The organism is Streptomyces sp. NPDC044044, from assembly GCF_056434405.1.
The window spans coordinates 1-57,333 of record NZ_JBWKFG010000016.1; the positions used below are offsets into that span (position 1 = coordinate 1).

Consider the following 57,333-nt stretch of genomic DNA (forward strand, 5'->3'; position numbering starts at 1 on the left):
TCCGGCTCGGGGCATGGATCGGGAACCAGCGCAGCCGGGCCACCACCCTGACACCGGAACGGATGGAACAGCTCTCCCAGATCGGCATGCGATGGGTGTGACGGGCATCGTCACCACAGCAGTCATCGCACTCGCGGCCGGCTACCTGCTCGGGCGGCTGCACCCCTGACAGCGGGCGGGCGAGGTGATCGCGTGGATAGTCAGAAGCGGGGCGCCTACCACGGATCGGAGATGGACCCGTCGGCCACTGAGGAGCCGACGATTCCCGCACCGACAACAACAACGGCTGACATGAGGTCCTCTTCGATAGGCCAACGACCGTTCAGGCTGGGGCTGCAGCCGTAGCAGCACAGTCAGGCTGCTGCCGGGATAGCGCAACGGGATTTGCTGCGACTCGTCTTGCTCAGTCGGCCCCGGCCACGGCCCACCCAGGTCCTACGGACGGTCCTCCACGTCACGTGTCATCAGGCAGCCCGGCGTCGCGGAACATGTCGGCTGCCTCGGTGAGTTCCGGGTCCCATCGCCAGGCCCTGGCGGCCGTCTTGAAGGCACCATCGTGGTCGCCGCCTGAGTCTGTGTCAGCCGATCGGGGCATCTATGTGCCGGGGCACGGTTGCAGCCCTGCTCCTGCCGGGTGGCTCCCCGTCGGGCGGCGCGTCCGCGCCGGCCGTCGCGGACGGACGCCAGTACGTCCTCAGCGGGCGGCCTCCGGGCCGGTCCCAAGTAGCGAATTCCCTCTCCCTCGGGGGGCTTATCCGCTTCTCTGCCCATGGGATGGCGGCGGCTTGTCGCCGTGCGCCATCCGTAGCGCTCGTTCCACACCAGCGCCGCGCCGGTGCGTCGACGGACAGCACCACGACTGCGGCCACCGCGTCGTCGACCACGTGCACCATGGCGACGTCCTGCTTCTGCGCCAGGCCGTCGGCCGCGAGCTTGTCGGCCACGTCCTGTACGTACGGCCGGGCCTCGCGGCCGCGCAGCTCGGTTCGCGCGTGGGCGATCGCCGCACGGTGCACCGCGGCCGGGTAGCCGAGGCGTTGCGCTGCCTGCTCCGGTGTCAGGTTCGGCTCGGCGGCGAGCTGGTCGGCGATGTGCTGCCCGCGCAGGCGGGGCAGCACCCGGGCCGCGGTCGAATAGGCGATGCCCAGCTGCTCCTGCACGGTGGCGAGCGTCAGGCCTGGGTCGGCGTCCAGGAGTTCAGCGACCCGGGGCTCGAGTTCGCCGCGCGGCACCATGTCTCCGCTGCCCTTCGGGCGGTGTGCCGGCGCGCGGTCCTGGGCGGGCATCGGGTCGTGGAAGGTGCGCAGGGCGCCGCGCGGGCAGTGCTCCACGCCCTTGACCTTCACCAGGTGCGGCGCGATCCGTGGGTCCTTCTTGTAGGAGTCCCAGGTCTTGGGCGTGACGTCGAGGGCGGCGGCCTCGGTGCGCTCCAGCAGGTCCTCGTCATCTTCCGTCTGTGGCAGCGCGGGCACGGGTTCGCCGGGAGGTGCGCCGCAGTCTGCTCGGCGTCCCACAGCTTCGACTTCGCCTCCGGTGGGCTGATCGTTGCCGGGAACCCGTCCTGCTCGTACGGCTTCTGATTGCGGAGGCTGCCGATCTTGAGGCCTAGGGCTGCGGCCTTCGCCACGGGCCTGAGGGCCCCGGGGGGGGCTGAACTCGTGGTCGTGCATTCCCGCTCTTAGTAGTCCAGGTCCAAGTAGTCGATGTCGTTGATTTCGACGTCTGACAGCCCCATGGCTCGGCTCCCGCCGTCCTGGAAATAGACGTCCTTGAATCCTTCCGCGATGATCCCTCGCAAATCGCGGTCGCTGGCGCCCGCGTCGCGGGCGTCGAACAGGCGCTGCGCGTACGCCGGGGGGAGGTGCACGGTGAGTCGCCGGAACCGTCCGTCGTCGGTCGTGCCGACCGGCGCCGTGTAGCCGAAACGGGCGCGGGTCTCGACCGTGATTCCGCCGGAGGTGGCGGCCTGCTTCTGGCGGCGCTTGCGGACCTGGGGCTGCCATCGGGCTCGTACCGCGTCGTCGATCTTCACGGCGACGTCGGCGCGGGCGTGCTTGCGGGCGCCGCGCCGGTAGCGGTTGACGGAGTCGGCGGTGACTCCGATCTCTCGTGCGACGGCCTTCGCGCTGCCGAACTGCTTCAGCAGGTAGCTGATCTGGGCCTTGAGGGTCTTCGGCGGCTGGCGGGTGAAGCTCTCCCGGTCGGCCCGCTCGATCGCTTCGTCGATCTCTCTCACCGGCTACTCTCCCTCGTCCAGGACGGCGTCGCCGCCCTTGATGTGGCGGGCCGGGTTGAGGCCCTTCTCCATCAGGTCGACCGCCCACAGCATCGACTGGACGCCCTCCAGCTTCGCCAGGCCCGGCGGGGGCCCGAGGCGGAACCCGCCCGGCTGCGGCTTGCCGGACGCCGCGTACGGCAGGAAGTCCAGCGGGCTGTCGCCCGGCGAGGGGTAGACGACGCAGTCGGACAGCACGGCCAGCGGGTACAGGCCCGTCATCTTGACCATGTTGTTGAGCTTGCGGTGCATGTTCACCCGCGCCTTGCTGATGACCGTCGCGCGGATGTCGGGGCGCCACGTCGGCCGCTCCAGGGCCGGCCAACGCTCGCCCTGCTTGTAGGACTTGCCCTGCGGGCGCTCGCGGAGCTTGCCGACGCCGCCCTTCACCGTGGCCTTGATGGCGGAGAGCACGGCGGCCATCGCCGGGTCGGTCTGCTTGTACCGCTCCATCGCGGCGAGGAACTGGTGGTCGTCCAGGTCCTTGGTGACGCCGAGGTCGGCGAGGGTGTCGACGTATGCCGTCCTGAGGCGGTCGTGCCACGGGTCCAGGTAGGCGCCGGTCTCGCGGCGTAGGTACGCCTCGATCGGGTGTACGTCGTGGCCGAGCTCCTGGGCGTAAGCGACGGTGTGCGTCTGGTACCAGGCCGGGCCGGTCGGGCGGGTGCCGTCCGGGGTGAACGGTGAGGGCAGGCGCGGGTCCAGCTCGATGTGGGAGAGGTCGACCAGCCAGGAGCCGGGGATCTTGGGGTTGAACGTCGGGGTGTGGAAGTGGTCGGGGGCGGAGAGGCCGACGACCAGGCGGGAAGCGGCGGCGAGGAAGGCGGTGTTGAGGTCCAGGCCGACCGCGTAGGGCAGTGTGCACTCCTCATCGCTGAGCGAGTCCACCGACCGCACCCATTGGTACGCCTCTTCGTCGAGGAACCCGCCGGTCCAGCCGGAGTTGACGACGACGGGGTGTTCGGCGGTGGCCTCCGGGGGCGCCGGGTCCATCGGCTCGGTCCCCAGTGAGCCCTGGTTGTGGCCGGAGACCCAGTTCCCGGTCTGCGGGTCCTGTACGGCCTTCGTGGGCGGGCGCAGCGCCGTCATCAGCTCCAGTCCGGAGACGGCCGTCGATCCGCGCGGGGTGATGACCCGCGTGGCGTACACCCCAAGGACGCGGGCGACGTCGGCCGGCTCCATCTCCGCGACGCCCGGCCAGGACCGTTCGTCGAGGGCGTCCCAGGACAGGATCGCCAGCTGTACACATTGCCGCTCGCGTCCCTGCGCCTTGCGGTAGATGCGCGCCCACGGGCCGAACCCCCGCTGCGTGAGCTTCCATTTCGCCTTCGCTACCTGCTTGACGACCGGGTGGTCCTGGGGCAGGCGCAGCGAGCGGCGTTGTTCGTGGCCCTCCAGGCGCTCCGGCAGCCCGAGCTTCACCGCGGCCGCCGCCGTGAGCACGATCAGCGGATCACTGTCCTTGCCATAGCGGTTGAGCTTCGCAGCGCCGAGACCGGACTCCGCCAGGGTCCACTCCACCAGGTCGGGGACCGTGGCGGCGGGGCAGTCGAGCACGATGCCGTCGATGCCGTACGCGGAGCCGTCGCCGTCGAGGACCGCGAGCGGGCCGTGGGGGAAGCGCGGGTCGTGTGCGGGCTGCGCGGCACGCCGCTTGGCCGGGCGGCGTGCCGTCGACGGGGCGGGGCTCTTGGGCTTGGTGGCGGGCTGGGCAGCAGGGGGCTCCGCCGGGGAGGTGGGGGGTGCCACGGCTTCGGGAGCGGCCTCTCCGGCGAGGGCTTCCGGAGCTCGCTGCGGGGCGGGGGCGGGTGCGGCCGCGGGGGCGGGTGCGGCCGCGGGGGCGGGTGCGGGTGCGGGGGCGGGGGCAGGCGCGGGTACCGAGCCGTGTACGGGTGCGGAGCCGTGTACGGGTGCGGGGAATCTCGCGGCCCATCCGTTCAGCAGCCGCTGATATGCCTCCAGGCGTGGCGGCTTGGGCTCGCTCCGGCCGTTCTCCCAGTTCTTCACCGTCTGGGTCGTCGACTTCAGCGCCGCCGCGAGGCGGGCCTGGGTGATCCCGGCGGCCTCACGCAGCCGGGCGCGCTCCGCCGGGTGCGGGAGCTGCGGCTCCTCCTCCAGCAGGGCGTCGACCGATGCGAACAGCTCTTCCTCAGATGCCATACGTCTCTACCTCCACCCTGGAAAGCTAGCACGCTTTAACCCTTGCCTTAGGTTCAATTTAACCCAAGCATTTAACCCATTCGGATGATGCGTGCTGGGCGGTGGCGGATGCAGCGCAACCCCCAACTAGGTCGTCGATGACTACATGCAAGACCCTGCAGCCCAGGGACTTACATAAGGCGGCCCCGCCGCCCGGAACTCTATCCGGGCGGCGGGGCCGCCTTATGTGGTTCGGGAGCCCTCAAGTCGGGAGGGTGCCGCGCTAACCGGGCCAACCGGCCAAGCGATCAGTCGTCGTCGGATGCTTGGAGCAGCCAGACCAGCCTGTCGCGGTTGTCCTTCGACATGCGCTTGCGCAGCTGCTGGTCGAACCAGAGGGGTTCATCCCACGGCAGCAAGTCCGGAGCAGCGGCTCCAGACTGATGAGGCACCAGCGCGGGGGCAGTACTTCTGGCCGAGGTCGTCGCAGCGGCCTCTGTCCCAGGTGTTGCTGTCTCGGCAGCAGCGGCGACCACGGCGGCATTGTTTACCGCGGTAAACCGCTCCGCCGACTCAGCAGAGCCACCCGGCTCGGGTGCCGGCGACGCAGACTGGTTTACCGCGGTAAACCGCTCCGCCGACTCAGCGGAACCACCCGACTCGGGTGCCGGCGACGCAGACTGGTTTACCGCGGTAAACCGCTCATCGTGGTTCTCAGAGTTCTGGCCGACCTCAGCAGGTTCCCTTTCCACCGGCTGCGCGACGCGCTGCCGAGGTGACGCCTTGGCCTCGGCACGGCGGGCCAGTTCGGCTTCCCATGCCGCCACCTGCTCAGTCTTGGGCAGGCCCGCGATGTCACGGCCGACGCGTACAGGTAGCTCGCCTGAACTGACCAGTACCTGAAGCTCCGGCGTGAGCTTCAGCAGCTTGCGCTGCTGGCTGACCCAGCCCTTGGTCTTCCCGTAGTGGGCAGCCACTTGGTCCGCCCCTTTGAGCTCGATGACCATCGTTTCGATGCCCAGCGCCCGCTCGATGGGGTCGAGATCTTCACGGTCGTTGTTCTCCGAGAGGACCGCGTCCAGGAAGTCGGCCCGGCTGGAGGCGACGTTCTCGTCATGGACGACATTCAGTGTGGTCAGGCCGATGGCCAAGGATGCTCGGTAGCGACGCTCTCCATTGGCGATGACGTACGGCTTGTCGCCGACGTTGGCCTCTTCCTCCGGCCACAGCTTGAGATATCCGGAACGGGAGACGACGACGGCAGGTTGAAGCTGCCGGTGCTTGAGGACGAGGCCGAACTCCTTCAGAGCCTCGTCGGTGCCGAAGTTACGGCGCGGGTTGAAGCGGGTTGGGACCAGCCTCTCCAGCGGCAAAGTGAGCAGGAGCGGATCGCTCTTGCCGGGAACATCGTCGACCTTGCTGCCAGCCAGTGAGGCGAGGCTGGTGCGGCGTCCGGCAGCCATCAGGCCCCACCGCCGTATCCCAGCTCGAGGGCAAGTCGGAAGAAGTCTTCACGGGCCTCCATGGCCACGCGGTTCTTCGCGTACTGCGTCACGACCTTGCCTTCGACGGAGGCTCGAGTGTGGACTTTGTAGCGGCGGATGACGGTCTTGGCCCGGGGCCAGCCCTGCGCATCGATGTACGCCTGGGTGTCCTCCAAGTCGGCGGTTCCGTCACGGGGGTCCCAGTTGTTGATGACGACCTTGTACGGGAGGCCGCTCGGCTCGATCACCTTCTGGATGGTGCGAGCGGTGGGGTCGAAGGCGAGACCCTCAGGCGGCATCGGCACGATCACGTCGTGCGCGTACTTCAAGGCTTCCAGGAGGAGGTTCTCGTCCTGCAAGCTGCCGGGGGTGTCGATGAAGACGTGCAGCAGCTGGTCGGAGTCCTTGAGGACGTCCGCCGCGACAGCGCCGAGGTTGAGTGTGGTGGTGGTCTTGCCGACGCCGCCCTTCTGGTTGGCGATGACGTGGACCTTGGCGCCTGTGTCCTTGAGGACCTTCAGGTTCTCGGGAGTCTCATGCTCCTGAGAGAAGTCGAAGGGCAGGTCGGTGATTCTGTTCGCCCACCAGACCGTAGAGGCCTGGGGGTCGATGGACACAACGTAGACAGCAGCAGTCATCTGATGCTCCGTATGCTTCCCGTGGGTTCCGGTACTTCGGGCATTGAGCATCATTCCAGACGGGCGAAGCTTCTCTCACAGGGACACCGGGTTTTGCCCACACGAGCCGGGTCCCTGCGCCGGTTTACCGCGGTAAACCGGCGCCAGATGCTGAGGATCGGCCTCCAGGGCGGCCCTGCTTCAACTCTCGCCGCCTGTCCTGGAGCTGAGACCCCTTCTGCCTGTGAACAGCGCCCGCGCTTAGGATCGATCTGAGAGAAGAATCGAAAGAGATCGAACGATCCATCTTTGCGTAGACCCTTTCGATGTTGCGCAGCCTGAGGGGCTGTCAGCGGCAAGACGGCTCCTGAGGCACCGCCCTGTCACCGCCCTGTCAGTTGAACGAGGTCGATGCCGACTGTGGCAGCCCGTCCGTCCGGTTCCAGGCATCGAGGTGTGTGAGGGGATGTGTGAGAGGCGGGTCCGCTCCCCTACTCGAGGCGGCCGAAGATGTGGTTGGCCGGCGAGTCGGGATCGTCTCCGTAGAAGAACTCTGACGCGGCCTTGTGGTATTCAGCCCGCGACAAGGATCCAGAGGCGTCGAGGTCGAGCGCGTTGAACACCTCGGCGCACTCGTCGTCGGCGGCCCGTCCCGTGCTTCCGAAGATATGCGTGAACTCCGTGAGGCTGATCGCGCCATCACCATCGCCGTCGGCCAGGTCGAAGAAGCGATCGGCGACCGGCGCGAGCTCCTCGGGGTAGCGAGCACGATCGGTGAAGGTGGTGGCGAACGCCCGGATGAGCTCCGCCGAGGTCACCCGGTCGTTCTTGTCGGTGTCGAGAGGGGCGATCACCGAATCCCAGAACCGGTGCATCGTCTCGTACATGTGCCGCGCCGACGGGGAGTCAGGGAGCATGCGCCTGGCCTGGACGTAGCGTTCGCCCATGATGATGACGTCCTGCCGCGTTATCACGCCGTCGCCATCGACGTCCGCGGCGCGGAACCACCGCTCGTACTTGCGTGTTCGCAACTCACTCATAGGCGCAAGGTAAATCCGCATCGGTCCTCTGGCCAGGTCGATTCCCGGTCGCCGTCGTGGATCGGGAGCAGTGGAGTCCAGGGCCTACAGAGCGGCTCTTCGACTCTCAGACTCTCAGGCGGAAGTGGCAGGCAGCATGGTTCGCTACCTGATCCGGGAGATCTTTCTGCGACTCCTATGTTGTTGACCTGTGGGTGCAACGATAACTGCAACGCTCGCTGCAACGATGCATGTCGTTATAGATCAAACGATAGCTAGAACTACGGCTGCACTCATTAGTGCAACTGGACTCGCACTCTCAGATGCGACGTTCAGTGTGACCTGTAGTGCTACTAGTTCTGCTACATGCTCTATATCGATAGCTGCGACGTAGCATGCACGGATAAAAGTTACGTTGGCTGCAACGCTGCAACCAACGATAGAACTTGTGCTGTCTGCTTGCATCGAGCCAACAAAGCAACCTTCCCTGTGGCAAGCGCTCTTACTTACACTGTTTGCTTCTCTAGATCTGACACGCTTACCTACGCTAGGGCGAGCAAACTAACTAACGATGTTTCCAACATGCCAACGATGTATGTATGCAACTGTCTTGCTTACGCACCATGCAACAAACGATGGAACGCACACGCAGACGATCTAACTAACGAGCGAACACGCCATGACGCCGTCGATGGAACTAACCAGCAAGCGATGGAACGCACGAGCATCCCAACCAACGATCTTGCGATCGCTCAGGCACACGAACGAACCGTCGAGCGGTCCATAGGGCTAACGATCAATCCCGCATACCGTCGATCACTCATTCGTTGGTTCTGGCCGACCAACGCGGTTTCCCTCGGCCTCGCCGTCGCCCACCTGCGAGGCCCGCAGCCCCCGTTCCGAAGGGCAGACGACGGACGGCCGGGTGCTTGGGTGCGTGCGCGGTAGCACCGGCGTGGATCGGTTCGCAACCAACGCGCGCGTCACACACACCTCGGAGATCCGGTCCTGTTATCGTCAAGCCTGATATCCCGTGTCACTAGAGAAACAGGGCGAGCAGGCAACTCGTAATCCCGGGTGAATCGGTCAAAACGGCTGCTCATTCTCCCGAGACAGACGAGTTCCGGAACTCTAACTTCCGTGTGACACATGTGGGCTGACGAATCAACGGACGCACCAGAGAGAGGCGGGCACGCGATGAAGGTCATCGCCGTGGCGACACAGAAGGGAGGGGTGGGCAAGACCAGCACCACGGTCAATCTCGCTGCAGGCTTGGCCTTGGCGGGTGCGCGTGTGCTGACGGTCGACCTGGACCCTCAGGCCCAGGCGGGGACGGCCGTGGGCGTCAACCTTGCGGGGGAGGAGCAGTTGGCCCGTTCGCTGGGCTGGGTGCTTCAGGCCCGGATGCAGGGCATGCGCATGGACCTGTCCAGCCTGTGGTTCGACCGGAGCGAGCTCCTGGAGGAGTGGGAAGACGCCGGCACGCTGCATCTGCTGGCGTGCGAGGAGTCGACCATGACGGCCGCTCAGGACCTCATCCATAAGAAGGGGTTCCAGTCGACGCCGATCCTGCGCAGGATGCTCATGGAAGTCGCCGACTCCTTCGACTTCGTCGTCGTGGACACCCCTCCTGCCGTCTCCTCCCTCTCCGCCACGGCCCTGGCGGCCGCGGACTTCGTCATTACGGTGTGCGTCCCGGAGTACCCCGCTCTCAAGGGCGCGGCAGCTACCCGGGGCACCGTGCGGTACGTCAAGGACCGCACGGGCGGCGAGTGCGAGCCGCAGTACCTGGGGGCGGTGCTGAACCGTTCGAACCCTCCCTCGCGGTGGAAGGCTCAGGAAGTCAACATCCGCAACGGGATGCTGGATGCGGACCTGGCGCCGTTCTGCACGGACATCCGCCAGGACAACCGGATCAGTGACTCCTTTGCCTACGGGGTGCCTTCGGTGATCCGCTTTGCGAGTCATACCCCCGGCAAGATGTACAGCGAGCTCATGGGCCAGCTCGTGGAGCGCATGGGGCAGCCCGCGGAGAAGTGGGAGATGCCGGAGCGCATCGACTTGGAGGCCTCCGGTGGCTGAGTCCAAGGGGCGACCGAAGAAGAAGCAGTTCAAGCCTGCCGGGGCCCAGTTGGTGCAGGGGCTGCTTGCCGGGGCCGACGATGTCGCCAACCGTTCGTGGATCGGTGGGGGACAGGGCACTCCCGATGCCGGCCAGGATGCTGCTCCCGCCGTCCGGGACGCTGATGAAGCGCAGCCGTCTTCGCCGCCGCGTGCCCCGCAGCCACGTGGCGGCGAAGACGTAACACCGCACGCCGCGGTGTCTGTTGCGGATCCGGTCCCCGCGCCAGCCAAGGAGCGCGACACTCCAGCCGCCACTCCAGCCGCTGGCCCAGCCGCGCCCCAGGCCACCTCATCGGGGCCTCGGGCAAAGAAGGCATCCCCGGCGAAGGCGCCGGCGGCCCCTCGGACGGGCACCTCCTCGGACGACGGGGCGGGGGAGCGGGTCCCCGCGGCAGAGCCCGGTGGTCAGCGCGCTTCTCGTGAGCAGTCGGCCACGGTGGCACGTCCCCGCCGACAGTGGGAGGCGCCGGGCGGGGCACATGGAGCCGTTCAGAAAAGCTTCACCGACGCCAAGATGCATGCCAACACGTGGCGGTCCTACGGGTTTCGTGTCGCGCCCGATGTCATCGCGCTGCTCAAGGAACGTGTGAACGCGGACCGCCGAACGAGCGGAAACCCTCACCTGGCGATCGGGCACTATCTGGATGCGGCTCTGCAGGAGGTACCGGGGGAGGTCGCCGAGCTCGTCGACATGTCCAACGCTTTCGCGATGGAGCGGATCTGGGACACCGAGAAGACGCAGCCGTCCTCCTACCGTGTGGGCCCCGATGCCTACGAGTGGGTCTCGACCCTCAACCTCGCATTGCAGGAGGCGGGTTTCGCCCGCAAGGGCAGTCAGGTCATCTCGGCAATCGTGGAGCGTTATCTTGCTGCGCTCGAGTCCGAGGGGCCGCTGCAGCGGCCCGCGAGGCGGTCACCCAAGTCCCCCTAAGGGGGCTCGTGATGGAGCTTCATGGAGCTTTGACGAAGACGGCGGTGGGGCCGACACGCTCAGTGCGTGTCGGCCCCACCGCCGTTTTGCCTGCTCCTGCCTCTGCCGCGGCCAGCCTGCAACGCTGAGTGCAACAACTGATGCAACGACTGCTCCTACATGTGCTGCAACGCTGAAACCAACGCTCTAACGATCAAACTTACGAACTAACCAACCATCTAACAATCCCTGTGACACTAGAACAATCCTTGGCAGTTGAGACGGCTCGAACACTTGACTGCCTCTCAAATTCGGGCCTACGTAGGCAAATGTCCGATCTGGGGACTCGCCGGGCTTCTAGTGACGGGAGAAACGTGGGGACTTTCTGCGCTAAGGTGCGAGAACGATCAGCACACTTAGCGGAAGAGTCAGAGCAATGTCACTGACCAGCGAACAACTCAGCACCAGCGCAGTCGCCACAGCCGCCGGCCTGAGCGAATCCTGGGCCTGGAGAGCCCGCGACCAAGGCGTCCTCACCGAGCCCCACTTCGAAGACGCGGTCGTGGCCCTTCGCGTATACGCCTTCGTCTCCCAGATCGTCTGGCCCGGCACACGCCGCCCTCGCAGCGCCCGCCAAGACCTCGAGCTCTGGCAGTCCATGGCAGTCGAAGCAGCACGCCAGGCGGTCTCCGACGCCGACACCACCCCCGAGACCTCCCTGTGGGTCCTCGAAGACTCCGTGTACCTGGTCACCACCCCCGCGGAACGCGCGGCCTTCGACCTCAAACACCTCGGCGGACGCGTCGCCATTCGCGTGCCCATCGGGCAATGGGTGACCGAGCTTCCCGACGCCATAGCTCAACTCAAGGCGCGACGACGGCGCCAGCCCTCCCCGCCCGCCGCATAGGCGGCGCTGCTGGACACCCGAGCCGAGATGCCAGGTAGCCAGCAAGCGCCGCCTGCCGGGGGAGTGGATCGCCTCTGCTGACCACCGCACCAACGCCACAGCGACAGCGACAACGCCGGAGACCGCCGACCCTCGACCACTCCTGCCTCACGCCTCACGCATCCGCCTGAACGAAGGGACCCGCACCAGCCACCTCCCCAACTGAACATCCACACCCGGCTCGGCAAGCCCCGCTGCACACCGCCGAGTTGCGGTTCCGTTCTGCCTCATCTCCCTCCTCGTCCAGGAGCCCACCATCACTACCGCGACGAGGGCTGGTTTCGTAGTGCCCAAAACAGCCCCGCACCCTCACCCGCAACCCACACACAACCCACCACGTCCGGCACCCGACGCCGCCCCGATCACCCACCGGGCAGCCCAGGAGCTCGCGCACACCGCTTCCCGGCACAGTGGCCCACGCCGTTGGCTGAGGGCCACCCGATGGCTGGTCTCAGCGGGCATCCACCCCCGGGCCAACGCCACCACCTTGCGCATCGCCGAAGACCTCGCCACGCGGATGGACTACAGCACCGGCCACGTCCTGTACTGCCTCGACGGCATCTCGTCCCGCCTCGACCTCTCCCGGGCCACCGTCAAGCGCCACGCCGCCGTACTGCGCGAACTCGGGGCGCTCGTCTGGGTCGTACACGGCACCAGGACGAACATCCGACGCACCCGAGGACTGGGCGGCTACGCAGGCACCGCGACCGTGTACGCAGCCGTCATCCCCCCCTCCTACGACCACGCGATGGGGCACCAGATCGTGGGCTGCGGATACGACGCACGGATTGTCGTCCACCAGCAGAACCCGGCTCAGCACCAGCAGGACCCGGCTCAGGCTGTGGACAACTCCCCTGTGGACGGCTCCTGTTCCGAGCTTGGTGCGCCCCCTTCCCTCACCTTGGTCAAGAAAGAGGGAAAGGTTCAGATGAGGGGTGGTTTTAACTACACCTCGCGCCCACGCGCGAGCCGCGGCGAACACCACAAGTCCTCTCCCCAGGCACCGGCCGACAACACAACGACGGCTTCCCGCTCCCCGGCCGCGGTGGCTCGGGAGATCCGGGAGACCCGCATGGTCCGCGCCTTGGTCAACTGGACTCAGGGGGAGCCTCTTCGGAGGCTGGCCTTCTCACTTCGGTCCTACTTCGACCGCGGACTGAACGCGCAGGAGATCGCCGCCGAACTGATCGCGCTGTGCCTCACCTGGCGCCCTGCCCGGCCCGCTGCCTACATCCAGGCCCACCTCCGACGCGAAGCCCGCGAAGCCGCTGACAGGGCCTCCGCACAGGCTGCTGCCAGCGATCCGCGGTCGAACGCCGCCTGGCAGGAATGGCTTGCACAGGCCACCATCGAGACGCCGCCCCGCACGGATACGGATCGTCGTCTGGCCCGCTTGTACAGCTGGGACCGGTGGTCCGAAGTGGCCGACCACTACGCCGAGGACCCCGACGACGCGCTCGACCTCTACGGCACGCGCCTTTGTGTGCACGCCGTCCGCCGGGCCTCCTTGGCCGAAGCTGCGCCCTACCGCGGCTAGACGGGCCCGGTCAGGGGCAGCCGCAGGTACACCGCTCAGTCGCTCCCGGACACCTGCAGGTCAGCTGACATGCAGAGTTCATATCAGCGACCGAAGCGACCGAAGACGCTGACTGACGCTCCGACATGACAGCTTTGCAGTCCTGCCGCTCGGCGGGGGAGCGGGGTAGCGGGGCCGTCAGCCGCCGGCTCTCACGCCAGTGACCGTGCCCGACGGGAACGAGTCCCGTCCGCAGGATCGTTTCTGAAGAAGAATCGAACGAATCGAACGGAATCTGTGCATCCGGAATCTGTGCTTCGCCGGACCGGATCAGCAGCGACTCAAGCGACCCATCTTCGGAACCGGCCCGTCGGCCTCGACCGGCGTGGCCCCAACGGCACTCCATGGGCGCTCAAGGCCCGCTCAAGGCGGATGCGTCGGGCAGCGACCGAAGCCGAGCGACCGACGCCCCTCTGGGTCGCTTCCTCGATCCTTGAGAAACCTGCTGGTCAGAGGCTTGATCCAGGGGAAACAGCGACTGAAGCGACTGAAGGTCCAGGTATATGAAGACATTCGTGTGTGCGTGTATGCGCGTGCGCTTCATATATAGGGAGCTTGAGTCGCTTCAGTCGCTGTTCTCTGGTGCGTACCCCCTCTGAACTGCGGTTTCTCTCGGCGGAGCAGGCAGCGACCGAAGAGGAGTTCAGTCACTGAGTCCGGGCTTGAGTCTCAGGGACCTCTATTCGTCCCACGCTCCCCAACTGCACGAATTTTCATACCCGTTTCGCTAACCTGTTTCTGTCATTGAGTCGCTTCAGTCGCTAACGGGGGAAACACATGGCTGCTGAGCTGCGGGTTTCACGCAGCGAACAGTCGCTCAGCGGGAGGGCGTTGGCGACGGCCAGGTGGTGCGCGGGCAGGGGCTGGCCGGTTCATCCCCTGGCCGCCGGGCGCAAGACCCCCGCGGGCAACTGCGAGGCGTGCCGGGCTCCGGGACACACGTATGACGGCTGTACGTGTCTACGGGAGGGGCGTTGGTGTCACGGGTTCCGTGCGGCCACGCTCGATCCGGGCCGCATCGAGCGCTGGTGGGGGACCGGCGGTGGTGACGGCCTGGGAGTGGGTGTCTCCTGCGGCCCCGCCGGACTGGTCGTCGTCGATGTCGACGCGCACGCTCAGTCGCTGCCCGACCGCTCGCGTCTCCTGCCGGGCATCCCCATCGCCCAGTCGGTCGATCTGGCCGGGCTCGCCAACGGTTTTCACACCCTGGGAGTGCTGGCTGCCCTGCGGGGCGCTGCGCACCCGGCCACGGACGCCGGCACCCTGCGCGTGCGCACTCCCTCCGGCGGCCTGCATGTCTGGTACCGGGCCCACCCCGGACACCGCTGGCAGTCCTCGGCAGGTTCCAGCAGTGGCCGTGCCCTGGCCTGGCAGGTCGACATCCGGGCCCACGGCGGCTACATCGTCGCTCCCGGCACCCGTACCCCGCACGGCAGTTACACGCCCCTCGGCGCAGCCCGTGTCCCCGCTCTGCTTCCCGACTGGCTGGCCGCCGAGCTGGAGCGCACCGGGCACCTCGCCCCGGCCCGCCGGGCACCCCTGTGCGGCTCTGTGCCGCCCCCCAGGGCCCGGCTCGCCGTCGCGGCTGCCGGAGGCGGGCACAGCGCCGCCTCGAAAGCCCTGGAGAAGGTGCTGTCCGAAGTGGCGTCCTGCGCGGCTCTGTCGGAGGGCGCCGCGTTCTCGGAGAAGCTCAACCGGGCCGCCTACACCGCCGGCGGACTCGCAGCGGCGGGGCACCTGTCCAGGGCCGAGGCCGAGCAGACCCTCACCGAGCTCGCCGCCGACGTGCGCCCCGGGCAGGAACGGCGCTGCGAAGCCATCATCCGCAGCGGCCTGCGCGCCGGTGAACGCCGTCCCCTCGCTCTCGGGGGCCGGACATGACCACTCATGACGACAACGCCCTGTTCGACTTCGACGCCGAGACCGTGGCTGTCCAGATCCTGGCGGAGGCAGAGCCCGCACAGCCGACGCCGCAGATGCCGCAGCAGCGCGGCGCGGATCCCGCCGACAACGCTTTCCCCCAGGGCCTGTTGCCCGACACGCTCACCGACCGCGGCAACGCCAAGCTGTTCGTGAAGCTGTACGCGGACGACTACCGGCATGTGCCGGGCCTGGGCTGGTACCGCTGGGACGGCACCCGCTGGCAGCTCGACGAGGACGACACCGTGCTGTGGGCCGCGGGTGACCTCGCCGAGGCCATCGCCACCGACGATCCGCGCGGCATCCAGTCCACGGCCGCCCTGCTCCAGCACCGCCGCCGGGCCCTGTCCACCAGCGGCATGAACGCGATGCTCACCCAGGCGCGATCGGCCCCCGGCATGGTCCTCAACGCCGCGCTCCTGGACGCCGATCCGTACACCCTGTGCACCCCTGCGGGCATCGTCGACCTGCGGACCGGCATCCTGCGCAGGGCGGAGCCGGGCAAGGACTTCCACTCCCGCTCCACCTCGTTGCCGCCCCAGCCCACGCCCACCCCGCGCTGGATGCGGTTCCTCGCCGATACCTTCGGGGACGGAGCGGAGGGGGCCGAGATGATCGACTTCCTGCACCTGCTGCTGGGCTACTCGGTCACCGGTGACGTCGGCGGGCAGGTCATGCCGTTCCTGTTCGGCTCCGGCAAGAACGGCAAGTCGGTGCTCCTGGACGTCCTCATGAAGCTCCTGGGCGACTACGCCGACGCCGCGCCGCCGGGCTTCCTGATGGCTCGCCCCTACGAGGGCCACCCCACTGATCTCGCCGAACTCCACGGCCGTCGGGTCATCGTGTGCAGCGAGGTCAAGCCGGGCGACAAGTTCGACGAGGCCCGGGTCAAGCTGCTCACGGGCGGTGACCGGATCAAGGCACGGCGGATGCGGCAGGACTTCTTCTCCTTCGAGCCCACCCACAAGCTCTGGCTGCTCGGCAACCACCGTCCCGAAGTGGGCAGCGGCGGTTTCGCGTTCTGGCGGCGGATGCGGCTCGTGCCGTTCGAGCGGGTCGTGTCCGACGAACGCAAGGTCGACAACCTTGCCGACATCCTCGTCACCGAGGAGGGACCCGGCATCCTCAACTGGCTGATCGAGGGGGCCCGTCGCTATCTGCGGGGCGAGAAGGACCTCACCGGACCCGAGAGGGTACGCATCGCCACGACGGCGTACGCGGAGACCGAGGACCACACCGGACGCTTCATCGGTGAGTCCTGCGTGCTCGACCCCGAACTGAGGGCGGAACAAGCACAGTTGTATGCCGCGTACCGGGCATGGTGCCACAATGAGGGCGCTCCCGCCCTCTCGTCCAGGGCGTTCGCGGCCCGCATCCGCGAAGTCGTGGGACTGGAGTCGCCGAGAGAGATGATTCTCTCCAACCAGCGCAAGTACTACCCGGGCATCGGATTGCTCACGAAGCTCGCCGACGAGGAGACAGAATGAGCGCCCTCATCGAGGGGGAGGAGATCTCCCACGAAGCCGAGCTGGTGTGGCTCGAGGACATCGATGCCCTGGACTACGTACGCCAGAGCCTGGACCGGCTGCCCACGCGGCGCGGCAAACCCGCCTACCACCGTGACGGACGCATGGTCGGCTATGCGCTGCTCGGCTCGCAGGCCAAGGCATCCCGTTCCTCGGGGACCTTCCGCCGCAGGGTGTTCTGGCTGCTGCCGCACGACCGGGACTCCGATCCGGCAGGGCTGTACGCGAGTTCGGCCCCGGCCGAGGCCATCGACCCGCGGACCCTGGCCCCGGGCAGCAAGGGCTACAAGACGGAGCGCTCGGAGGGCGGGCCGCCCTCGCGGGCCATGCGGGAAATGGGGATCACGCTGCCGCTGTGACGCCGCCGGGGCGGCCTAGCCGCGGGTCACGGTCCCGCTGACCTGCGCGTTGAAGACGCGGCGACCGTCCTGACGGCCGGTCACCAGGACGCTCATGCTGTCGGCCTGCTGAACGACCAGGGGGGCGGCCTCGATCCAGCACGGCCGGTCGAACTCGGCGTAGCTGAGGAACTCCGTGGTCATGGCCGTCAGCGTCAGCGTGCAGTCGGGGACGAGCAGGCCGAGCGTGGCCTGGCGGGCGGCCTCCATGAGCACCATCGGCGGGATGTGGTCGTCGCCGACGTCGAACAGCACCGGGTGGTCCGGGTCCGGGCTCAGCCGCCAGCGGCCGGGATGTTCACTCGAGGCGAGGACCACGTCCCGCGGCAGACCCCGGCCGAAGGCGGACGGGGCCACCTCCGAGGGGCGGTGGGCCGGCAGGGGCTCCGGGACCGTGCCGCGCAGCCGCTGATAGGCGCCGGGAGAAGCACAGACGAAGCGCACGGCGCCGGTGGCCAGCGCGCGGCCGGCGCGCCGGATGGTGACGTCCAGGCCGAACTCCACGAGTCGCCTGCCCTTGCGCTCGAGGTCGGTGCAGTTCGCGTCGATGGTGAGGTCACTGGGGACCACGCCGATGGCGAGTTCGTCCGGGTCGGCGGTGAACGACAGATCGCACGGCATGAAGTGATGGCCGAGCGGTACCCCCAGCTCGGCGTGCGCGAGATACAGCGCGACCTGCCGGATCGTTTCTGCTGCCTGCAGTGGGTCATGCCGTCCGTCGGGCCCGTTGAAGAAGGCGTGGGCCCGCGGCCACTGGCCGGTGAGGGTGAAGCGCGTGGCGCCCGACCGCCGGCAGCTGGTCAAGAAGACTTCGGCCATGGACGAGTGGCGTACGTACTCGCACGGCACCGTCGTGGTCAGCAGGAACGGCGCATCGGGGCCGGAAACCAGGTTTCCTTCCTCGACCGAGCAGTCCTCGGTCCGCGCCGCAGTGTTTGGAGTCATCAAGCTCATCAGACTTCTCCCCCCGGAAGAACGCCCATGTGATCGAGCACGTGTACGTAAGATACGGACCCACCGGTTTTGTCTTCAACCCCCAAACCCACTACGGAAGCACCCGCGCTCCGATTGGCCGAAAGCGGTCTACGGCACGCCCTGAATAAACAACCAGGCAACCGGTATATTTTCGGGTGGCCGGACAGGAACTTCCCTGTGGTCCGGCCGGAGGGGGAGCGACCGCGATGGGGTACGCCCGCACAGATGTGGTGATCGTGGGCGGGGGCCCGGTCGGCCTGCTGCTCGCCGCCGAACTCGCCGGCTACGGCGTGCGCACGGTGGTCGTCGAGGAACGTGCCGAGGTGTCCGAACATCCCAGGGCCACCACGCTGCACGCCCGCACCGCACAGATCCTCGCGCGCAGGGGCCATCTGCGCGCTCCCTCACTGCCGCTGGGCGAAGGGACCGTCAGTACGCCCTTCCACTTCGCCGGTGTGTGGGGCCTGGACCTCACCGCACCCGCGAGCGAGCCGGAGCCGCTGTTCAAACAGCCGCAGGCCGACCTCGAGCGGCTCTTCGAGGCGCGGGCGCTGGCCGCGGGCGCACAGGTGCTGCGCCGCCACCGCGTCACCGGCCTCGACCTGCAGGAGACCGGTGTGACGGTGAGTGCGGAGCACCCCGGCGGGCACACCCGTTTCGAGGCCGCCTACGTCGTCGGGGCCGACGGCGCCCGCAGCACGGTGCGGACCCTTGCCGCCATACCCTCCGACGCGACCTCGCCGACGATGGCGGCCATGGTCGGGGTCGTGCGGTGCGAGGGGGCGCAGGCACCGGAGCCGGGCTGGCATCGCACGCCGCGCGGCTGGGTGGTGGCCAAGCGCACGGCCGATGGCCGGTTGCACCTGCGGGCGGTCGATTGCCTGCGGGCGCATCCGGACCACACGCTGCCGCTCGGAATCGAGGAGTTCCGCCGGGAGATGTCGCGGATCATGGGCCGGGAGATCGCCATGGACGAACCACGCTGGCTGAGCCGCTTCAGCGACTTCTCCCGCCTCGCCCGCACCTACCGCTCGGGGCGGATCCTCCTGGTCGGGGACGCCGCCCATCTGCATTTCCCCATCGGCGCCCAGGGGTTGAGCACGGGTCTGCTCGACGCCCTGAACCTGGGCTGGAAGCTCGCCTTCACCGTCCGGGGCTCAGCCGCCCCGGGCCTGCTCGACTCCTACGACGCCGAGCGAAGGCCCGCGGCCGCGCGTCTCCTGGACCAGATCCGTACGCAGGCGGACTTGATGCGCCCAGGCAGGACACCCGGCTCACTGGAGGAACTGACCGCCGTGCTGGGTGCGGACGACGCCGACGCGGAGCTCGAGCGGATCGGGCTCATGGTCAGTGGCCAGGACACCGTGCTGCCGTCACGGTCGGCTCAACCGTCCGTGTGGGAGGGCCGGTTCCTCACCAACCGCGAACTGAGAACGGACGACGGACCGACCGATGTCATCCGGCTGCTGCGGGACGGGCGCATGCTTGTGCTGCGCTTCGGGTCCCTGGGGTCGGCTCGCGTGTCCGGCGTACCGCATGGACTGCGGCACGCCCTGCGCGAGGTCCACGCGGCGCCGGTGGCCGGCTGGCCCCGCGCCGCGCTGCTCCTGCGGCCCGATGGCCACGTGGCCTGGGCGTCGGACACCGCCGACGACCTCGACATGCCGCTCGCCCGGTGGCTGGCGCCGGCGGGCGGGGCTCAGGCCGAGGCGCCGGCCAGCTCGGCCGTGTCCACGAGCGCCTGAACCTCGGCGTAGATCGCGGCGCCGCGCTCGGGCGAGAGGTCGATCGTGGTGAGCACGGAGGACTGCACGACGTTGGGCATGATGTGGCGCAGCAGCACCGACGTCCGGTGATTGAGATCCGCGTAGTTGCTGACGGCCTGGGACATCGACTGCACGCCGGCGTAGGCGCCCACCACGAGGTCGGCCGTGTCACAGGGCACGACGTGGGGCAGCAACTCACCCTGCTCCTTGGCCACTTCCAGGAGGGTGGTCATCCCCTTGCCCCAGTCCTGGAAGGACGTCCCGCGGTCGAGCTCCGCCGCGTGCTGGTCCATGGCCAGACGGACCCCGGCCCGCACCATCGGGTCCTCCTGCAGCCGGTACGTCTGCAGGAGGACCGTGTCGATGACCTCCTGCGCCTTGCAGGCGCGAGGCGGGACGATTCCCATGTGACGTCCCTGCGCCGCCATCACCCCATAGGCCAGGTCCTCTTTGGACTGGAAGTGGAAGTACAGCGCGCCCTTGGTCACACCAGCGGCGCTGAGGATGTCCGTGATGGTGGCTGCCTGGAAGCCGTGCTCCTCGAATACTGAGGCTGCAGCGACCAGAATCGCCCGTCGTGTGCGGATCGCACGGTCTTGTTTTGGCATGTTTCCACCGCCTCCGAGATCATGGAACCTGGGGAGGCCCATATAAAAAAAACCGTCAAGTTCGTATCTTAGCCCCTCTCGGTGCATGCCGTCAGAGCCCAGGACGTGATCGAGACCGGGCCGAATGTCGGAGTTGTGCGGGGATGGCCGGAGCGCGGAGCGCTCTACAGCCGGACGGCGGTGACGGTGGTACGGAACATCTCCTCGCCGCCCTGCTCGCCGATGACCTGAACCCGGTCGCCCCGGGGGCCGTCGGGCAGTCGTACGGCCTCGATGAAGCACGGCGCGTCGAGCTCGACGTAGCGCAGGTACTCGGAATCGACCTCCACGGGCACCAGGCGGGCGGCGTCGGGGAGGACCGCCGTCGCCGCCTGTCGCGCGGCCTCGGTCAGGAGCATCCCGGGCACATGGTCGACGGGGTGGTCGAAGAGCACGGGATGACGGGTGTCCACCCGCAGTTGCCACCGGTGGTCGGCGCCGATGGGGGAGAGCACCACATCGGTCGGCGACAGGCGGCCCACGCTCTGCGGCGGAACCGGCGCGGTGAGCGGGATCTGCAGATGTCCCTGGTTGCCGCGCAGCCGGCGGTAGGCCCGCGGCGCGATGCACGTGTACGTGATGCGGCCGGTGGCGACGGTCTGTCCGTCTCGGCGGATCACCGCGTCGTAGCGGGCCCCGGTGTGCGTGTCCCGGCGCTCGCGCACGTCGCTGAACGTCACCTCGATGTCGAGGTCCGCCGGGGTGCTGCCGACGTGAAGCTGCTCCGGCCGCACCGACATCGCGAAGGTGTGCATGAGGAACTGGTGGCCGACCGGGACACCGAGCTCCGTGTGCGGCAGAAGGAAACCGACCTGTCGGATCGTCTCCGCGGCCAGCAGCGGGTCGTGGTAGGTCCCCTGGAGGGGCGAGTAGAAGCTGTGGCAGCGGGGCCACTGCGCCGTGACGGCGAACTGCATGTCGTCGAGCCGCCGTTGGCCGGTGAGCAGCACCTCAGCGACGGCCGCACGATGGACGAACTCCTTGGGCACCGTGGTGGTGAGCCGGACCGGCGGACGGTCTGCGGGCCACGGATCCTGCGGCGTCGGGCCGGCGGGTATCCGCTGCAATGGTTTTTCCGCGGGGCTGAACGTGTTCGTGGACATGTAGTTCCCCCAGAGTCGTGACTGGAGAGAGCGCCGAGAGGGGCGCCCCCGCAGATCTCAACATACAGACCACCCGGTTTATTTACTACAGACTTGTGCCGTCTATTGAGTGGCGGGAAATGGAGGTTCCGGTTCCGACCTCTCGGGTCAGAACAGGCGATAAGCGATCACTCAATTTACCGCAGGGTGACCGGAAGATGCCCCTGAGCTCGCTTATTTGCTCGAACTCCCCGCTGGGGACTCCGGGCGGCCCCGGATGCGCCGCGACCGCCTTGGCGCGAGGACCGTATGCCGCACGGGACCTGAGGGAATTCAGTCACGCGAGAATGCCCGGATATGTGTGCGGCGCGCTGTAGTTGCCCGATGGGCGGGCTCGACCAGTGCTCCAGTACGGACGGCGACGATCGCCTGGCCCCGGAGCGCGGGAACCTGACGGCGGCCGGCTCCGCGGCGGTGCGCTGACGCCGGGTCGGCGTCCGTCACGTGGTGCGGGGCCGGGACAGCTCTGTACCGCCGGCCGGATCCAGGGCGGCGAGCACCTCGGGCTTGGCCAGGCACGGCAGGATGAAGTGCCAGAAGCGGGCCAGCGCGCCGGGCGTGAACCAACAGGGATCGGCACCGCCGAGCACCTCGAGGCCGGTGATGGCCGCCGTGATCGAGACGCTGACGTCCTCGGGACGCACATGATCGGCGAGCAGACCCTCCGCCTCGGCCGCGGCCAGCAGCCGGCGGACACAGGCGTGCCACTCCAGGCGCAGGTCCGGGCCCGTGCGCCCCGGCGTGCGGCAGCTGAGATGGAGCCCGGCCCGGGCCACGACATTGCGCCGCAGCTCTTCGGCGAGGGCATGCGAAGCGGCGGTCAGCCGCTGCAGGGCGTTCATGCCCGGGGCCTGGACCGCGCGCACCGCGCCCCGCAGGGCAAGGGCGGCGGCGGTCTCGACGGCGGAGGCCACCGCGGCCTTGTTCGCGAAGTGGAAGTGCAGGGCCCCGGCGCTCACGCCGGCGCTGGAACTGATCTCCGCAAGCTTGGCCTGGACGTATCCGCAGCGTTCGAACGTCTCGGCCGCCGAGCGGATGAGCGCGTCACGGGTGCGTACGGCACGTTGCTGCTTCATGCGGGGATCTCCTCCGGGGACGGCTGCTGCGCGATCCCCCAGTATGAAACCAGCATGCCGGTTTCTTTGCTGCATGTGAAGATTCTGGCCGATTTGTGCTGGACGCTCAGACGGGTATGGCGCTTCCGCGTCTTCTGTGTCGATCACGATTCACGGGGTCCGGCCGACGGGCCGAGTATCGACCGAAAACCGGCTCCACCTTGGGCAAAGGAGATGCGGGTGGTGCCGGTTGCTGCCCCGAGGTCCCCCGACCCCCGGCGGCTACGGTACGTTGCCCCCTGCACCCATCACACCTCCGGCCGTTAAAGACTCGACAAAACCAACCCCCCGTTTTGTTTTGTTGTATGCGACGGAAAGTACGACATGCTCTTTGCAGTGCCTGCCTCGGCCGCGCGTCGCAGGGTGCCCGGCGGCGTCATGAGTCCGCGATGCCGGCCCGGCTGTGTCAGAGGCAGGCCGTGTTGGAGAGGTGAGCGATGGCCAAGCAGGAGCGAGCGGTCCGGACCCGCGAGTCTTTGATCCAGTGCGCCGCAGAGGTGTTCGCGCGCGAGGGGTACGTGTCGGCCTCGCTCTCCCACATCAGCCGGCGGGCCGGGGTCAGTAACGGTGCGCTCCACTTCCACTTCGAGGCGAAGCGGGAGCTGGCCCGCGCGGTGGAGGACGAGGCGGCGCGCAGGGTGCGGGCGATCACCGGGGATGTTCCGGCGGCCGGCGGCGTTCGGGGGGACGCGTTGGAGGGGCTGATCGACGCGACGCACGGCCTGATGGTCGGCCTCGCGGAGGATGTCGTCGTACGGGCGGGCTTCGAGCTCGGGGGCGAGCCCGCGCTGGGGGCGAAGGCGGGCGTGCGGCGCTACTGGCAGTCGTGGGTCGAGGACATGCTCGTGCGCGCGGAGCGCGAGGGCCGCCTCGCGGAAGGCATGACGCCCGCAGGGGTGGCCCCCTCCATCGTCGCGGTCACCGTGGGTTTCGAAGTGCTGGGCGGCACGGACAGCGGATGGCTGACGGGGCAGCACATCGACGCGTTCTGGGAGCTGGTCCTGCCGCGATTGACCGGCGAAGCGGTCTGAAAGCCTCCGATCAAACAGACTCTGTTGGCTGTTTCTGGGCGCTGCAGGCGCTATTGACCCCCTTGAGGACTGCCGGACGGCAGCCGTGGACTCACTACGCAAACCCTCTCGTACGTCTGTGACGAGGGGGTTTGCGCCGTTCGTGGCTCAGTCCATCAAGGCTGTAGGTGCGCTCAAGGAACAGGGGGGAGGTTATGAAAACAGCGCGACCGGTCTGGTATTGACAAACCGGGTTGCTGGTTTTTTACTGGTGGCACCGGACAGCCCGGGATACAGGCCACACACGAACTGGGGAGACGGCGTGGATATCGATGTTCTGGGTCCGTTGGGTGTGAAGGTGGACGGGTTTGCTGTGATGCCTACAGCTCCGAAGCCGCGGAAGGTCCTGGCGTTGCTGGCTCTGCACGTGGACCGGGTGGTGCCGGTCGCGGTGCTGGTGGAGGAACTGTGGGGGGAGCGTCCGCCGCGGTCGGCGCGGACGACGTTGCAGACGTACATCCTGCAGCTGCGTGAGTTGATCGGTGCGGCTCTCGAACGCGGCGGTCATGCGTCGTCGGCGGACGGTGGTGCGCCGCTGTCGGCGAAGGACGTGCTCGTGACGGCTCCCGGGGGCTATCTGCTGCGGGGCGGCGGTGGTGCCAGTGACGTGCGTGAGTTCGAGCGTCTCGCGGGCCTGGGCTATCGGGCGATGGACGCGGAGGACTTCGCGGGTGCTGCCCGGTATCTGCGGGAGGGCCTTGCCCTGTGGGGTGGGCCGGCGCTGGCGGATGTGACGGCGGGTACGCAGCTGGAGATGGAGGTCCGGCGGCTGGAGGAGACCCGGCTGTGTGCGCTCTATCAGCGGATCGAGGCGGATCTGCGCCTGGGCCGGCACCGTGAACTCCTGGGTGAGCTGACGGTGTTGGTGAGCCGGTACCGCACGCACGAGAACCTGCACGGCCAGTTCATGCTGGCCCTCTACCGCTCGGGCCGCCGCGGCGAGGCGTTGAGCGTGTATCAGCGGCTGCGTCAGGTACTGGTCGGCGAGCAGGGGCTTGAGCCCTCCACCGAACTCCGCCGCCTGCAGGGGGCCATCCTGAAGTCCTCCGAGCCCGCCCCTCACACCGCACGGCCCGAGGCCGTCAGCAGTGGTGCACGGGATCGTCTCGTCCGAGCCGGATAGTGGCCGCGTTCCGCGGCCGCTCCCTTCAACGCGGCCGCTCCCTTCGAGCAGTAACCGCCCCGCCCGTTCCCGAACGGCCTGACGCAGGCTTCGGGTGGGTGGGGCGCCTTGCTGCGCGGCTACGGGCGCGCCATGCGTGCAGCCCGCGGCAGGGCCAGGCGCCGCCCGGTTACCGGCTCGCCCGCTCTCCCTGAACTCTTCGCAGCAAGTCCTCCTGGTCCAGCACCAGTTGCTCGACCCGCGCCCGCAGCCGCGCCACCTCCGCCGACAGGTCCGCCGTCCGGGGCCGCGACCCCGCCAGCGCGGGGGAGTGATTGAGGATCGCCTCCATGCGGGCACGCAGGGGCGGGCCCGGTTCTATGCCGAGGGTGGTGACCAGATTGCGGCGCGCCCGTTCGTAGACGCTGAGTGCCTCCGCCTGCCGGCCGCCCCGGTACAGGGCGACCATCAGCAGATCGTAGAAGCGCTCACGCAGGGGATGGTCGGCCGTCAGACGCTCCAGGTCCGAGGTGATCCCCGTATATCTGCCGCACCCCAGGCTCGCCTCGTACAGGGCCTCCAGGGTGGTGAGGCGCTGCTCCTCCAGACGGTCCGCCTCGGCCGAGCAGAGGGGCCCGTGGCGGCTGTCCTGCAGGGCCGGGCCCTGCCACAACGCCAGGGCCCGGCCCAGGAGTTCGGTCGCGTAGCGGGGATCGTCCGGGACCGCGGCCCTGCCCTGCCCGGACAGCCGGGTGAAGCGGGCCACGTCGGTCGAGGCCTGGCCCAGCCTCAGCAGGTATCCGGCGGGCAGCGTCCTGATCCATTCATGGCCTGGAAACGGCAGCAGCCTGCGCAGCCTGGCGACATGGGCCTGAAGGGCATTGGGCGCGTTGGACGGGGGCCGGTCGCCCCACAGCTCCTCCACCAGCCGGTCCACGGGCATGAGTTCGCCCGCGTGGATGACCAGGGTGGCGAGCAGAGCCCGCTGCTTGGGCCCGGAGGGCACGATGCCCGCCCCGCCCACCCCGTCATGCACGGCCAGCGGTCCCAGCAGCCGGAACTCGGTCGCCCCGCCGCGCACCGGCGCCGGTGCGGCGAGGTCGAGCACGGTCATCGCGACACCGTGGACGGCTCCCGGGCCAGGAGCAGGGCGCGGTGCACGTCGTCCTGGATCCGCCCGGCGACCTCCGGGAGCCGGTCCCGGAAGTAGAAGTGGTCGCCGTCGAACAGACGCGTGCCCATGAAGTGCGCGGAGGTGGTGCGCCAGTCCTCCAGGCTGGGCGGTGGCGCCACCTCGTCCCGGGTGCCGCCGTAGACGGAGAGCGGAACCGGCAGCGGCGCGGTCAGTGGCTTCGTGCGCCAGGTCTCGCTGATGCGCAGGTCCGCGCGGATGACCGGCGCGAACAGCTCCCACAGCTCCTCGTGGGCGAGGACCGAGGACGAGGTGCCGCCCATTTCGGCGAGTTCCCGGCGCAGTTCCGCGTCGGACAGCAGATGCCGGCCCTTACCGTTGCCGTCGGGGCGCAACGCATCGTGCGCGGACACACCGAGCCAGACCGGCGGTGTGCGGCCCGCCTCGACGAGCCGGCGGGTCAGTTCGTACGCGATCAGTCCGCCCATGCTGTGCCCGAAGAACGCGAAGCGGCCGACGAGCCGGGGGCCGAGCTCGTGCAGGAAGTGCTCGACCAGCGCCCCCGCGTCGTTCAGCGGGATACGCCGGTCGCTCGGGCCGCGGCCCGGCGCGTCGGGGGTCTGCACCTCCCAGTCGGCCGGGAAGCAGGGTGGCCAGTCGCGGTACATCAGATGCGAACCACCGGAGTGGTGGAACACGAACAGGCGCAGCTCCGGCTCTTTCGCCTTCTGCATGGCGACTCCATCGACGAGGCACTCCGGCGTCCGGCCCGATGACCAGGATCCCGGGCACGGGGACAGGGAGTTCGGACGATAGTCGCCTCCCGGCTGCGCGGGCCTGGGCGCGAGTGGGCTTCGAACCGCGCTGCACACACTCTCAAGGCGCGCCGTACACCCTCCCGCCCGCCGCCTGTACAGCGCTGCTTGAGGGCGGGTCCAGCAATGTGGGGGACGGCCGAAACCAGGTCTAGCGTGCCAGGGACCAAGACCGCCACTCGATGGGTCAACGGCACGGCCGTCACTCGATGGCGTACGGGAGGAAACCGTGAAGATTCAGGTTTTGGGGCCACTGAGCGCCGACGTCAACGGTGTCTCGATCGTGCCCACCGCGAGCAAGCCACGTCAGCTCCTAGCCCTCTTCGCGTTCTACCCGAGCCGCATCATTCCGGTGGCCACGCTCATGGAGGAGCTGTGGGGCACCGAGATGCCGCAGAGCGCCCTGACCACGCTGCAGACGTACGTCCTTCAGCTCCGGCGCCGACTCGGAACCGCCATGGGGCCCGACTCTCCCGGCAACGCCAAGGAGATCCTCGCCACCCGGCACGGCGGATACGTCCTGCAGATCCCGGCCGACTCCGTCGACCTGCACCGCTACGAGCAGCTCGTCGCGGACGGCCGGCGGGCCTTCGAGGAGGGCGAGGACGTTCAGGCCTCCACGCTGCTCAGAGGTGCCCTCGACATGTGGAACGGGGCGGCCCTGGTCGACGTACGAGCGGGCTCGATCCTCTCCATAGAGATCATGCGGCTCAACGAGTCCCGCCTGGTCACCGTCGAACGGCGCATCGACGCCGACCTGCGCCTGGGCCGGCACAGCGAACTCATCGCCGAGCTGACCGACCTGATCGCGCGGCACCCGCAGCACGAGGGGCTGCACTCGCAGGCGATGGTCGCCCTGTACCGCTCCGGACGGCAGGCGACGGCACTGGACGTGTACCGCAGGCTGCGCGCGCGGCTCATCGACGAGCTCGGCGTGGAGCCTTCGCCGCAACTCCAGCGTGTGCACCAGATGATGCTCACCGTCGACCCCGAGCTCGACGTGGTGGCGGGTGCGCGGCGCACCTCGACCTTCGACCGCTACGCCGCCTGACATCCCGGCGGCCAAGCCTCTGCCCGCCCAAGATGGCGCCGGCCAGGGCCCGTTGACGCGTGCGGCCGCGGGGTAGAGTCGCCGCGGCGGCACGGCCGTCGCGTGTCTTTCGGCAGGCAGGCAGGGGGGAAGGGCATGACCAGGCCGTTTCGATTCGGCGTGAACATGATGAAGCTGGCGGGTGGCGCGGAGTGGCGGGACAAGTGCCGCCGGGCCGAGCGACTCGGTTACGACGTCATCCTGGTCCCCGACCATCTGGGAATGGCCGCGCCCTTCCCGGCGATGGTCGCGGCGGCGGCCGTCACCGAGCGGCCCCGGATCGGCACCTTCGTCCTGAACGCCGGTTTCTGGAATCCGGCGCTCCTTGCGCGCGAGGTGGCCACCACCGACGAGCTCACCGGCGGCCGCGTGGAACTCGGCCTGGGCGCCGGCTACGCGGAGGCGGAACACAAGCGGGCGCGGCTGGAGTTCCCCTCGCCCGGCGGCCGGGTCCGTGTACTGCGGCACACGGTGGATGAACTGGAGCGGCTGCTGACCGATCCGGCGCATACGCCGCAGGCGCGGCAAGGCCCACGGCCGCCGCTGCTGATCGGCGGCAACGGCGACCGGCTGCTGCGTCTGATGGCCGAGCACGCCGACATCGCGGCGTTCACCGCGACCGCCGGTTACGAGAACGGAATCCTGCGGGCCCTGACGCCCGGTCAGCTCGACGAGCGTGTGGCCGCCTACGAAGGGTTCGCTGCCCACCGGGCCGTGCCCGCCGAGCGCAACCTCCTTGTGCACTTCGTGGAGGTCACCGACGACCGGCACGCGACGGCCCGCCGGCTGCCCAAGATTCACCCCGAGGTGTCGCAGGAGGACCGCCTGACCCTGCCGGTGATGCTCTTCGGCACCGTCAAGCAGATCGCCGAGCAGCTGCGCGAGCAGCGGGAGCGGTTCGGCATCTCCTACATCGTGGTCCTGGACGGCGTGATGGACGTCTTCGCCCCGGTGATCGAGGAACTCGCCGGCACCTGAGCCAATCAGGCCCGCGCCTGCTTTCCGGCTACGGCAGCGAGGCCGCGGGCGCCACGGCCCGCCGCGGCAGTGTCACCACCCCCGACTCCGCGTGCTCCTTGGCCAGTTGGAGGGTCGCGAGCGACGTACGCCCGATGGCCTGCCGCACCCGGTGGCGGGCCAGCTCCATCGCGGACGGCGCGCGGGATGCCGGCCCCGTGGACGACTGCTCCGATGCGGCAAGAGCCCTCACCGCGGTCTCGTCGAGCAGCACCGAGTGCTGGACGCTCACGCGCACCCCGAACTCGTCGGGCAGCACCGACCACTCCCCGGTGTGCGCGGCCACCGGCGCGGACGGAGCGGTCTGCGTGAAGACGATCCGCCCCGCGTGCGGGAAACACAGCCGGACCGAACCCGCCGTGCGCACCGCTCCTGCGGGCAGCAGGACGTCGTAGTCCAGGATCTGTACCCCGGGAGAGGGCTCGGTGAGCTGGAGGCGCGGCATGTGCGGCAGGAGGCCGGGCCAGTCCGCGGCCCGGTACAGGAAGTCGTAGAGCAGCTCCCCGGGCCCGTTCACCCGTACCGAATCCTCGAAGGACAGCACCAGGTCGTCGACGCCGGCCCGGCTCTCGGCGACCCGGCGCAGGCTCTCCAGCTCCGCCCTGGCGTTGTCCCCGGTGGCCAGGCCCTCCGCGGCCGCGTCGTCGTCCCGGTCGCCCACGACGGTGAACGCGTGCCGCACCGTCACCACACTGCCCCCGCCCACGCGGTCCTCGACGGTCCATTCGCCGCTCATCGACGCGATAGGCGCCGCGTGCCCCAGCTGTACGAACTCGATACGCCGCTCGTGCGGATGCCGCACCCGCGTCTGGATCGAGGACCTGATCCGGCCGCCCACGCTCTCCCATACGCGCAGGCGCTCGCGGACCCCGTCGAAGTCGAGGCGCTCGACGTGCAGGGTGTGCGGGCTGTACAGCGTCCTGCGCGCGGTGTCCGAGAGCAGGGCGAAGACCGCTCCGGGCGGCGCGGCCACCTCGACCGAGTGCCGCAGGCGGTGCACACGCTCACCGGACATCTCGGATGTCTCAGACATCGCAGTCTCCTTGGGCAATCGAGGACGGATCGGCTGGGCTGGTCTCCACCGTCGGTGGGAGTGGTCGAGGAGTATTCGAAGGTCGCTTGAATCCGGCTTCAGAGACGGTCCGTACCGAGTGTGGATTTCCTGGAGCGGCCCGGGGCCCCCCGGGCCTCCGGCACCACCCCGCACCGCCGCAAGGCACCGGCCGCAGAGCGCCCTTCGCCCGGACGTGCGGGCAGGTCGAGCCGTATGTCAGGACCGTGTCAGTGGTTTGTCGCTGGCCCCTGCATGCTTGGACAGCGCCTCTTGAGGAGGGGGGAGGGGGCTTCGTCGGCGCGTGCCCCGACTGCCGATGACCACTAGCCGCTTCGCACGTCTGCCGCAGGGTGAGCCGATCACCGTCGTCGTGGAGCTCGGCCACAGTGCGCTGCCCGTACTCGAACTGCACGGGCCGATCGAGAGCACCCACATCGAGGCCGCGCTCGACAGCATCGCCACCTGCTATCCGGACGCACCCGCCTGGACCGCCGACCTGGAGAGCCGGGGTCCCGGTCAGCACACCCTGCGCTTCACCGACGGCGCGGACGACGAGCAGTGCGCATTCCCCCTGGGCGCCTTCGCCGACCTGCTCACCCACGCAGGCCGCGGCTCCTTCATGAGCCGCTGCCTGCCCGCGACGCCGCTGCAGCGCGACCTCCTGGCGGACGCCGACACCCACCCCGATCCGGGCCGCCAGGTCGAACAGGCGGCCTGGGACTGGCACGGGCCCCTCGACGTGGCGCGGTTCACGGCCGCCTGGAACTCGGTGTTCGCCAACGAGTCCGTGCTGCGCACCACGTTCGACGACCAGCCGGAGCCCGGCCTGGTCGTGCACGACCAGGCCGAACCGGAGGTCGTACGGTTGCCGTGCGGCACCGCCGAGTGGCACTCCCTCGTCGAGGCCGACCGGCGCCGCGGCATCGACCCGCGCCGCCCGGCCCCGCTGCGCATCACCCTGCTCGGCGGCGGGCAGGCGAGCTCCGCTCCCTCGACGCCCGCCCGTGTGCTGCTCACCTACCACCACGCGCTGCTCGACAGCTGGTCCGTCCGGCTCCTGGTCCGCGAGTTCTACCGTGCCTATCTCGCCGACGGGGCACTGCCCGGCGGGGAGCGAAGGCCCGACATGACCGACTACGTGACCTGGCTCGCGGCGCAGGACACCGCGGCCGCCCAGGACTTCTTCACCAGCGCCGACACCGGTGACGCTGCACCCGTACCGCCGCTCTTCACCGACACCGGCAGCCGCGCCGAGGGCCGCTCGAGGCTCCGCCTGACCAAGGAGGAGACCACGGCGCTCGCCAACTGGGCCGCCACCTGGGGCGGCGGCGAGTCCATCGCCCTGCAGGCCGTGTGGGCGCTGCTGCTGTACCGCGCCGGGCGGGCCGTGGGGCCCGCACAGGTGCGCTACGCCACCACGGCCGCCGGCCGGAGCGTCCTCTTCGAGGGGGTGGAGCGCACCCCCGGCGCCCTGGCCGGGCCGCTGCCGCAGTGCGTGCTCGTCGACCCCGATGCCACGGTGCCCCAGCTGATCGCCGACCTGCGCGACCGCTGCCTCAACCAGGCGGCGTACGAATGGGTTTCGGCGAGCCAGATCCACGCCTGGACCGGCGGCCCGCGCCCGCCCGCCGACACCCTGCTCACCTTCGAGGCACCGCCGCGTGTCATGCCCGAGCTGGAGGCCGACCTCGCCGCGGCCGGTGTTCAGGTGGAGCCGCCGCAGACCCTGGGCGCCCGCACCGCCTTCCCCGTCACACTGATCGCCCACCACGACAGGAGCGGCTGCCTGGTCCTCACCGCCTCCTACGACCAGATGCGGCTTCAGGAGATCACCGAACTCCTCGCCCATGCCGCGCTGTTGCTGCGCGAACTGCCGCGCGGATCCGGGCAGCACACCACCCTCGGCCAGGTCCTCGCCCTGCTGACCCACATGGGCGAGGGCGCCGTCGGTCCGGTGCAGGCCGAACCCGCGCAGAGCGGCCCCCTGCCGGCCGTGCTGCGCCAACCGGCCCACGCGGACGCGGGCGCCGTCGGCCTGCTGCAGGCACCGGGCATCTCCCGCGCCTTCTACGACCAGCTCGCCCACGCCTACCCGGGGCCCGAGGGACTGCTCCTGCTCGCTTCCGTCCCGGCGGGTGGCACCCGGGCCGATGCGGCCGCACACGCCGTGTACGACGCGCTCGGCTCCCGCATCCCGTCCCGCGGCGGCCTTGCCTTCGCCGGATTCTCCGGTGACGGCGCCGCCGCCTGTGCCATCGCCCGCCTCGCGGCGGCGGACGGCCACCGGCCGCTCGCCGTCGTCCTCGACGCGACCGGCACCGGACCGGACGACCTGGCCCACAGGCTCGCGTCGGCCGTCGCACGCAGGCACTGAACCGACGTACGAGCAGGACACCACCACGAGCACGTAGACACGTCACGTCACGTTCGAGCAGCGAGACGCCGAGGAGGCAGCCATGCCGAACTGCGAACCGAAGCCGGAACCGCAGTACCAGCACAGGGACGAAATCGCCTCCCGTGCCTGGGCCGAGGCGCTCGCGATGGCGTGCGGGGACGCGGACCACGCCCACCGGCCGCCGGGCGAACTGCTGGCCGCTTCGCTGAAGGTGCACCGGGCGCTGTCACGCGGGCTCGGCCGGAGCGTGCCGCTCACGGCCCTCGGCCCCGACGGCGGTGTGCTGGGGCTTGCCGCCTTCGTCGCGGTGTACGCCGCGCAGTCGAACACCGCTGCACCTGAACTCGAAGTTCCGCACGACGTACGGGACGTGGGGCAGCTGCACGCCTAGCGTCGACCGTGCACATCCACCTCCCGTCCGCGCCCGCCTGACGTCCTCCCCGACCAGGCGGGCGCGTTGACGTGTCCTCTTCCTGTCTCTCCTTGGACTACAGACCTTGATGCCGGTTTTTGGCGGCGTTGGAGTGGGTCGATCTTTCGGTGCGGCCTGCACGGGGGTGCGAGTGACGTCGGTGCGCGATAAACGGGGTACTCGGTCTGGTGGTTGTCGAATGAAGTCCGCCTGAGTTGTGGTGATTTGAGGGTCTATACACCCTCGCTAAGGGCTCCTGAATCTCTCTAGGAGCGCTTGAGGTCGGCGTGGCAGTCTTTCAAAACAGGGAGTCTGGTTTGGTTCTCGCGGCCTGACGAACAGGGGATTGGCGTGATGAGCGTGATGGATATTGAAGTTCTGGGTCCGTTGGGTGTGCGGGTGGGCGGGGCTGCTGTGATGCCTACGGCGCCCAAGCCCCGGAAGGTGCTGGCGCTGCTGGCGTTGCATGTGGATCGTGTGGTGCCGGTGGGGTTGCTGGTCGAGGAGTTGTGGGGGGAGCGTCCGCCGCGGTCGGCGCGGACGACGTTGCAGACGTACATCCTGCAGTTGCGTGAGTTGATCGGTGCGGCGCTGGAGCAGGGCGGGAGTGTGTCGGCGAAGGACGTGCTGGCGACGGCTCCGGGCGGGTATGTGCTGCGGGGTGGTGGCGGCAAGAGTGACGTGGTGGAGTTCGAGCGGCTCGCGGGGATGGGCTATCGGGCGATGGACGGCGAGGACTTCGCGGGGGCGGCCCGGTTGCTGGGTGAGGCCCTGGCGCTGTGGAGTGGTTCGGCGCTGGCGGACGTGCGGGCGGGTGTGCAGTTGGAGGTGGAGGTGCGCCGGCTGGAGGAGACGCGGTTGTGTGCGTTGAATCAGCGCATCGAGGCGGACCTGCGGCTTGGCCGCCACCGTGAGCTGCTGGGTGAGCTGACGGTGTTGGTGAGCCGGCATCGCACGCATGAGAACCTGCACGGCCAGTTCATGCTGGCCCTCTACCGCTCGGGCCGTCGCGGTGAGGCGCTGAGTGTGTATCAGCGGCTGCGTCAGGCACTCGTACGCGACCTGGGACTCGAGCCCTCACCGGAGCTGAGCCGCCTGCAGCAGGCAATCCTGAAGACCTCCACACCCACGCTCCAGGTCCCGGCCCTCCACAACACGGCTCCCTACGTCTCGACCGCCGCGAACGCGCGGCTGGTCTCCGCTGCCTGACATGGCTCAACTCCCCTGAAAGACAAGGATGTTGACTCCCTCTCATCCGGGTCCGGCACGATCACCGTGCCGACTCCCTCGTCGGTGAACATCTCCAGGAGGACCGAGTGCGGGATCCGTCCGTCGATCACCCGGGCCGCGCCCACGCCGCTCCGCACGGCGTGCAGGCATCCGGTCATCTTGGGCACCATGCCGTCGCTCAGCTCCGGCAGCAGCTTCTCCAGCTCGCCGGCCGTGAGCCGGGGGATGACCTCCTGGCTGTGCGGCCAGCCCGCGTACAGGCCCGCGACGTCCGTCATCATGACGAGCGTCTCGGCGCGCAGCGCCGTCGCGAGCGCCGCCGCCACGGTGTCGGCGTTGACGTTGTGGACCAGGCCGTCCTCGGCGCTGCGGGCCAGCGGCGAGACCACCGGGATCCGGCCGTCCGCGAGGAGACTGTCCAAGGCACCGGTGCTGACGCCGGTGATCTCACCGACCCGGCCGATGTCCACCGGCTCCCCGTCGATCCACGGCACGCACCGCCTCGCGGTGAGGGTGTTGGCGTCCTCACCGGTCATGCCGACGGCGAGCGGGCTGTAGCGGTTGATGAGTCCGACCAGTTCGCGCTGCACCTGGCCGGCGAGGACCATGCGCACCACGTCCATCGCCTCCGGAGAGGTGACGCGCAGCCCGCCCCTGAACTCGCGCTCCAGACCGCGCCGCGCGAGCTCGGCGTCTATCTGAGGGCCTCCTCCGTGCACGACCACGGGCCGCAGCCCGGCCTGGCGCAGGAGAACGATGTCCCGGGCGAACGCCGCCGTCAGGTCATCGTCGACCATGGCGTGCCCGCCCAGCTTGACGACGACCGTCCGGCCCTGGTGGCGGTCCGGCCACGGCAGGGCTTCGTCGACGGCCTCGGCCCTGGCGAGGGCCGCGAGCACGTTGTCAGGCACCGGGGGCACGTCGTCCGTCATGAGAACCTCGCACGACGGTGGACCAAGCCGCCGACCGGGCAGTTGGCGCTCATAGTCACGACTCCTTCTGTGGAGGGGGCGGTGAGCGGGAAAGCCCTCAGTGGGCGACTCCCGCGGAGGAGGCACGGTCCAGCTCCCGTTCGGCGCGACGCATCATGATGGAGTCGGCGATTTCGCCGCCGCGTATGGCGATGTTCGACAGCAGGGCGGACGTCAGGCCGTGGGTGTGCTCGGTGCCGCCCTGGAGATAGACGCCGCAGTTGAGTTCCGATGCGGAGACGAGGCGGTAGTCGCGTTCCACCTGGTGTTTTCCGGTCGTGTCGCGCTGGAAGTGCTGGTCGAAGTCGCCCAGGAGGTGGGCGGGGTCGAGGCTGTCGTAGCCGGTGGCGAAGACCAGGGCGTCGAGGGTCAGTTCCTCCGTCGAGTCGTCGAGGACTGAGCGCAGGACCACCTGTGTCCCGTCGGCGGCGTTCTTGACTTTGGCGACTCGGGTGAGGTTGCGGAAGTGCAGGCGCTGGTGGCCTTGGACCTGTTCGTCGTAGGAGCGCTGGTGCAGGGCCCGGATGACGTCGGAGTCGACGACCCCGTAGTTGGTGTTGCGGTGGTAGCGCCAGAACGCGTCCTTCGCCTGCTGGGAGCCGAAGTAGTAGTCGTCGACCGCGTCGGGGTCGAAGATCTGGTTGGCGAAGGGTGTGTCGTCGGCGATGGAGTAGCCGTAGGAGGGGATGACCGCGGAGACGTGGGCGTGCGGCAGCGAATCGTAGAAGAACCGGGTGATCTCGGCGGCGCTCTGGCCGGCGCCCACCACGGCCACGTTCTTGAGGTCCTGCGGGGAGCGTGCGTTGAACTTGCTCAGGAACTCCGAGCTGTGCCATACCCGTTCGTCGGAGGTGACGCCTTCCGGCAGGCGCGGCACCAGGCCTGTGGAGATGACCACGTTGCGTGTGGTGACCGTGCGGGTGGTGCCGTCGCTGCCGCGGACCTCGATCTCCAGGAGGTCGGGTACCTGGGCATCGGACCGGTCGGTGACGGGCCGGATCGAGGTGACCTCGGTGCCGTAGCTGACCCGGTCGCTGAGGCCGGAGGCCGCCCATTCCAGGTACTGGTGGAATTCCTGCCGGGTCGGGAAGAAGTCCTGGTTGTTCACGAACTGCACCAGCCGGTTCGAGGCGTGCAGATACGAGACGAAGCTGAACCGGGACATCGGGTCCCGGTAGGTGGCCAGGTCCTTGAGGAACGAGATCTGCATGGTCGTCGACGGCAGCAGCATGTTCCGGTGCCAGCCGAACGTGGGCTGCCGCTCGAAGAAGTGGGACCTGACCGGATTCTGCGGATCGCTCGCCCCGTGCTCCTCCAAGGCGATCGCGAGTGACAGGTTGGACGGGCCGAACCCGATACCGACCACGTCGTAGATCTCTTCGCTGCTACCCGTTATACCCATTGAAGTTTCTCCCGCTTGCGTCTGGAAAACTCGGCTGTTGTTCCGAGAGACCGTTCTGCAGTGTTGCTCCGGATTCTGTCCAAGACCGCTTAAAGACAGCTCGAATACGGCATGAAGACCGTTCGAGAGCTTCTCGAGGTGCTGTCCAGGGAGGCGGAAGTATGCTCGGCGCGGATTTTCCGACTGCCGAAAGGTGATTCAGGATGTTCGTGCCGAGCTTCTATCGAGAATCGGACAGTTCGTGGATGGTGGACCTGATCCGAGGTAATCCCCTGGCGCTCGCGGTGGCCAACGGATGCCCCAAGAACGGCCCCTTCGCCACACACCTGCCGGTCATCTTCGACCCCGAGACATCCGCCGACTGGACCGGCGAGCTGCCCGGCGCCACGCTGCTCGGGCACATGAACCGGGCGAACCCGCACTGGGCGGCCCTCGAGACGGGCAGTGTGCTGCTGCTGACGTTCACCGGCCCGCATTCCTATGTGTCGCCCACGGTGTACGAGGTGACTCCGGCCGCACCGACCTGGAACTTCACGGCGGTGCATGTCCGGGGCGTGGTGGAGAAGATAGACGAGCTGGAGGAGACGCTGGAGGTGGTGCAGTCCACGGTGCGCGCCTTCGAGGGTTCCTTCGGCGACGGCTGGGACATGAGCGAATCCCTCGGCTACTTCCGCAAGATCGCGCCCGCCGTGGGGGCCTTCCGGCTCAAGGTGACCGGCGCCGAGGGCATGTTCAAGCTCAGCCAGGAGCAGCCGGGCGAGGTGCGCGACCGGGTGCGCAAGTCCTTCGGGGAGAGCGCGTGCACGTACAAGCGTGAGACGGCGGGTCTGATGAGCCGGCTGCCGTGACGTGCCGGCGGTTCGGCTCCGCGGGGAAGGGCGCACATGAGCGGTGGTGTTCAGACCGCCGTGAACACTTCGCCGGACACCTCGGACAGGACTGCCCGGAAACCGTCGACGAAGGTGTCCGCCTCGTGGTCCGACACGGTCAGCGGCGGGGCGAGCCGGATGACGTCCGGTGCCACCGCGTTCACCAGGAGACCGTTGTCCTGGGCCGCCTGCTGCACGCGCGCCGCGACCTTCTCGTTGAGCACCACCCCCAACAGCAGCCCGGCGCCGCGGACTTCGCGCACCAGTGGGTGGCCCAGGTTCTCCAGGCCGCGCCGCAGCCGCTGCCCCGCATGGGTCACGTGGTCCAGGAGGCCCGCCCGCTCGATGGTGTCCAGTACGGCGAGCGCGGCCGCGCACACCACGGGGTTTCCGCTGAAGGTGGAGCCATGGGTGCCGGGGGTGAGCAGTCGCGCCGCCGGGCCGAAGGCGAGCGTCGCCCCGATGGGCAGACCGCCGCCCAGGCCCTTGGCCAGGGTGACCACGTCCGCCTCGACGCCTTCCGCCTGCGCCGCGAACCAGCGGCCCGTGCGCCCGATGCCGGTCTGGATCTCGTCGAGGACGAGGAGGGTGCCGGTCGCCGAGGTGATCTCGCGCGCTGCTCGGAGGTAGCCGGACGGGGGCACGACCACGCCGCTCTCACCCTGCACCGGCTCCAGGATCAGCAGCGCGGTCCGCGGCGTGACGGCGGCACGCAGGGCCTCCGCATCGCCGTACGGTACGTGGCTGACATCGCCCGGCAGCGGGTGGAAGGGGCGCTGCTTGTCGGGCTGGCCGGTGAGGGCGAGAGCCCCCATGGTCCGGCCGTGAAAGCCGCCGGTGGCGGCCACCATGTGGGTCCGGCCGGTGAGCCTGCCGATCTTGAAGGCCGCCTCGTTGGCCTCGGCCCCCGAGTTGGAGAAGTACACCCGGCCCTCGCGCCCGGCGAGCTGCAGCAGGCGCTCGGCGAGACGCACGGTCGGTTCGGCGATGAACAGATTCGACACGTGGCCGAGCGAGCCGATCTGCTCGGCGACGGCCCGTACGACCGCGGGGTGGGCGTGGCCGAGTGAGTTGACCGCGATACCGCCGACGAAGTCGAGGTACGCGTTGCCCTCCGCATCCCAGACCCGGGTGCCACGGCCGCGGACCAGGGGCAGCCGGGGCGTGCCGAAGTTGTCCATCATGACGCCCTGCCAGCGGTGGGTCAGCGCCGTGTTGCCCGCCCCGATGATGTCCGCGCCTTCGCTCATCGTGTCTCCTTCGTGGAAAGCCCGCACGTCGGCGCGGGGGGTGGTCAAGAGGCGTACGCGCTGTTCTCGTGGACGTACTCGGCGGTGAGGTCGTTGGTCCAGATGACGGCGGATTCCGTGCCCGCGGCGAGGTCCACGGTGAGCCGGACCTCACGCCCGGACATGTCCACCAGGGCGCGGTCCTCGCCCACCGATCCGTTCTTGCAGACCCACACGCCGTTGATGGCGACGTTGAGCTCGTCGGGGTGGAAGACGGAGCCGGTGGTGCCGATGGCGGACAGGACGCGGCCCCAGTTGGGGTCCTCGCCGTGCAGGGCGCACTTGAGGAGGTTGTTGCGGGCGACCGACCGGCCGACCTCGACGGCGTCGTCCTCGCTCGCGGCGCCCACGACCTCGATGCGGATGTCCTTGCTCGCGCCCTCGGCGTCCCCGATGAGCTGCCGGGCCAGATCGGCGCAGACCTCGCGTACGGCGTCGGCGAACTCCGCGTGTCCGGGCTCGACGTGGGCCGCGCCGGAGGCGAGCAGGAGCACGGTGTCATTGGTGGACATGCAGCCGTCGGAGTCGACGCGGTCGAAGGTGACCCGGGTGGCCTCGCGCAGCGCCGTGTCGAGGACGCCGGCGTCGAGCGCGGCGTCCGTGGTGAGCACGACGAGCATGGTGGCCAGGCCCGGGGCGAGCATGCCCGCGCCCTTGGCCATGCCGCCCACCGTCCAGCTTCCCCCGGACTCCGTGGGTGAGGACCGGTAGGTGACGGCGGCCGTCTTGTGCACGGTGTCGGTGGTCTTGATGGCGACGGCGGCCCGTTCGCCGCCGCTCCGGGACAGCTGGGCCGCGGCCTCGGCGACGCCCGGAAGGAGCTTGTCCATCGGCAGGTTCACACCGATGAGGCCGGTCGAGGCGACGGCGACCTCACCGGAGCCGACGCCGATCACCTCGGCGGCCTTCTCGGCCGTGGCGTGGGTGTCCTGGAAGCCGGCAGGGCCGGTGCAGGCGTTGGCGCCACCGGAGTTGAGGACCACGGCGGAGACCACGCCGCCCTTGACGACCTGCTCGGACCAGAGCACGGGCGCGGCCTTCACCCGGTTGGAGGTGAAGACACCGGCCGCGGCCCGAAGCGGTCCGGTGTTGACGACGAGCGCCAGATCCGGGTTGCCGTTCTGCTTGATTCCGGCGGCGATGCCCGCCGCCGTGAAGCCTCGTGCTGCGGTGACGCTCACGGTGCGACTCCGATCGTGGAAAGCCCCAGACCCTCGGGGAGGCCGAGGGCGACGTTCATGTTCTGGAGGGCGCCGCCCGCGGTGCCCTTGGTGAGGTTGTCGATGGCGCTGATCGCGATGATCCGGCCGACCTCCGGGTCGACGGCGACCTGGACCTGCGCGGCGTTCGACCCGTACACGGCCGCGGTGCTCGGCCACTGCCCCTCGGGCAGCAGCCGGACGAACGGCTCGTCGCCGAACGCCTTCTCGTACGCGGCCCGTACGTCGTGTGCGCCGACCCCGGGCCGCGCCGGGGCGGAGCAGGTGGCGAGGATGCCGCGGGGCATGGGGGCCAGGGTCGGGGTGAAGGAGACGGCGACACTTCGGCCCGCCACGGCGCCGAGGTGCTGGCTCATCTCCGGGGTGTGCCGGTGGCCGCCGCCCACGCCGTACGGCCGCATGGAGCCCATGACCTCGCTGCCGAGCAGGTTCGCCTTGGGTGCCTTGCCGGCGCCGGACGTGCCGGACGCCGCGACGACCACAGCCTCTGGTTCGGCGAGTCCTGCCGCGTACGCGGGAAACAGGGCCAGCAGGACCGCGGTCGGGTAGCAACCCGGCACCGCGATGCGCCGGGTGCCCGCCAACGCGGCGCGGGCGCCCGGCAGTTCGGGCAGACCGTAGGGCCAGGTGCCCGCGTGCGGCGAGCCGTAGAACCTCTCCCAGTCGGCCGCGTCCGCGAGGCGGAAGTCCGCGCCGCAGTCGACGACCAGCGTCTGATCGCCCAACTGCGCGGCCACGGCGGCCGACTGGCCGTGCGGCAGGGCGAGGAAGACGACGTCGTGCCCCTTGAGGGTGTCGGCGGTGGTGGGGAGCACCTCACGCTCGGCCAGCGGAGCCAGGTGCGGCTGCAGCGCGCCGAGCCGCTGACCCGCGGTGGAATGCCCGGTCACAGCACCGATCTCCACGTCGGGGTGGGCCAGAAGCAGGCGTAGGAGCTCACCCCCCGCGTACCCGCTCGCTCCCGCCACGGCTGCTAGCACTGTCATGAACCCTCCCTTTTGGCAGACATGTGGTCCTCATGTGCTCCGGGCCCTGTCCTCCATGGCGTTCGCGGCTGTGACGGTGGGGTCGAGCGGTCCTCGCGGCCCGCGCAGGCGGACAGCGCCACGGGCAGGGGAGCGGCGTCGGAGGCAGGCCCTGGCCGACGGCCCGCCTGGTGATCTCGTACGCCACGGGGGCGCCCATGCCGTGCCCGCACAGGGCGTGGGGGCCGGTCGGTCCGGGCTCGATGTCCCGCGGCAGGAAGTCCGCGAGGCGGCCGGCCGGTGACCGTACGGAAGGTGTGTGCCCCCGGCGTGGTGCCCCCGGCGTGGTGCAGGACGAACAGGCGCAACGCGGGGTCGTGTGCTGTCCATCGCTCCCCCTCGCATCGGGCCGCGCACCCTCGGACCATAGAACGGCGGTCGGCCGACGGGGCGCGGGCACCAGGGGGGCTCCGCCGCTGGTGTGGCGGCTCTTGAGCGTTCCTCAGTCGGCGTGGCGGGGCCCGGCGAGCAGGACATGGAGGTGCTCGTCGTGGAGCTGGTCGTCGCCGAACCGCTTGGCCAGGGGCATGGTGCCCTCCAGGTCGAATCCCGCCTTCTGGGCCACTCGGCAGGAAGCGATGTTCTCCACGCCGTGGGTCAGCAGGAGCCGGGCGAGCCCCAGATCGCCCAGGGCCCAGCCGATGACACTGCGCACCGCGGCCGTGGCCACTCCCTGACCGCGTGTCCACGGGGCGATGCGGTAGCCCACTTTGGCCTGCGAGTTCGCGCGGTCGATGCTGTGCACGGCGATGTTGCCGGCGTAGCGCCCGCTGCCGCGGTGGATGATCGAGAAGGTGGCGTGCGTGCCGCTGGACCAGTCCGCTCCGGCGAGGCAGTCCCTGATGGCCGATGCCTCGTCGGTGATCTGGCAGCGAGGGGTCCACATCCGGACGTCCGGGTCGACGCCGAGCGCGAGAACCTCCCTGTGCTCCTCCACGCTGGGGGGACGGAGCAGGAACGCGCCGGCCGTCAGGGTGAGAGGCACCAGCGGATCGGCGGGCGCCCGCAGCCGGGCGAGCGGTCGTGTGCCGCCCCCGCGCGTGGAGAGGGCCGCGTCGTCGGTCCGGGCGAGCCGCGGCGCGGGGGCGTCGGTCCGCTCCATGAGGCCGATGAAGCTGTGGAGGTGCGCGTGGCGCAGTGGCTGGTCGCGCTCCTGAGGGTCCTCGTTCAACGGTTCGTCCCTTCGCCGGACTTCGCTGTGCTGGGCGCAGATCTGCCGGTCGGAACCACGCCATGGCAAGGCACTTGACTACGGGCGCGGCGCACTGGCTCGGCGTACTGGCGTACCCGCTCCAACTGCCCGTCCAGGGGATGGAGTTCACCCTCAGGCGATCATCGAACAGGCACTCCGGGCAGACCGGTGAACGCGGCGAAGACGTCGTCGAGTCGGTGTGTGTGCACGGTGAGCGAGTCGGCGGTGACCGATGCCGCGTCGAGGACCGCGAGCACGGCCCGCAGGGTCTCGGCACCCGCGTCGCCGGGGATCTGGAGAGTGAGTGCCGTGGGGTCGCTCCACGCCTCGCCGAAGCCGTGGCCCGATGCGGCGCCGAAGGCGGCGGCAGCACCTTCGAGCGCGCGCGCGTCGGCGAACCGCAGGCGGATGAGAGCGTCGGGCGGATCAGTACGGGGCAGCGGCCGGAGCTCGGGATGGCTGGGCTCGGGCTCTGCCCCGGTCAGTGCGCTCAGCAGGACGAGCCGGGCTTGGGGGGAGAGGGATGCGGCGAGACGGCGGGCCAGTGCGCGGGCCGCCTCCCTGTCTGTTCCGGCTGCGGCGGCGAGCTCGTGGCCGAGGGCCGTCACCTGGGAAGTGAGATCCACCGCGCCGTCGGCCGGGGGAGGAGTCGGAGGCATGTGTGTCATGTGCACTGCCCTCGCTCGCGCTCCAGCGTCGTCGTCCGGGTGCCGGCGAGCCGGGTCGCAAGGTACCGGGTCGCGATGAGGCGGGATGCAGTGAGCCGTGATGTGGAGAGCCGTGATGTGGTGAGCGGGGAGCGGCCGCTGTGGCGCCCTGCCGAGCCGTTGGTCCGATGCTGCCGTCGCCGTCGCCGGTGCTGCTCCTGCTCGTTCACGGCGTGACCTCCGTCTCGTTCGGGTCGGGCACGATCAGCGTGCCTATGTTGTCGTTGCCGAACATCTCCAGGAGGACCGAGTGCGGGGTCCGTCCGTCGATCACCCGGGCCGCGCCCACGCCGTTGCGTACGGCGTGCAGGCATCCGGTCATCTTGGGCACCATGCCGTCGCTCAGCTCCGGCAGGAGTTTCTCGAGCTCCTTGGCCGTGAGCCGCGGGATGACTTCCTCACTGTGCGGCCAGCCCGCGTACAGTCCCGCGACGTCCGTCAGCATGACGAGCGTCTCGGCGCGCAGTGCCGTCGCGAGGGCCGACGCCACGGTGTCGGCGTTGACGTTGCAGACCAGGCCGTCCTCGGCGCTGCGGGCGAGGGGTGAGACCACCGGGATCCGGCCGTCGTCCAGGAGCCGGTCCAGGGCGCTGGTGTCGATGCCGGTGATCTCGCCGACCCTGCCGACGTCCACCGGTTCCCCGTCGATCCATGGCACGCACTGCCTCGCGGTGAGGGTGTTGGCGTCCTCGCCCGTCATGCCGACGGCGAGAGCGCCCAAGCGGTTGATGAGTCCGACCAGTTCGCGCTGCACCTGGCCGGCGAGGACCATGCGCACCACGTCCATCGCCTCCGGCGAGGTGACGCGGAGCCCGGCCTTGAACTCGCGTTTCAGGCCGCGCCGCGCGAGTTCGGCGTCTATCTGGGGGCCTCCTCCGTGTACGACCACGGGCCGCAGCCCGGCGTAGCGCAGGAAGACGATGTCGCGGGCGAAGGCCGCGGTGAGGTCCTTGTCGACCATGGCGTGGCCGCCCAGCTTGATGACGACCGTCCGGCCCTGGTGGCGGGCCAGCCACGGCAGGGCTTCGTCGATGGCCTGGGCCTTGGCCAGGTCGGGGTGCGTGTTGACGGTCATGAGAACCTCGCACGCCGACGGGCGAGTCCGCCGACCGGGCAATTGGCGCTCACAGGCACGACTCCTTTTATGGGGGACTCCGGCTACCGCAGCAGGGTCCCGAGGGCCGGTGGACATACGCTTGAGTTCGGGACGAGAAAACTTGGTCGCCATGCGAACTCTTGGGATAGTGGCTTGTTGAGTAGCGTCTCGTCGCTGCCCCGGACCTCGATCCTGCATGGCCGTCGACGGCAGCAGCATGTTCCGGTCCAGCCGAACGTGGGCGACCGCGAGTGACAGCGGGACGTGCCCACTGCAGTTTCTCCCGAATACACCAGGAATACCCGGCCAAAGAGAGCCGAGCATTCGTCTGCAGTGTGGTTCGGGGAGCGCCTCAATGGCAACTACAAAGCCACATGAAGGCCCTTCGAGAGCTTCTGAAGAGCTGCTCGACATTCACCAGCGTTGTCCTGTTGACGGGACGGAGACATGGTGGAAACGGCTGCTCGAAATCTCCGCACGGCACGGTGGGACCGTGTGACGAGGTGCGGGCCGACAACAGAGACAGCGGAGACAGCAGAGAAGGCCCTCGGGCGGTCGAGCGAGATGTCTGAAGCCTCAACTCGCGCTCTCCGGGGGCCTTCCGGCTCAAGATCAGCGGTGATTCAGGTGGCAGTGGCCACCGGCGGAACCTGCTCGAAGATCGTGGGCCGTGCGTTCTCCTGGGAAACCCCCACGCCCAACGCGGCCACGCCCGTGATGCCCTTGCGCCCGGAGATCTCCGTCCGCTCCTCCGGCCCATCGAGGTCCTCCAGGGCGCTCGCGGCCGCGGTGTCCAGCGTGGCCGTGACCCACTGCTCGAAGTCGACGCCCAGCTGCTCCGCCGCCTTCTGCCACGACTGAAGGCGATTGCCGGGAACCTCCAGGCGGTGGCTCGGCTCAGTGGGGGTGCGCGGCTGCTGCACGCTCTGGCGTGCGGCGCGCAGGGCGCCGCGCAGCTGCTTGGTGGTCCACTGCTGCTGCTCGGCGCGGTCGAGCCACGAGTCCTGTTCCTCGACCGGCATGGAAGCCAGCTCGGCGTGGTGCTGGAAACTCAAGGCGGCCCGGCGGCGACTGAGGTCGAAGCGTCGTGAGACCCACGCGTAGTTGCGCAGGGTCTGGTACGAAAGGCCTATGGCGCGTATTCCGCGCTCGTACCGGTCGGTGTAGTGGTCCTTGCCGTAGACGAGCCAGTCACCCAGCCACCAGGATGACGAGTCGATGAGGCCCGCGAGTTGGCGCCCGGACCGCTCCCACTCGTCGTAGGCCATCCCGGTCGGCATCTGCAGACCCACCTTGGTCGTCAGCACCTGGCCCCGGCCCGGTCCGGCTCCCGCGGTGGGTGACTGCCGTGGCGGGGGCTGCGGGAGGGAGGTTGTCGGGCCGCTCTGCGACCCCAGGGTTGCACTGGCCTGCTGCGCCATCACGCCTCCTTGAGTTAGGTGCACACAACCGGCCAGCAGTCTCGCGGGACGGGCTGAAGCGGTGCCGGAGCGGTGCTCGAATATTTGCGCGGTCAACCTTGTGTTGTGTGGCGCCGATCGTCCGGTGACGTGCGTCGTCCGGGCAGGCCGTCCGGCGAGGGTCGGTCGTACCGTCGGGTGCCGGACGGCCGGCGTGGGCAGTCCCAGGTTCAGCCGGAGCGCGTCGTGTCCACCGCGGCGAGCGCCGTGGTCGCGTCCTGTGTGATCTGGCGCAGCAGTGGCCCGGGATCGTCCGCGAAGTAGAAGTGGCCGCCGTCGAAGACCCGCAGACCCAAGAAGTGCTCGGTGTGCTCCTCCCAGCCCTTCATCAGCAGGGGAGAGGCAGAGTGGTCATCGCCGCCGGCGTAGGCCGAAAGCGCCACGGGCAGAGGACCGGTGTCGGTGGCAGGACGCCAGTGGGCCGCCATGCCCAGGTCGGCCCGGATGATCGGTGCGAGCATGGACCACAGGTCGGGATCGTCGAGCACCTCGTCGGGCGTGCCCCCCATCTGCCGCAGACGGGTCCGCAGTTCGGCGTCGGACAGTTCTTCACCGTCTCCGCTCGCCCGCTGTGCCGACTGCGGTGCCGGTTGTGCGGAGATGCCGACCCATACCGGCGATGGCAGGCCCTGGTCGACGATCCGTCGGGTGATCTCGTAGGTCAGGGCGGCGCCCATGCTGTGCCCGAAGAGGGCGTAGGGGCCGGTCACTTCGGGCACGATCCGGCGCAGGAGGTAGTCGGCGAGCCGGCCGATGTCTGTGATCAGCGGCAGGTCGAGCAGGTGGCCGTGGCCAGGGGCGTCGAGCAGCCGTACGTCCCACGTGTCCGGTAGTTCGGTCGGCCAGTTGCGGTAGAGCAGGTGTGAGCCCCCCGCGTGATGCAGGACGAATACGCGCAAGTCTGGTGGTGAGTGGTCCATCGTTCCCCCTTGGATCGGGCCACGCGTGTTCGACCATAAAGCGGGTGTGGTGGGGCGGGGCGTGGGCGCGAGGGGAGTTCCGCTGCTGCTGGAGCGGCTCTTGAGTGGTTCTCGGACGGCCGGCGGTGCGGTGGGGCGCTGCTTCGGCTCACCGGTGGGGTGCGGGCGGGGTGCGGCCGGGCATCGTGGCACATGAACGCGGTGGGGTACAGGAGTTCGGGGTGGGTGTGGGCTGGGGTGGGTGGCTGGTTGGCGGGGGAGCTGGTCGCTCTTGTAGCTGCGGTGGCGGCGTCCTTACGGTGACGTCGCAGTGCCGGGGTCGCTCTTGTGTCGGATGTCCCGTCGACCGGACAGCACCGATGGGTGGCCCGTGCCCGGTGCCTTTTGGCATCCGGTCCGGCGATGCCTGTTTCCCAGTAGCTCTGTGACGGTTAAGGACGGTGCCAGTTGAGCGCGAACCCGTTTGATGACGAGGACGGCCGCTTCTACGTCGTGGTCAATGACGAGGAGCAGCACTCCCTGTGGCCGGTGTTCACCGAGGTGCCCGTCGGCTGGCGGGTGGTGTTCGGTGAGGCGGCCAGGGCCGAGTGCCTTGAGTACGTCGAGCAGAACTGGACCGACTTGCGTACCAGGAGCCTGCGCGAGGCCATGGCCACGGACTGAACACCACCCGGATCCGATGTCGGCCCGCCGAGAAGCCACATCGGCAAGTGATCGGTGAACGACCAGGAAGACACATCGAGCGGGGAGTTGAGGGTTGTGACGGGCGCTGTGAGAACCGCGAGCAGGCACAAGACGAAGCCGGTGGACAGCAGCGATGACCTGGCGCAGCGCGACGTGGTCCTGTCCTTCCTGGGTGCACAGGCCAAGGTGCAGAAGACGGGGATGACCTTCCCGCAGAACATGCCGGAGCAGTCCTGGGAGCGCATCGGCACCAACCTGCGCGAGCTCGTGAACTCCTCGGCGTGGTGGCTGGCCGACTGGCTGCTCTACGGGGAGGCCACCTACGGGTGGCGTCGGTACAAGGAAGCCATAGAGCGCACGGGGCTCGACTACCAGACCCTGCGCAACTACGCGTGGGTGGCCAGGCGGTTCGAGCACCAGCGCAGGCGGGAGAGCCTCAGCTTCGCCCACCATGCCGAAGTGACCCGCCTGTCGCCGCCGGAGCAGGACTACTGGCTGCGCAAGGCCGAACAGCAGAAGTGGTCGCGCAACGAACTTCGCAGGGCGGTCCGCGCCAGTCTCGCCGTGCAGAGCGACACCGCCGAGCTCTCCCCGAACAGTGGCGACGAGCAGCAGGAAGTGCCGCGCATCGACACGTCGGCGGCCGCCGAAAGGCGCCAGCAGAAGGTCACCACGCTCACGATAGAGCTCTCCGCCGGCCAGCTGGACCACTACTCGAAGGTCGCGGCCGCGCACGGTCTGTCCGTCGACAAATGGGTGACGCAGATGCTCGAAACGGCCGACCGGCAGACCGCGTAGAGGCGCATCGCCCGGCACGACGCATGGCCCGGCATGACGTATGGCCCGGCACATCGCCCAGCACGACACATCGCCCAGCACTGAAGTCCCCGCGAGGCTCTGCGCGGCGGCGTTGCCGACCGGTGGGACAGGTAGGTGATGTCGCTGACCAGCAAGTAGCCGCGCGCGCTGCCTGACCCGCACCACACGGGCTCCCGCGCATCCCTCGATGTGGTGGGGCTTCGCCGTTCCCGCCCCCGCCGGCACCCCCCGTCGCTACGCTCCGGGCCTTCGCTCACGCCTGGGGGAACCATGCGCCGCACCACAGCACTGCTCGCCGCCTGCCTGCTGCTCGCCGGGGCCGCGGTCGGCTGCTCGAAGTCCGATGACGAGAACGCCAAGGACTGCGCTGCTGCGCTCACCGAGCGGATCGGAGGCGACTCCGCGGACACTCCGACTGTCAAGGAAGCCGAGGAGCGGAACGACGCGCTCGACAAGACACTCGCGGACATGGTCCGGTCCGGGTACGAGGGCGTGGCCAAGGACGCGTTCGACACGGCGATGAAGAAGACCAAGGAGGGTGGGAAGGACCGGCCGGAGGCGTGCGAGCCGCTCTCGAAGGACGACTACACCGCGCTGCTGACGGCCAAGGCGATCGATGGTCTGGGTTGGACGGACAAGGACGGCCAGTTCGACAAGCTCAAGATGGTGGAAAGTCTCGGCGACTAGCGTTGCTGTCTTCGTGGAGAGGCCTCGCCTCGTGATTCCGGGCGGGGCGTTCGTCATGCGGTGGGCTACTCAACCGGAGGCACCGGGCCAGCGCTCGCGGCCTGGTCGTAGGCGTCCATGTACTCCTCGAACTTGGCGCGGGTGATCCGGTTCGGGTCGAAGCCGAGTGTCTCCCACTGGCCATCGTGAGCAGTGGGGCGTCCGGGGGCTGAGACCGCACGCGGATCGATGAAGTCAGCGGCGCTGCAGTCGACCTTCCCCGGCGTCGACCGCATGCTGAGCAGCGTTAGTGGGGCGCCGACTCCAGCGGAGCGGTGAGTCGCTCGGCTGGCTCGCGGGCGTCCTCCCCACCGGCTTCGGCGGCCACCGCGATCTCACGGTGGAGGGTGTCGAAGCCGGGGGCGACCCATGTATGTCGTCAGTACGGCGGTTCTCCGACGCCAGGTGCGCGTCCGGATGGTGTCGCATGCGGGTGGCGCGTGACTGTGCCCCACGGCATCGAGTGGTGCCGCCAGGTGTCATGTGACGCCACGCGGTGTCTCACCCCCGCAGCGGCGGACCGAACCAGGTGGTGAGTGCGGCCCGGAGCGCGGTGACGTCGGGCGCTTCGTCGTCGGTGGCCCCCCAGGCGACATGGCCGTCGGGGCGGATGAGGAGCGCGGCGGGAGCGGGGATCTCGCCGATCGCCGGCACGGGCCAGAAGTCGTCCTCGCTCCGTGCGTCGACCAGCTCGACGCGATCGGCCCAGCCCTTGGCCACCACCGCCAACTCGGCGCTGCCGCCCAGGTCGAGCAGTACGGGGCGGCCGGTGTGCAGCAAGTCGTAGACGCCGATGGTGCCGTCCGGCGTCTTGAGGTCGGCGTCGGGGACCCTGCGGCCCGCCAGCGGGTGGTCGCCGTCGACCGCGTAGCGGATGTCCAGCGCGGTCAGCATGTGGCGCAGGTACCGGTTGACGTCGTCGAACACCATGAGCGCGCCGAACACCTCGCGCAGCGCGTCCGTCTGGGCGCCGGGGCGGAGCAGGGCCGACTGTGCCCGGGTGTTGTGCAGAACGCGCTCCGCGACGGGGTGGCGCTCGGTGTGATAGCTGTCCAGCAGGCTCTCCGGCGCCCGGCCACGTACCACCGAGGCGAGCTTCCAGCCGAGGTTGACCGCGTCCTGCACGCCCATGTTCAGCCCCTGCCCACCGGCCGGGAAGTGGATGTGCGCCGCGTCGCCCGCGAGCAGCACGCGGCCCGCGCGGTAACGGTCGGCCTGCCGCGCGGCATCGTTGAACCGCGAGACCCAGCGCGGCGCCCGCATCCCGAAGTCGGTGCCCGCGATCCTGACCAGCGACTCCCTCAGCTGCTCGAACGTGGGGGCCTCGTCGCGGTCCGCGACGCGGTCGTACTCGGATGCGATCACCCGGTACCAGCCCGGCTCGAAGGCGATCGCAGAGTAGTCGCCGCCCGCGCAGCGCCGCACCCACACGTAGTCCTCGGGCAGATCCGGGAGTTCGACGTCGCCGATCAGCGCGGTCATCGTCGCCGGAGTGCCGGGGAAGCCGATGCCCGCCAGCTTGCGCACCGCACTGCGCCCGCCGTCGCAGCCCACGAGATAGCGGGCGCGCAGCGTCGCGGATTCCGCCTCCGCGGCGGGCGTGGCGATCTCGACCGTCACGCCGGCCTCGTCCTGGCCGATCCCGGTCACCTCACAGGACCTGCGCACCCGCACGCCGAGCTCGGCGGCCCGCTCCTCCAGAAGCTGCTCGATGGCCGACTGCAGGATCATCAGCGGGTAGGGGTGCCGGGACTCGGTCTCGTCGAAGTCCAGGTAGAGGGCGGAGAAGTGGCCCACCGGCTGCGGTTCGCCGACCGCGAGGAAGCGGTCCAGGATTCCGCGCTGGTCGAGGACCTCCAGGGTGCGGGAGTGGATTCCACCGGCCCGTGACTCGCCCGTACGCTCCGCGAGCCGCTCGACCACCACCACGTCGACGCCCGCGAGCCGCAGCTCGCAGGCGAGCATCAGGCCCGTCGGCCCGGCGCCCGCAATCACCACGTCCGCGTCCATGTCCGCGTGTCCCACGTCGCCGTCCGCGTGTCCCACCTCGCCGGTGTGTCCCACGTCGTTCCCCATTCCCCTGCGTCGCTGACGTCGTTGAACCGCTCTTACGTTCACGGAACGCGAGCGGGACGGTCAACGGACACCGGCGCCGGTGCGGTGCGGGGCGCTGTCGGACTTGCCCGGTCCCGCCGGCGGGACGGTCCTCGGGGGCGTCAGCACGCGGGCCCGCCGGTTCTCAACCCCACCGGCCGGCGCGGGGCCGGGGGGCCGCCGACACGGTGTGGGCGGAGGGGAATGCACGCGACACTCCATTCGATCATCCAAGGAATTTGTCTCGCCGGCGGGACAGCGCAAAGGGCCCCGGAGGAAGGAAAGCGGCAATGAATTCGTCGCCGCAGGTTGTCCACCCGTTGGGCGGACAGGACGAGACGTCAGAAGGAAAAGCCGCACCGTCGAGCACTCCGGCGGCGCTGGCGCGGGACATCGCGGAGCTGTGGGCGCGGCACCTCGATGGCGCCGAAGTCGGGGTGGACGACGACTTCTTCGCGCTCGGCGGCAATTCGCTGACCGGTATCAAGATCATCGACCAGGTGGCGCAGGACTACGGAGTCCAGCTGTCCGTGCGCGACTTCTACCTGGCTCAGACGCCGGCCCGCGTCGCCGAGCTGATCGAGCAGGGGAGGGCAGTGGCGTGAGGTTGACGCCTGGTGCCGGGCGCGACATCGACATGGACCTCGACAGCGTCGACCTGTTCGACCTGGACCTCTATACGTCGGGCGACCCGCACCCCATCTGGGACGCGATGCGGGAGAAGGCGCCGCTGCACCACCAAGTCCTGCCCGACGGAAGGGAGTTCTGGTCCGTCACGCGTTACGAGGACGTCTGCCGGGTGCTCGGCGACCACCGCGAGTTCACCTCCGAGCGCGGCACCGTACCCACCCACCTCGGGACGGACGACGTCGCCGCCGGAGTGCTCCTCACGTCCACCGACCCGCCGCGGCACACCGAGGTCCGCAGGCCGCTCGGCTCCAAGCTCACCGCTCGGGCGGTGAAGTCCTGGGAGGACAGCATCCGCGCGACGGTCGTGCGCTTCCTGCAGCCGGCGCTCGAAGGTGAGACCTTCGACCTGGCCGAGAAGGCGCTGCTGCTCCCCGCGATGGTCACCGGACCCCTCCTCGGGATCCCCGCCAAGGACTGGGAAGAGCTCGTCCAGTTGACCGCGATGGTGACGGCTCCCTCGGACCCGAACTTCCTGCAGGGCAGCGAGGCCGCGACCCTGGCCATCTCCCACCACGAGCTGGTCACCTACGTCAAGGACTGGGTCAAGGAGCGCAGGGCGTCCGGAGGCGAGGACGACAGCCTGCTCCAGCACCTCATGAGCGTCCGGCCGGGAGGCGAGGCGCTCAGCGACGAGGAGATCGCGCTCGACGGCTACAGCATCCTGCTGGGTGCCAACGTCACGACCCCGCACACCGTTTCCGGCACCGTGCAGGCACTCATCGAGCGGCCCGAGCAGTTCGCCAAGGCACAGGCCGACCCGACGCTGATCCCGAACCTGGTCGAGGAAGGCCTTCGCTGGACATCGGCCGCCTGCAACTTCATGCGGTACGCCGTCGACGACGTCCAGATCGCCGGAGGCACGATCCCGGCCCGCGGAGCGGTCGTCGCCTGGATCGGGTCGGCCAACCGGGACGCGTCCCAGTTCACCGACCCGCACGACTTCGACATCACGCGGAGCAACGCCAAGCGCCAGGTCGCCTTCGGATACGGGCCGCACTTCTGCATCGGGGCGCCGCTGACCCGGCTGACCCTGCGCGTCTTCTTCGAGGAGCTGCTCCAGCGGTTCGGCTCCATCGACCTCGCCGGCGAACCGCAGCACCTGCGGTCGTACTTCATCGCCGGGATGACCCACCTCCCCATCGTCGCCGAGAAACGACTGGCGCCATGACATCCGGCACCGGCACTGCCACCGCCACCGCCACCGTCACAGGGAACCGGAAGGGATTCGCATGAGTGGCGCAGCCACCGGTATTGCCGTCATCGGGATGTCGTGCCGCTTTCCCGGCGTGCACGGCCCGAGCGATTTCTGGCGCCTGCTGGTCGAGGGGAAATCGACCGTCGGAACGTTCCCCGGACACCGGGCGGCCGACGCGAAGTCGACGTACATGTCCCATCCGGACGGCGACACCCTCCACGCGGGTTCGTTCTTCGACTCCATCGACGGGTTCGACGCCGGGTTCTTCGGGGCGAGTGCCGCGGAGGCGGCCGCCATGGACCCCGTGCAGCGCCTCGGGCTCGAACTCGCCTGGGAGGCCGTCGAGGACGCCGGTGTCCCGGCGGCCTCGCTCACGGGCCGCGCGATCGACGTCGTCGTCGGCGCCGCGCCCTCCGGGTACGAACTGCTGCGCAAGCTGTCCGGCAGCGACCAGGACGACCACTACGCCGCGCTCGGCTCCAGCGGAGCGCTGATCGCGAACCGGATCTCTGGCCTCTTCGACGTCCGCGGCATGAGCTACTGCGCGGACTCGGGCCAGTCCTCCTCGCTCGTGTCGTTGTCCCTGGCGTGCGACCGCATACGGGGCGGCGCGGTCGACATGGCCATCGCGGGCGGCGTACACCTGATCACCGACCCGGAGGCCGGAGCGGGCCTGGCGAATCTGGGCGCCCTCTCGCCCGACGGCCGCTGCTTCACCTTCGACGGACGGGCCAGCGGTTTCGCCCGGGGCGAGGGCGGTGCCTTCGTCCTCCTGAAGCGGCTCGACCTCGCCGTCGCCGACGGCGATCACATCTATGCGGTGGTACGCGGCTGGGGCGTCGGCAGCGGTGGAGCGTCGAGCCGGATGCCCGATCCCAGCTCCGAGGGGCAGGCGGCGGCCGTGCTCGCGGCCCTGGAACGCGCGGCTGTCCCGTTCGACGGTGTCGACTACGTCGAGGCCCACGGCACCGGCACCCGCGTCGGTGACCCGGCCGAGATCGCCGGTCTGCGCGAGGTCTTCAGGGAGACGGGCCGCAGCAGGCCGCTGGCGATCGGCTCGGTGAAGACGAACGTCGGGCACCTGGAGCCGGCCGCCGGAATCGTCGGCTTCGTGAAGGCGGCGCTCTGCGTGGACCGTGGGCACCTGGTCCCGAGTCTCAACTTCCGCTCCGCGAACCCCGCCATCGCCGACTTCCACGAGGACTTCGAGGTCCTGCGGGCCGCGCGGCCCTGGCCCGACGCGCCCGGCCGACCGCGCCGGGCGGGGGTGTCGGCGTTCGGACTCGGCGGCACCAACGCACACGTGATCCTCGAACAGGCACCCGGCGATAGGGCGGAACTGCCCGCCTCCGATGAGGACTTGGCCTCCGAGGCATCTTCTCCGGCATCTTCCGGGGCGTCGCCGGAGGCTGTGCCGTGGGTGCTGTCGGCGCGCTCGGAACCGGCGCTGCGGGAGCAGGCGGCCCGGCTGCGGGAGCTCGTGGCCGCGGACGCGTCGCTTTCGGCCGTCGACGTGGGGCATGCGCTGGTGTCGCAGCGGTCGTCGTTCGCGCACCGGGCGGTGGTCCTGAGCGGCGGCCGTGAGGAGGCGCTCGCGGGCCTGGACCTGGTGGCGGCGGGCGGCGGCTCGGAGCGGGCGGTGCGCGGGACGGCCACGGACCAGGCGGGTCCGGTCGTCTTCGTGTTCCCCGGCCAGGGCTCGCAGTGGCTGGCCATGGGGCGGCAGCTGTACGCGGAGTCGGAGGCCTTCGCGCGGTCGATCGACGCGTGCGAGCGGGCTTTGGCGCCCCATGTGGACTGGTCGTTGGTGGACGTGGTGCGCGGCGAGGAGTCGGCCGCGTCGCTGGACCGGGTGGACGTGGTCCAGCCGGTGCTCTTCGCGATGATGGTGTCGCTTGCGCAGGTGTGGCGGTCGCTGGGCGTGGTCCCCGAGGCAGTGGTGGGGCACTCGCAGGGCGAGATCGCCGCGGCGTGCGTGTCGGGCGCGCTCTCGCTCGACGACGCGGCGCGGATCGTCGCCCTGCGCAGCCGGGCCCTGACCGATCTGGCAGGACTGGGCGGGATGAGCGCGGTAGCCGCGCCCGTCGAATGGGTCCGGGGCCGGTTGGAGCGGTGGTCGGGACGGCTCTCCGTGGCCGCGGTCAACGGGCCCGCGTCGGTGGTGGTCTCCGGTGACGACGAGGCGCTCGACCAGTTCGCCGAGATGGCGGCCGGTGACGACGTCCGGGTGCGACGGGTCAGGGTGGACTACGCGTCGCACTCCCACCATGTCGAACGCATCCGTGAGCGTCTGCTCGCGGACACCGCGGCTGTATCGCCGAGGGAATCGGCGGTGAAGTTCCACTCCACGGTGACCGGCGGCCTGCTCGACACCCGCGTGCTCGACGGCTCGTACTGGTACGACAACCTGCGCTCGATGGTGCGCTTCGGCGAGGTCGTCGAAGGCCTGATGCGTGAGCGCGGCGGCGTGTTCGTGGAAGTCAGTCCGCATCCCGTGCTCCAGGTCGCGATGGAGGAGGCCGCCGACGCGCTGGCGGCCCCGCCGACCGTCGTGAGCACCCTGCACAAGCAGGACGGGAGTGCGGGCAAGGTCCTGGCGTCGCTGGCCGAGCTGCACGTGCGCGGTCTGCCGGTGAACTGGAAGGCGGCCTTCGCCGCTGGCCGGCCGCGCCGGGTCGCCCTGCCGACGTACGCGTTCCAGCGGCAGCGGTACTGGCTCTCGGCGTCCGGCGACACCGACACCGACACCACGAACGGTCCCTCCGCACGAGCGGGTGCCGCGCCTGCGGACCTGGGCTCGCAGTCGGCGGTCCTCACGCTGGTGCGCGCCGAAACGGCGGCGCTGCTGGGCGCGAACGGAGTGGGTCTGACGGAGGCCGAACTCACGGCGCGGTCGGCCGAGACCTTCAAGGCCCTGGGATTCGACTCCTCGATGGCCGTGCGGCTGCGCAACCGGCTCACCGCGGCGGCCGGTGTACGGCTCCCGGCCACGGTCGCGTTCACCTACCCCACGGTGCGCAAGCTCGGTCTGCACATCTTCTCCCTCCTGGAGCCCCGGACGCCCGAAGTCCCGGAGCCCCAGACACCCGAAGTCCCGCAAACGGTGGGGGAGACGAGCCCGCAAACGGTGGAGGAGACGAGCCCGGAAAGCCGCAGTGACGACGATTTGTACGCATTGATCGAGCGCGGATACGCGTAGCCGCACCTGTTCGTCCGAGCAACCGTTAAGGGAGTCCCTGGTGGAGGATGTCGACAAGCTCCGGTCGTACTTGCGACGTGCCGTCGGCGACGCGCAGGAGCTGCGCGAGCGCGTGCGGGAGCTGGAGGAGTCCGGTCACGAGCCCATCGCGATCGTGGGCGTGGGGTGTCGCTTCCCGGGCGGGGTGACCTCCCCCGAAGGGCTGTGGACCGTCGTGTCCGACGGTGTGGACGCGATAGGTGACTTCCCGCCGGACCGCGGGTGGGACGTGGACGCGCTGTACGACCCGGATCCCGAGGCACGCGGGAAGACGTACGCGCGCACGGGCGGATTCCTGACCGATCTCGCGGACTTCGACGCGGAGTTCTTCGGCATCAGCCCGCGCGAGGCGCTGGCGATGGACCCGCAGCAGCGGCTGATGCTGGAGACGTCGTGGGAGGCGCTCGAGCGCGCGGGCATCGACCCGGTCGGGATACGGGGCTCGGCGACCGGGGTGTTCACCGGGCTCTACGCCGTCGACTACGGCCCGCGGATGGGCGACGAGGCAGCCGGCGAAGTGGAGGGGTACGCGCTCGCGGGGACCTACACCAGCGTGGCCTCGGGCCGGGTGGCGTACGCCCTGGGCCTGGAGGGTCCGGCGGTGTCGACCGACACCGCGTGCTCGTCGTCGCTCGTCGCCGTCCACCAGGCCATGCGCTCCCTGCGTTCCGGGGAGTGCACCTTGGCGCTGGCCGGCGGGGTGTCGACGCTGTCGACCCCGGGGCTGCTCGTGGAGTTCGCCCGGCAGCGGGGCCTGTCGCTGGACGGACGGTGCAAGGCGTTCGCGGACGCGGCGGACGGCACCGGCTTCTCCGAGGGCACGGGCGTACTGGTCCTGGAGCGGCTGTCGGACGCGCGCCGCAACGGGCGCCGGATCTGGGCGGTGATCCGGGGTGCGGCCGTCAACCAGGACGGGGCGTCCAACGGACTGACCGCGCCGAACGAACTGGCCCAGCAGCGGGTGATCCGGGCGGCGTTGGCGGACGCCCGGATGCAGGCGAACGACGTGGACGTGGTGGAGGCCCATGGGACCGGCACGTCCCTGGGCGACCCCATCGAGGTGGAGGCGCTGCTGGCCGCCTACGGACAGGACCGCGACCCCGGGAGCCCGCTGTGGCTCGGGTCGCTGAAGTCGAACATCGGCCACGCACAGGCGGCCGCGGGCGTCGGCGGAATCATCAAGATGATCATGGCGATGCGGCACGGGGTGATGCCCCGGACGCTGCACGTGGACCGTCCGTCGACGCACGTGGACTGGTCGGCAGGGACGGTCCAGCTGCTGACCGAGGCAAGGGAGTGGACCAGCACGCCGGGACGGCCCCGGCGCGCGGGTGTGTCGTCCTTCGGCATCAGCGGCACGAACGCGCACCTGCTCCTCGAACAGGCACCGACGCAGGAGCAGCAGCAGCAGGACCAGGACCAGGAACCGGATGCCGCCGAGCAGACGCCCGACACCGCCGAGCGGGCACAGGGCTCTGTGGGCGGGCTCGTGCCATGGGCCCTGTCCGCGCACTCGGAGCAGGCGCTGCGGGCACAGGCGGAGAAGCTGCACGCGTTCGTCACCGCCGATCCGGACGCCGACATCACCGACGTGGGCTGGTCGTTGGCGTCGAGCCGGGCCGGTCTGGAGCACCGTGCGGTGGCGCTGGGGCGCGGCCGTGACGAGCTGCTGAGCGGCCTCGCGGCGCTGAGCCAGGGCACGGAGTCCGCCGCGGTGGTGCGAGGCGTCGCCGCGGAACTCGGTGAGCGCGTCTTCATGTTCCCGGGACAGGGATCGCAATGGGCCGGTGCGGCACGGCAGTTGTACGACACCTTCCCCGTCTTCGCGCGGAGCCTCGAC

49 protein-coding genes and 1 pseudogene (1 of these 50 only partly in view) are annotated in these 57,333 nt (G+C 69.5%); 24 read left to right on the forward strand and 26 right to left on the reverse strand.

Annotated features, from left to right (window positions below):
- On the forward strand, positions 1-101 hold a 101-nt coding region (locus AC07AG_RS41070), incomplete at its 5' end, for a helicase associated domain-containing protein (RefSeq protein WP_478762183.1).
- A 353-nt stretch (positions 102-454) separates the two neighbouring features.
- Here AC07AG_RS41070 and AC07AG_RS41075 read toward each other — a convergent pair.
- The 7 genes from AC07AG_RS41075 to AC07AG_RS41105 all read right to left on the reverse strand — a co-directional run bounded on the left by AC07AG_RS41075 (position 455) and on the right by AC07AG_RS41105 (position 7,555).
- The gene (locus tag AC07AG_RS41075) at positions 455-595 is read right to left on the reverse strand and encodes a DUF1932 domain-containing protein (protein ID WP_478762080.1); all 141 of its coding nucleotides are present in this window, start codon (positions 593-595) and stop codon (positions 455-457) included.
- On the reverse strand, positions 579-1,514 hold the full coding sequence (locus AC07AG_RS41080) for a hypothetical protein (protein WP_478762081.1): 936 nt from the start codon (positions 1,512-1,514) through the stop codon (positions 579-581). The genes AC07AG_RS41075 and AC07AG_RS41080 overlap by 17 nt, the downstream gene beginning before the upstream one ends.
- Before the next feature lie 164 nt (positions 1,515-1,678).
- On the reverse strand, positions 1,679-2,236 hold the full coding sequence (gene tpg, locus AC07AG_RS41085) for a telomere-protecting terminal protein Tpg (protein WP_478762082.1): 558 nt from the start codon (positions 2,234-2,236) through the stop codon (positions 1,679-1,681).
- 3 nt (positions 2,237-2,239) lie between these two features.
- Complete coding sequence (gene tap, locus AC07AG_RS41090; RefSeq protein ID WP_478762084.1) at positions 2,240-4,435, reverse strand: telomere-associated protein Tap; 2,196 nt, start codon at positions 4,433-4,435, stop codon at positions 2,240-2,242.
- 287 nt (positions 4,436-4,722) lie between these two features.
- The gene (locus AC07AG_RS41095) at positions 4,723-5,877 is read right to left on the reverse strand and encodes a ParB/RepB/Spo0J family partition protein (RefSeq protein ID WP_478762086.1); all 1,155 of its coding nucleotides are present in this window, start codon (positions 5,875-5,877) and stop codon (positions 4,723-4,725) included.
- Positions 5,877-6,536 (reverse strand): ParA family protein, encoded by a 660-nt coding sequence (locus tag AC07AG_RS41100; protein WP_478762088.1) that lies wholly within the window; start codon positions 6,534-6,536, stop codon positions 5,877-5,879. Before AC07AG_RS41100 ends, AC07AG_RS41095 begins: the two co-directional genes overlap by 1 nt.
- A gap of 470 nt (positions 6,537-7,006) precedes the next feature.
- Positions 7,007-7,555 (reverse strand): EF-hand domain-containing protein, encoded by a 549-nt coding sequence (locus AC07AG_RS41105; RefSeq protein ID WP_478762090.1) that lies wholly within the window; start codon positions 7,553-7,555, stop codon positions 7,007-7,009.
- A 1,176-nt stretch (positions 7,556-8,731) separates the two neighbouring features.
- Between AC07AG_RS41105 and AC07AG_RS41110 the strand changes: the two genes are divergently transcribed.
- The 7 genes from AC07AG_RS41110 (at position 8,732) to AC07AG_RS41140 (ending at position 16,895) form a co-directional block, all read left to right on the forward strand.
- Positions 8,732-9,616 (forward strand): ParA family protein, encoded by an 885-nt coding sequence (locus AC07AG_RS41110; RefSeq protein WP_478762092.1) that lies wholly within the window; start codon positions 8,732-8,734, stop codon positions 9,614-9,616.
- Between the two features lie 556 nt (positions 9,617-10,172).
- Complete coding sequence (locus tag AC07AG_RS41115) at positions 10,173-10,589, forward strand: hypothetical protein (RefSeq protein WP_478762094.1); 417 nt, start codon at positions 10,173-10,175, stop codon at positions 10,587-10,589.
- Between the two features lie 415 nt (positions 10,590-11,004).
- Entirely contained in the window at positions 11,005-11,475 is a 471-nt protein-coding gene (locus AC07AG_RS41120; protein ID WP_478762095.1) for a hypothetical protein, read from the forward strand.
- A 526-nt stretch (positions 11,476-12,001) separates the two neighbouring features.
- Entirely contained in the window at positions 12,002-13,051 is a 1,050-nt protein-coding gene (locus AC07AG_RS41125; RefSeq protein WP_478762096.1) for a hypothetical protein, read from the forward strand.
- 816 nt (positions 13,052-13,867) lie between these two features.
- Positions 13,868-14,971, forward strand: coding sequence for a bifunctional DNA primase/polymerase (locus AC07AG_RS41130; protein WP_478762097.1), 1,104 nt, complete (start codon positions 13,868-13,870; stop codon positions 14,969-14,971).
- Positions 14,968-16,497: a DNA primase family protein gene (locus AC07AG_RS41135; protein ID WP_478762099.1), complete on the forward strand. Its 1,530-nt coding sequence runs from the start codon at positions 14,968-14,970 to the stop codon at positions 16,495-16,497. The genes AC07AG_RS41130 and AC07AG_RS41135 overlap by 4 nt, the downstream gene beginning before the upstream one ends.
- On the forward strand, positions 16,494-16,895 hold the full coding sequence (locus AC07AG_RS41140; protein WP_478762100.1) for a DUF6009 family protein: 402 nt from the start codon (positions 16,494-16,496) through the stop codon (positions 16,893-16,895). The genes AC07AG_RS41135 and AC07AG_RS41140 overlap by 4 nt, the downstream gene beginning before the upstream one ends.
- Positions 16,896-16,910: 15 nt before the next feature.
- Here AC07AG_RS41140 and AC07AG_RS41145 read toward each other — a convergent pair whose 3' ends face one another.
- Positions 16,911-17,879: a ScbA/BarX family gamma-butyrolactone biosynthesis protein gene (locus tag AC07AG_RS41145; protein WP_478762101.1), complete on the reverse strand. Its 969-nt coding sequence runs from the start codon at positions 17,877-17,879 to the stop codon at positions 16,911-16,913.
- Positions 17,880-18,115: 236 nt separating this feature from the next.
- On the opposite strand from AC07AG_RS41145, the gene AC07AG_RS41150 reads away from it, so the two are divergent.
- The gene (locus AC07AG_RS41150) at positions 18,116-19,654 is read left to right on the forward strand and encodes an FAD-dependent monooxygenase (protein ID WP_478762103.1); all 1,539 of its coding nucleotides are present in this window, start codon (positions 18,116-18,118) and stop codon (positions 19,652-19,654) included.
- On the opposite strand, the gene AC07AG_RS41155 is transcribed toward AC07AG_RS41150, so the two are convergent.
- The 3 genes from AC07AG_RS41155 to AC07AG_RS41165 all read right to left on the reverse strand — a co-directional run bounded on the left by AC07AG_RS41155 (position 19,609) and on the right by AC07AG_RS41165 (position 22,540).
- Positions 19,609-20,283, reverse strand: a complete 675-nt coding sequence (locus AC07AG_RS41155) for a ScbR family autoregulator-binding transcription factor (RefSeq protein WP_478762105.1) — start codon at positions 20,281-20,283, stop codon at positions 19,609-19,611. The genes AC07AG_RS41150 and AC07AG_RS41155 overlap by 46 nt on opposite strands.
- Positions 20,284-20,447: 164 nt before the next feature.
- Positions 20,448-21,425: a ScbA/BarX family gamma-butyrolactone biosynthesis protein gene (locus AC07AG_RS41160; RefSeq protein WP_478762107.1), complete on the reverse strand. Its 978-nt coding sequence runs from the start codon at positions 21,423-21,425 to the stop codon at positions 20,448-20,450.
- A 479-nt stretch (positions 21,426-21,904) separates the two neighbouring features.
- Entirely contained in the window at positions 21,905-22,540 is a 636-nt protein-coding gene (locus tag AC07AG_RS41165; RefSeq protein ID WP_478762109.1) for a ScbR family autoregulator-binding transcription factor, read from the reverse strand.
- 476 nt (positions 22,541-23,016) lie between these two features.
- On the opposite strand from AC07AG_RS41165, the gene AC07AG_RS41170 reads away from it, so the two are divergent.
- A complete protein-coding gene (locus AC07AG_RS41170; RefSeq protein WP_478762110.1) occupies positions 23,017-23,610 on the forward strand; it encodes a ScbR family autoregulator-binding transcription factor in 594 nt (197 codons plus the stop codon).
- A 301-nt stretch (positions 23,611-23,911) separates the two neighbouring features.
- On the forward strand, positions 23,912-24,772 hold the full coding sequence (locus tag AC07AG_RS41175; protein WP_478762185.1) for an AfsR/SARP family transcriptional regulator: 861 nt from the start codon (positions 23,912-23,914) through the stop codon (positions 24,770-24,772).
- Between the two features lie 169 nt (positions 24,773-24,941).
- Here AC07AG_RS41175 and AC07AG_RS41180 read toward each other — a convergent pair whose 3' ends face one another.
- Both AC07AG_RS41180 and AC07AG_RS41185 read right to left on the reverse strand, forming a co-directional pair.
- Positions 24,942-25,865: an AfsR/SARP family transcriptional regulator gene (locus AC07AG_RS41180; RefSeq protein ID WP_478762111.1), complete on the reverse strand. Its 924-nt coding sequence runs from the start codon at positions 25,863-25,865 to the stop codon at positions 24,942-24,944.
- Positions 25,862-26,617: a thioesterase II family protein gene (locus AC07AG_RS41185; protein ID WP_478762113.1), complete on the reverse strand. Its 756-nt coding sequence runs from the start codon at positions 26,615-26,617 to the stop codon at positions 25,862-25,864. The genes AC07AG_RS41180 and AC07AG_RS41185 overlap by 4 nt, the downstream gene beginning before the upstream one ends.
- Positions 26,618-26,927: 310 nt before the next feature.
- Between AC07AG_RS41185 and AC07AG_RS41190 the strand changes: the two genes are divergently transcribed.
- Both AC07AG_RS41190 and AC07AG_RS41195 read left to right on the forward strand, forming a co-directional pair.
- Positions 26,928-27,749: an AfsR/SARP family transcriptional regulator gene (locus AC07AG_RS41190; RefSeq protein ID WP_478762115.1), complete on the forward strand. Its 822-nt coding sequence runs from the start codon at positions 26,928-26,930 to the stop codon at positions 27,747-27,749.
- Positions 27,750-27,884: 135 nt separating this feature from the next.
- On the forward strand, positions 27,885-28,766 hold the full coding sequence (locus AC07AG_RS41195; RefSeq protein ID WP_478762116.1) for a TIGR03621 family F420-dependent LLM class oxidoreductase: 882 nt from the start codon (positions 27,885-27,887) through the stop codon (positions 28,764-28,766).
- Between the two features lie 28 nt (positions 28,767-28,794).
- On the opposite strand, the gene AC07AG_RS41200 is transcribed toward AC07AG_RS41195, so the two are convergent.
- The gene (locus AC07AG_RS41200) at positions 28,795-29,838 is read right to left on the reverse strand and encodes an aromatase/cyclase (protein WP_478762118.1); all 1,044 of its coding nucleotides are present in this window, start codon (positions 29,836-29,838) and stop codon (positions 28,795-28,797) included.
- 337 nt (positions 29,839-30,175) lie between these two features.
- Between AC07AG_RS41200 and AC07AG_RS41205 the strand changes: the two genes are divergently transcribed.
- The 3 genes from AC07AG_RS41205 (at position 30,176) to AC07AG_RS41215 (ending at position 33,875) form a co-directional block, all read left to right on the forward strand.
- Positions 30,176-32,233 carry a condensation domain-containing protein gene (locus AC07AG_RS41205; RefSeq protein ID WP_478762120.1) on the forward strand — a complete coding sequence of 686 codons (2,058 nt, stop codon included), beginning with the start codon at positions 30,176-30,178 and terminating at the stop codon, positions 32,231-32,233.
- A gap of 82 nt (positions 32,234-32,315) precedes the next feature.
- Complete coding sequence (locus tag AC07AG_RS41210; RefSeq protein ID WP_478762122.1) at positions 32,316-32,645, forward strand: hypothetical protein; 330 nt, start codon at positions 32,316-32,318, stop codon at positions 32,643-32,645.
- A 384-nt stretch (positions 32,646-33,029) separates the two neighbouring features.
- Entirely contained in the window at positions 33,030-33,875 is an 846-nt protein-coding gene (locus AC07AG_RS41215; RefSeq protein WP_478762187.1) for an AfsR/SARP family transcriptional regulator, read from the forward strand.
- Here the strand turns inward: AC07AG_RS41215 and argB (AC07AG_RS41220) are convergent.
- Both argB (AC07AG_RS41220) and AC07AG_RS41225 read right to left on the reverse strand, forming a co-directional pair.
- Complete coding sequence (gene argB, locus AC07AG_RS41220; RefSeq protein WP_478762123.1) at positions 33,830-34,828, reverse strand: acetylglutamate kinase; 999 nt, start codon at positions 34,826-34,828, stop codon at positions 33,830-33,832. The genes AC07AG_RS41215 and argB (AC07AG_RS41220) overlap by 46 nt on opposite strands.
- A gap of 97 nt (positions 34,829-34,925) precedes the next feature.
- Positions 34,926-36,269: a lysine N(6)-hydroxylase/L-ornithine N(5)-oxygenase family protein gene (locus AC07AG_RS41225; RefSeq protein WP_478762125.1), complete on the reverse strand. Its 1,344-nt coding sequence runs from the start codon at positions 36,267-36,269 to the stop codon at positions 34,926-34,928.
- A 203-nt stretch (positions 36,270-36,472) separates the two neighbouring features.
- On the opposite strand from AC07AG_RS41225, the gene AC07AG_RS41230 reads away from it, so the two are divergent.
- Positions 36,473-37,117 (forward strand): FMN-binding negative transcriptional regulator, encoded by a 645-nt coding sequence (locus AC07AG_RS41230; protein ID WP_478762126.1) that lies wholly within the window; start codon positions 36,473-36,475, stop codon positions 37,115-37,117.
- A gap of 50 nt (positions 37,118-37,167) precedes the next feature.
- Here the strand turns inward: AC07AG_RS41230 and AC07AG_RS41235 are convergent, their stop codons facing one another.
- From AC07AG_RS41235 to AC07AG_RS41270, 8 genes are all read right to left on the reverse strand, one after another.
- The gene (locus AC07AG_RS41235; protein ID WP_478762127.1) at positions 37,168-38,388 is read right to left on the reverse strand and encodes an acetylornithine transaminase; all 1,221 of its coding nucleotides are present in this window, start codon (positions 38,386-38,388) and stop codon (positions 37,168-37,170) included.
- Between the two features lie 44 nt (positions 38,389-38,432).
- A complete protein-coding gene (gene argJ / locus AC07AG_RS41240; protein WP_478762129.1) occupies positions 38,433-39,608 on the reverse strand; it encodes a bifunctional glutamate N-acetyltransferase/amino-acid acetyltransferase ArgJ in 1,176 nt (391 codons plus the stop codon).
- The gene (argC, locus tag AC07AG_RS41245) at positions 39,605-40,633 is read right to left on the reverse strand and encodes an N-acetyl-gamma-glutamyl-phosphate reductase (RefSeq protein ID WP_478762130.1); all 1,029 of its coding nucleotides are present in this window, start codon (positions 40,631-40,633) and stop codon (positions 39,605-39,607) included. Before argC ends, argJ begins: the two co-directional genes overlap by 4 nt.
- Before the next feature lie 481 nt (positions 40,634-41,114).
- Positions 41,115-41,843 (reverse strand): GNAT family N-acetyltransferase, encoded by a 729-nt coding sequence (locus AC07AG_RS41250; protein ID WP_478762132.1) that lies wholly within the window; start codon positions 41,841-41,843, stop codon positions 41,115-41,117.
- A 161-nt stretch (positions 41,844-42,004) separates the two neighbouring features.
- Entirely contained in the window at positions 42,005-42,532 is a 528-nt protein-coding gene (locus AC07AG_RS41255; protein WP_478762133.1) for a hypothetical protein, read from the reverse strand.
- A 205-nt stretch (positions 42,533-42,737) separates the two neighbouring features.
- Positions 42,738-43,646 carry an acetylglutamate kinase gene (gene argB / locus AC07AG_RS41260; protein ID WP_478762135.1) on the reverse strand — a complete coding sequence of 303 codons (909 nt, stop codon included), beginning with the start codon at positions 43,644-43,646 and terminating at the stop codon, positions 42,738-42,740.
- A 644-nt stretch (positions 43,647-44,290) separates the two neighbouring features.
- The gene (locus AC07AG_RS41265; RefSeq protein ID WP_478762189.1) at positions 44,291-44,974 is read right to left on the reverse strand and encodes an LmbU family transcriptional regulator; all 684 of its coding nucleotides are present in this window, start codon (positions 44,972-44,974) and stop codon (positions 44,291-44,293) included.
- Positions 44,975-45,297: 323 nt separating this feature from the next.
- Positions 45,298-46,026 (reverse strand): thioesterase II family protein, encoded by a 729-nt coding sequence (locus AC07AG_RS41270; RefSeq protein ID WP_478762136.1) that lies wholly within the window; start codon positions 46,024-46,026, stop codon positions 45,298-45,300.
- 468 nt (positions 46,027-46,494) lie between these two features.
- Between AC07AG_RS41270 and AC07AG_RS41275 the strand changes: the two genes are divergently transcribed.
- The 3 genes from AC07AG_RS41275 (at position 46,495) to AC07AG_RS41285 (ending at position 48,237) form a co-directional block, all read left to right on the forward strand.
- Positions 46,495-46,710 (forward strand): MbtH family protein, encoded by a 216-nt coding sequence (locus AC07AG_RS41275; protein ID WP_478762138.1) that lies wholly within the window; start codon positions 46,495-46,497, stop codon positions 46,708-46,710.
- 141 nt (positions 46,711-46,851) lie between these two features.
- Positions 46,852-47,529, forward strand: a complete 678-nt coding sequence (locus AC07AG_RS41280; RefSeq protein WP_478762140.1) for an LmbU family transcriptional regulator — start codon at positions 46,852-46,854, stop codon at positions 47,527-47,529.
- A 291-nt stretch (positions 47,530-47,820) separates the two neighbouring features.
- Entirely contained in the window at positions 47,821-48,237 is a 417-nt protein-coding gene (locus AC07AG_RS41285) for a hypothetical protein (RefSeq protein ID WP_478762142.1), read from the forward strand.
- A gap of 65 nt (positions 48,238-48,302) precedes the next feature.
- On the opposite strand, the gene AC07AG_RS41290 is transcribed toward AC07AG_RS41285, so the two are convergent.
- Both AC07AG_RS41290 and AC07AG_RS41295 read right to left on the reverse strand, forming a co-directional pair.
- Positions 48,303-48,512: a hypothetical protein gene (locus AC07AG_RS41290; RefSeq protein ID WP_478762143.1), complete on the reverse strand. Its 210-nt coding sequence runs from the start codon at positions 48,510-48,512 to the stop codon at positions 48,303-48,305.
- Between the two features lie 265 nt (positions 48,513-48,777).
- On the reverse strand, positions 48,778-50,340 hold the full coding sequence (locus tag AC07AG_RS41295; protein WP_478762145.1) for an FAD-dependent monooxygenase: 1,563 nt from the start codon (positions 50,338-50,340) through the stop codon (positions 48,778-48,780).
- Positions 50,341-50,660: 320 nt separating this feature from the next.
- Between AC07AG_RS41295 and AC07AG_RS41300 the strand changes: the two genes are divergently transcribed.
- The 4 genes and pseudogenes from AC07AG_RS41300 to AC07AG_RS41315 all read left to right on the forward strand — a co-directional run.
- Positions 50,661-50,975: an acyl carrier protein gene (locus AC07AG_RS41300; RefSeq protein WP_478762147.1), complete on the forward strand. Its 315-nt coding sequence runs from the start codon at positions 50,661-50,663 to the stop codon at positions 50,973-50,975.
- Positions 50,972-52,228 carry a cytochrome P450 gene (locus AC07AG_RS41305; protein WP_478762148.1) on the forward strand — a complete coding sequence of 419 codons (1,257 nt, stop codon included), beginning with the start codon at positions 50,972-50,974 and terminating at the stop codon, positions 52,226-52,228. Before AC07AG_RS41300 ends, AC07AG_RS41305 begins: the two co-directional genes overlap by 4 nt.
- A 61-nt stretch (positions 52,229-52,289) precedes the next feature.
- Positions 52,290-55,454 (forward strand): type I polyketide synthase, encoded by a 3,165-nt coding sequence (locus AC07AG_RS41310; RefSeq protein WP_478762150.1) that lies wholly within the window; start codon positions 52,290-52,292, stop codon positions 55,452-55,454.
- A gap of 70 nt (positions 55,455-55,524) precedes the next feature.
- A pseudogene (locus AC07AG_RS41315) lies at positions 55,525-57,333 on the forward strand (type I polyketide synthase); its annotated part runs 4,662 nt beyond the window's last position; the annotation flags it as partial.

Coding starts and splice junctions, on each gene's coding strand:
- AC07AG_RS41075 (WP_478762080.1), bottom strand. CDS start 595: ATGCCCCGATCGGCTGACACAGACTCAGGCGGCGACCACGATGGTGCC.
- tap (WP_478762084.1), bottom strand. CDS start 4,435: ATGGCATCTGAGGAAGAGCTGTTCGCATCGGTCGACGCCCTGCTGGAG.
- AC07AG_RS41095 (WP_478762086.1), bottom strand. CDS start 5,877: ATGGCTGCCGGACGCCGCACCAGCCTCGCCTCACTGGCTGGCAGCAAG.
- AC07AG_RS41100 (WP_478762088.1), bottom strand. CDS start 6,536: ATGACTGCTGCTGTCTACGTTGTGTCCATCGACCCCCAGGCCTCTACG.
- AC07AG_RS41105 (WP_478762090.1), bottom strand. CDS start 7,555: ATGAGTGAGTTGCGAACACGCAAGTACGAGCGGTGGTTCCGCGCCGCG.
- AC07AG_RS41110 (WP_478762092.1), top strand. CDS start 8,732: ATGAAGGTCATCGCCGTGGCGACACAGAAGGGAGGGGTGGGCAAGACC.
- AC07AG_RS41115 (WP_478762094.1), top strand. CDS start 10,173: ATGCATGCCAACACGTGGCGGTCCTACGGGTTTCGTGTCGCGCCCGAT.
- AC07AG_RS41120 (WP_478762095.1), top strand. CDS start 11,005: ATGTCACTGACCAGCGAACAACTCAGCACCAGCGCAGTCGCCACAGCC.
- AC07AG_RS41130 (WP_478762097.1), top strand. CDS start 13,868: ATGGCTGCTGAGCTGCGGGTTTCACGCAGCGAACAGTCGCTCAGCGGG.
- AC07AG_RS41135 (WP_478762099.1), top strand. CDS start 14,968: ATGACCACTCATGACGACAACGCCCTGTTCGACTTCGACGCCGAGACC.
- AC07AG_RS41140 (WP_478762100.1), top strand. CDS start 16,494: ATGAGCGCCCTCATCGAGGGGGAGGAGATCTCCCACGAAGCCGAGCTG.
- AC07AG_RS41145 (WP_478762101.1), bottom strand. CDS start 17,879: ATGACTCCAAACACTGCGGCGCGGACCGAGGACTGCTCGGTCGAGGAA.
- AC07AG_RS41150 (WP_478762103.1), top strand. CDS start 18,116: ATGGGGTACGCCCGCACAGATGTGGTGATCGTGGGCGGGGGCCCGGTC.
- AC07AG_RS41155 (WP_478762105.1), bottom strand. CDS start 20,283: ATGCCAAAACAAGACCGTGCGATCCGCACACGACGGGCGATTCTGGTC.
- AC07AG_RS41160 (WP_478762107.1), bottom strand. CDS start 21,425: ATGTCCACGAACACGTTCAGCCCCGCGGAAAAACCATTGCAGCGGATA.
- AC07AG_RS41165 (WP_478762109.1), bottom strand. CDS start 22,540: ATGAAGCAGCAACGTGCCGTACGCACCCGTGACGCGCTCATCCGCTCG.
- AC07AG_RS41170 (WP_478762110.1), top strand. CDS start 23,017: ATGGCCAAGCAGGAGCGAGCGGTCCGGACCCGCGAGTCTTTGATCCAG.
- AC07AG_RS41180 (WP_478762111.1), bottom strand. CDS start 25,865: ATGACCGTGCTCGACCTCGCCGCACCGGCGCCGGTGCGCGGCGGGGCG.
- AC07AG_RS41185 (WP_478762113.1), bottom strand. CDS start 26,617: ATGCAGAAGGCGAAAGAGCCGGAGCTGCGCCTGTTCGTGTTCCACCAC.
- AC07AG_RS41195 (WP_478762116.1), top strand. CDS start 27,885: ATGACCAGGCCGTTTCGATTCGGCGTGAACATGATGAAGCTGGCGGGT.
- AC07AG_RS41200 (WP_478762118.1), bottom strand. CDS start 29,838: ATGTCTGAGACATCCGAGATGTCCGGTGAGCGTGTGCACCGCCTGCGG.
- AC07AG_RS41205 (WP_478762120.1), top strand. CDS start 30,176: ATGACCACTAGCCGCTTCGCACGTCTGCCGCAGGGTGAGCCGATCACC.
- AC07AG_RS41210 (WP_478762122.1), top strand. CDS start 32,316: ATGCCGAACTGCGAACCGAAGCCGGAACCGCAGTACCAGCACAGGGAC.
- AC07AG_RS41215 (WP_478762187.1), top strand. CDS start 33,030: ATGGATATTGAAGTTCTGGGTCCGTTGGGTGTGCGGGTGGGCGGGGCT.
- argB (WP_478762123.1), bottom strand. CDS start 34,828: ATGACGGACGACGTGCCCCCGGTGCCTGACAACGTGCTCGCGGCCCTC.
- AC07AG_RS41225 (WP_478762125.1), bottom strand. CDS start 36,269: ATGGGTATAACGGGTAGCAGCGAAGAGATCTACGACGTGGTCGGTATC.
- AC07AG_RS41230 (WP_478762126.1), top strand. CDS start 36,473: ATGTTCGTGCCGAGCTTCTATCGAGAATCGGACAGTTCGTGGATGGTG.
- AC07AG_RS41235 (WP_478762127.1), bottom strand. CDS start 38,388: ATGAGCGAAGGCGCGGACATCATCGGGGCGGGCAACACGGCGCTGACC.
- argC (WP_478762130.1), bottom strand. CDS start 40,633: ATGACAGTGCTAGCAGCCGTGGCGGGAGCGAGCGGGTACGCGGGGGGT.
- AC07AG_RS41255 (WP_478762133.1), bottom strand. CDS start 42,532: ATGACACACATGCCTCCGACTCCTCCCCCGGCCGACGGCGCGGTGGAT.
- argB (WP_478762135.1), bottom strand. CDS start 43,646: ATGACCGTCAACACGCACCCCGACCTGGCCAAGGCCCAGGCCATCGAC.
- AC07AG_RS41285 (WP_478762142.1), top strand. CDS start 47,821: ATGCGCCGCACCACAGCACTGCTCGCCGCCTGCCTGCTGCTCGCCGGG.
- AC07AG_RS41290 (WP_478762143.1), bottom strand. CDS start 48,512: ATGCGGTCGACGCCGGGGAAGGTCGACTGCAGCGCCGCTGACTTCATC.
- AC07AG_RS41300 (WP_478762147.1), top strand. CDS start 50,661: ATGAATTCGTCGCCGCAGGTTGTCCACCCGTTGGGCGGACAGGACGAG.
- AC07AG_RS41310 (WP_478762150.1), top strand. CDS start 52,290: ATGAGTGGCGCAGCCACCGGTATTGCCGTCATCGGGATGTCGTGCCGC.